The organism is Klugiella xanthotipulae, assembly GCF_006716695.1.
GTDB classification, from domain to species: domain Bacteria; phylum Actinomycetota; class Actinomycetes; order Actinomycetales; family Microbacteriaceae; genus Klugiella; species Klugiella xanthotipulae.
In genome coordinates this window covers 57,672-115,342 of the sequence record NZ_VFPN01000004.1, presented here as the reverse complement: position 1 = coordinate 115,342, position 57,671 = coordinate 57,672, and the positions used below count along the sequence as shown (strand labels likewise).

Sequence of the window (57,671 nt, the reverse complement as noted above, 5' to 3'; positions counted from 1 at the left end):
CGCGGTCCAGCCGGCGGGAACAACCAGGCTGCCCTCCACGTAGGTCAGCCCGTCGGGCAGGGTATCCGATACCGTCGTGTCGTGGGCCGGATCATCACCAATGTTGCTGACCTCAATCGTGTAGTCGAGCTGCTGATCCCTCCCGGAATCAACGGCACCACCCTCCACGGGAGCGTGCGACTTAGCGATGAACAGGTTCACATTGGGCACGTGATGCTCAGTTTCACACGTCGCATCGACGGGGACCAGACCGGGCTGGCCCGCCACCGGGCATTCGCCACCGATTGTCGGCGTCACCACGTTGTTGAGGTCGGCACCGAAGGCATCCTCCTTCACCGTCACGGTGTAGCTCACGGTTGACTCCGCGGCACCCACCGCCATCGTGGGCAGGGCCCACGTCAGCTTCTGGGTACCGGGATCGTAGGTGAGGCCCGGGGCCAGCGGCTGGCTCAGCGTGGCGTCGTCCAGGACGTCACTCAGATCGTCAATCGCCGAGACTCCCGTCGCCGGAACCGCACCCGTGTTCTCCGCGTGCAGGGTGTACGTGATCTCATCACCCAGCTGAACGACGGAGCCCGTTGCCGGGTCGCTCGTCTTCCACAGCGCCCACTCGGGTGTGTAGTGGGTGGTCTCACACTCACCCACACAGCTCGAGCCGGTCGGCGGGGTCACGACGTTGTGCAGGGTCGCCCCGATTGCGTCGTTGTTCACCCGCACGGAGTAGCTGAGCGTCTGGGTTCCCGAGAAGGTTCCCACCGTCCACACCAGGTTCGTACCGCTGAGGGCCGCCGTGCCCACGGAGGCCACCGGCGTTCCCACGAGTGTCGCCTCGTCGAGAACGTCGCTCAGGTTATCCGTCACCTCCACACCAGTGGGCAGGACGCCCCCGGTGTGGACGATCGTGAGGGTGTAGTCAATCTGCGAGCCCGGCTGCACCGAGGAGCCGCTGGGCGGCGTACTCGATTTCGCCACGGTCCACACGCTCGCCTGAGCCGTGTTGGTGATCGTACAGGTCGCGTCATCACCCTCGGCCAGTGTGATCTGACCGGCGGCGACAGTGGCTCCCGTACAGCTCCACTCAGAGGCCGTGTAGCCCAGGGCCGCACCAGCCTCGGACAGGGTGTAGGTACCCACCTGGACCGGGGCATCCGTGACCGTGGCAGCACCAATCACACCCGTGATCGGGGTGGGGCCAGCCGCGGTGAGCGACCAATCCGTTGCCACGGCCGTGCCGCCCGTTGTGCCGTTATCGACCACCTTCACCAGGGTGAGTAGCGGGGAGGTTGCGGTGTTCGTGATGGTACAGATGACGTTGCCGCCGTTCGGCACGGTCACGGAACCATCGTCTACCACGCCACCCTCACACACCCAGTCGCCCGGCTCAAAGCCGGTGGGGCCGTCCTCAGACAGATCGTAGGTACCGGCGAAGACCGAGGCCTGCTGCACACCGCCATCCGCCGTGACGCCGGTACCGTTACCGGTCACGGGGTCCTGCCCGGTGATGCCGTTGGGGGTCGCGGTCAGCGTCCAGTCCTTCGGCAGTTTCGTCGTGCCCGAGTCGTTTGGCTGCACATCCTTGATCAGGGTGAGCGTTGCGGCCTTGTCGTCGTTCACGAAGGTACAGATCGCGTCGTCGCCGAGGGCGAGCGCCACGGTCGGGTCATTCACCGAGGTACCCACCGCGTCGCCGTTGACCGTACAGCTCAACTCATCGAGCGTATAGCCGACGGTGTCGGGGTTGGTCTCGGTCAGCGTGTAGGAGCCGATGGGCACCTCAACGTCAGTTACCTCTGGCGTGGCGGTCTCACCCGTCACCACGGTCGCACCGCTCGTCGCGGTCAGCGGAAACTCGGTGTTTGCCAGGGCACCACCGTGCGTGTTCTCCACATCCTTCACGAGCGTGATAGTGGGAGCCTGAGCCGTGTTGGTGATGGTACACGCCGCGCTGCTGCCCGAGGTCAGGGTCAGCTCGGTACCCACCTGGGTGGACCCGCTGCCCAGCACACACGTCCAGTCGCTCGCGGTGTAGCCGTCGGGACCGTCCTCGCTGAGGTCGTAGACCCCGGCGCTCACGGGGGTGGCCGCGAAGCCACCGGCACCCTCAACCGGGTCCTGGCCGGTGATGCCGTCCGGGGTGGCGGTGAGCATCCAGTCGGCGGCCACCTCCGTCGCCCCCGTCGAGCCCGGGTCAACGAGCTTAGTGAGTGACAGGGAGGCCGGCTGGTCAGCGTTCGTGAAGGTACACGTCACGTCATCGCCCAGGCCAATCGTAACCTCGGGGTTGCCCACGGAGGTGCCGGTCGAGCCCGTGCAGCTGAGGCCCTGGAGCGTGTAGCCGCTGGGGCCACCCGTCTCGCTCAGGTCGTAGCTGCCCACGGGGACCGTCTCGCTGACTCCGGTGATACCGCTCACGAGATCCCCGGCTTCCAGCGTCCAGTCATCCGCCACGGCGACGCCGCCGTGCGTGTTAGACACGGTCTTCACGAGCGTCAGCGTGGACTCCTGGGCGGTGTTGGTGATGGTGCAGGTGACCTCGTCACCCACCGCCAACTCAACGGCGCCGCCGGACACCGAGTGCCCGGTGTCACAGGTCCAGTCGGAGGCGTCGTACCCCTCGGGTCCGCTCTCGCTCAGGTCGTAGGATCCGGCGGTGACGGTCGCGTCGGTCACGGTGGCCGCGCCGCTCGCTCCCGTCACGGTTGTGGGACCGTCGGCCGTCAGGGTCCAATCGGCCGGTACCTGGGTGGCACCGGTGTCACCGTTGTCCACCTCCTTCACCAGGGTCAGCACGGGAGCAACCGCGGTGTTGGTGATCTGGCAGGTTGCCGACTGACCAGCGGCCAGTTGGACGGTGGATGCCGTGGTCGCGGTCGCGCCCACACAGGCCCAGGTGGAGGCGGTGTAGCCGGTGGGGCCGTCCGTCTCGGTCAGGGTGTAGGTGGCCGCCTTCGCTGCCGCGTTGGTCACGGCGGCCGAACCGCTCACGCCGCTGATGTTACCGGCGGGGCCGCCTGCCGCGTTGAGCGTCCAATCCGTCGCCACCGCGGTGCCACCGGTCGAGCCGTTAGCCACATTCTTCACAAGGGTCAGCTTCGGCGCAATCGCGGTGTTCACAATCGCACACGAGACCTCCTCGCCCTCCGCCAGAGTCAGCACGTTACCGTCAAGTTCTCCGCCGTCACACACCCAATCGGATGCCGTGTAGCCGGTCGGTCCGGTCTCACTCAGCGTGTACTCGCCCACCTTCACGGGGGCAGCCGTCACGGTAGCCGAGGCCGTTGCGCCGCTGATCGGTGTGGGTCCGGCCGCCGAGAGCGTCCAATCCGTCGCGACCGCGGTGCCGAGCCCGGAGCCGTTGTCAACCGTCTTCACCAGCGTGAGTTCGGGCGAGACGGCCGTGTTGGTGATGGTACAGATCACGTTGCCACCAGCCGGGATGGCCACCGTGTCATCCGTGACCACACCGCCCTGACAGACCCAATTGCCAGCGTCGAAGCCGGAGGGACCATCCTCGGCGAGCGTGTAGCTGCCGCTGAAGACGCTCTGCACCTGGATGCCACCGTCGGCGGTCACGCCCGTACCGTTACCGCTGACGGGGTTCTGGCCGGTAATGCTGTTCGGGGTCGCGGTGAGGGTCCAGTCGGCAGCGGTCTTGGTACTGCCCGTCTCGCCGCCCGAGACCACCTTGACGAGCGTCAGCGTTGCCGGCTGGTCGGTGTTGGTGATGGTACAGGTCACGTTCTGGCCGAGACCCACCGTCACGGTGCTACCCGCGAGACTGCCACCCACACACGACCAGGCGGAGGCGGTGTAGCCGCTCGCACCGCCCGTCTCGCTCAGAGCGTAAGCCCCCACGGGAACCGTCACGGAGGTGACCCCGGAGGTGCCCGTCGCGCCGCTCCCGTTCTGGGGGCCAGTGAAGCCGAGGGTCCAGGCGCTGGCCGCGGCCGAGCCTCCGCTCGTGTTGGCCACGTTCTTCACGAGTGTGAGCGTGGGGGCCACGGCCGTGTTGGTGATGGTACAGGTCGCCGAGCTACCGAGAGCCAGCGTGACGGTGGTCCCCGTCGTTGAGGCACCACCCACACAGCTCCAGGCGGAGGCCGTGTAGCCTGCAGGGCCGCCAGCCTCGCTCAGGGTGTAGGTGCCGATTGTGGCGTTCTGGTTGGTCACGGCGGCGCTATTACCCGCCCCCGTGATCGTGCTGCTGGGGCCGGTGGCCGTCAGCGTCCAATCGGAGGCAACCGAGGTGGCACCGGTGGTGCCGTTCTGCACGTTCTTCACCAGGGTGAGCGTGGGCTGGTTGGCCGTGTTGGTGATGGTACAGGTGGCATCGCTATTGCCCACGAGCGTGACGACACCGGCCGCGAGGGTGGCGCCGGTACAGCTCCACGCACCGGCGGTATAGCCCGCCGGGCCGGTCTCCCCGAGGGTGTAGGCCCCGATGTTGACGTTAGCCGCCGTAACCGCGGGGCTACCCGTCACACCCGAGAGGGGTGTGGGGCCAGCAGCGGTGAGGGTCCACTCGGTTGCCGTGTGCGTGGCACCGGTCGTGCCGTTCTGCACGTTCTTGACGAGGGTGAGCTTAGCACCCTGGTCGTCGTTGACGTACTGACAGGTGACCTGGTCGAGCGGGTTGAGGGTCACCGAGGTGGCATCCACAAAGGTACCGCCCGGCCCGGTATTGCACTGGAGGGAGGTCTGCGTGTACCCGCTGGGGCCGGTCTCCGTGAGGTTGTAGGCGGTGCCGGGGCGCACATTGATGGTGTTCCCTACGGTGGAACCGGCGACCGACTGGGCCACAACATCCACCGGGTTGGTTCCGGTCGGGGTCGCCGTGAGCGTCCAGTCGGCGGGTAGCTTGGTGCCACCGTTGTTGTTCACGACCTGCTTAATCAGGGTCAGCGAGGCGGTCTGGTTCACCGCGGTACAGCGCACCCGGAAGCCCAGGGGTACCGTGACACCGCCGTTGATACCGTCCGCAAAACCGGGGATGACGTTGCCACCCGAGTCCAGCTGGACACACTGCCAGCTCCCAATCGAGGGGGCGACCGGCACACCACCCGCGGTGATGCTCTGCGTGTAGAGGCCGCTACCGCCCGACTCCACGAGCGGGTAGCGCACATTGGGGGTAACCGGGGCCGTCGCACCGGCCGTGCCGGTGGCACCGTTGGGCCCGGCGAGCGCACCGGCGGGAGCGACCGCGTCGAGGGTCCACGAGGAGGGCGTTACCGAACCGCCCTGCACCTGCTTGACCAGGGTCACCTGGGCGGTACACGTGACGGTGTTGGTCACCGTGTAGGTGTTGCTGCCGGCCAGAAGGGTCGCGCTGTAGGGGAGCGCGAGGTCAACAGTTGCGCCGTTCTGGGTGGTGACTTTGGAACTATCAACCGTACACAGGTCGCGACCCGTGAAGCTCGTGGTCTCATTGATGGCGATGCTGCCACCCGCGGTGAGCCCGGTACGGGCCACCGACCAGGCCTGGTTCGTGCCGGCGAGGGTCAGCTGCGAGTTGAAGCCCAGGGGCTGATCGCCATCGTTGAACGACACCCCGTTGACGATCCACTTTTTATCGACCGTGATACTCGCCACCGGGACGGGCGGTCGGTTGTAGACCGTACAGCTCACGGCGACCGTGGAGGGGACATCCACGCTGAAGGCGTTGGGATCAACACCGTCATTGGTGACGGTCACCGCCGCCCCCGTGGCAATGTTTTGACAGACCGCCCGTTTACCGCCCTGGGTCACGAGGTTGTAGCCTGCCTGCTGCGTCTCGGCGAGCTTCACGGTACCGGTGGTGGTTCCACCGGAGAAGGACAACGGGAAGTTGACGGCACCCGTGCCCGCCTGGGTGACCCCGTTCTGCGAGGTTGGGGTTACACCGGGGGTGGCCGTGGTGGCCGCGAAGCTCCAGCCTGCCGCGGGGGTAGCCCCCGTGATGTTCTCACCCGTGTTGGTGTTGGGTACGACCTGCTTCACCACGGAGACGGAGCCGTTACAGTTACCGAGCGCCAGTTGGCGCAGGGTGTTACCGGCCGTGGTGTAGTCCGCGCTCTGGAAGTAGTCGGAGTTGAGCGTGGGGCCAGAAATGGACTTGAGGTTGTCCGGCGAGCCGTCAATGCCGTCACCGACCCCCATAACCACCATACGGGTGCCCTGGGCTTTGATGGCGTTGGCCGAGAAAATACCGTTCTCCACCTCACGGAACCGGGTGGTGTTACCGGGACCCTCGGCGTTAGCGTACACCGTGGGGTTACCGTCGGTGATAACAACGGCCACATCGTAGATCGTGGCCGCGTTGGCCGCCTGGTAGAGGCCGCGGTCCCAGTTGGTCGTGCCACCGGTTGTGTACGTGTCGATGCGGTTCTTAACGGTGGTGGCACCGGCCGCCGTGGAGACCGGGGTCACGCCCAAGTTAGCCCCGCCTGCTGCGGGGGCCGTGGCCGCGAAGGTGTACAGCGAGACCGTGCTGGGTGTGCCAGTGAGGGAGTCAACAAAGGTCTTGGCCGCGTTGCGAAGATTGGTGATGAATGGGGAAACCGAACCGGAGAGGTCGAGAATCAGGGCCACGTCGAGCCCACACTGCTGGGGCGCTGTGGGGTTGTTGAGCGAGTTCTGCCAGATACCACCCGAGGCATTGTCAGCGGAGCCGGAGGCGATCATAAATTCTGCGGTTGACGAATAAGTAACGCCCGAGCGCAGTTGGTTTCCGGTGCGGAACTGGTACGCGGACGAGGTGGCGGGGTCGCCCGCGGCGAGCGTGGAGTTGATGAAGTACCCGGAGGCGGCGGGGGTGGCCTGCTTGATCCAGAACCGAGCATCCCGGTTGGCCCCACCAGCCGCGGTGTTGGGCACCACGAAGTTACAGTCGCCCTGGGCATCCGAGACACAGGTGGCCCAGGTGTCGGTGCGCGGGGTGGCGTTGGGGCCACCGGCGTTTCCGTCGTAAAGCTTGAGGGTGACACCGGCCAGCCCAGCCACACTCGTGAGCGAGGTGCGGATACCGCCCACCTTGACCGTGATCACGGCCTCACCCGCGGCCGGAACCGGAACGGAGAACACCGAGACATCGGTGGCTGCGGCGGCGGGAGCGGCGGCAGCTTTACGGGAGGCGGCCGGGCCGCTGACGACTGGTTCCTCCACCGCGGGGGCGGGGTCGGTAACTGGATCGGCAGCGGGGGTGTCCGTGGCCGAGGTGTCCGTGGCGGGTTCCTCTACCACGGGGGCCGGTGCGGGGTCGGCAACGGGCACCTCCACCGTGGGAGTCGCCGCGCTGGGTGCCGCCGGGTCGGCAGCGGGGTCCGCGTTCGGCGTGACGGTGGCCGGTTTCGTGCCCAGGGCGGTAAACCGGATGACGGGTGTGGTGGTCATCACACCGGCGCTGCGGGTGTCCCCCACGGCAGCCTGCGCGGCTGTTCCGGAAAAACCGGTAAAGGCAACCCCCAGCACGAGCGCGGGGACAAGCATCCCCACGAGTGTGGCTCGTGTGCGAGTAAACAGCGACGGAAGCGCGCGAACGCGACGGTTAGTGGAACGAGACGAACTCGATCGTAGATTTGGCATGACCCTCACCCTGTCAAATGTGCTCTCTGGGTTCATTCCCAGACTCTCTCAAGATAGGCCGAGTTAGATAAGAAGTGAATAACATTTTCATAACAGAAGAAACGGTTGAGTATTTTTCTAAATCTGGTATAAGGTCGGAAATTCGCTCAAAATTAGTGACTTCCTGCACGAAACCATCCGGCAATTTCACCCGACCCTGTGAGAAAACACAATACTTACCCCCCACCGAACAAGCTCCGTGCCGAGGCCACACAATTTTCTGGTATAGCTGTACGGTGCAAACTCGCGGCAAGACCCGAATGTGGAGGGGAAGAGGCCACGGATGACCGATACCACAAAAATCACCCCCTCGCAACCCCGGGCAGTCATCCTGGTGATGCTCGGCGGCGCCCTCGGAACTGCCGCCCGCGCGGGTCTCACGCTCACCATCCCCTCACTGGAATCCGTACCCCTCGCCACCGCACTCGTCAATATCCTGGGAGCCTTCATCCTCGGCTACCTCATTGAGCGGCTCACCCGACACCAGCGGGGAAGCGCGCGAGCCCGCCACACTCAACTTCTTCTGGGCACCGGGTTCTGCGGCGGGTTCACCACCTACAGCACGCTCGCCACCGATACGATCACGCTGGTTCTCACCCACCGGGTCGGCCTGGCTGTCGCCTACGCGTTCGGAACGCTTGCGCTGGGGGCAAGCGCGACGCTGGGCGGAATCCTGGTGGCCAGCCGACGGAACAAGCTCGCCCCGACAACCAACGCATCCCCCAGTGACGGGACGGAGTAGGCCATGAGCCCCCTGATTTTTATCCTCCTCGCCACCGCCGGTGGGGTCGGCGCTGGCGTGCGTTACCTGGTGGATCACCTCATCCGCAGCCGAACATCGACCAAATTCGCCTGGGCAACAACCGTCATCAACGCCTCGGGATCACTCGCACTCGGCTTTCTCACCGGCCTCCTGATGACCCAGCTGCTGCCCACCGGACTCGGCACCGAGATGGGGGTCGTACTCGGCACGGGGTTTCTCGGTGGGTACACCACGTTCAGCACGGCAAGCTACGAGACCGTCGCACTCGTGCGGGAGCGACGCTACGGAGCTGCGCTCCTCAACGGGGTGGGGATGCTCCTCCTCTGCATCGCGCTGGCGGGCCTGGGGATGTTCGCCGGAATGTCGCTGTAGGCCCGGTCACACCGGGGGCGGCCGACAGGGTGATGGTGGCCTTTCCCGAGCGAGCAGACTGATAACCCACAGCGGTCACCCCTGCCCGAGATGCAGAGGTGACCGCACGCTGAGCCGCCGGGACCGAAGGCCACCCCACACGCCACCACCGGCGAGCAGCAATACGGCCACCCCACCCGTCACACTGGGCCAGAACGAGTCGGTCAGCCCACCCGCACTGTCGGGACCGGGAGTGTCGTTCGCGCTCGCCACCACCGCGCCCGTCTCCCCCACGGAATCACGCGGCTCGACCTCCTCCGCAGCCGGCTCGACCTCCTCCGCAGCCGGCTCGACCTCCTCCGCAGCCGGTACGAGCGCGCTCGCCAGCCGCTCCGAAGCCGCAACCGCCTCCGCGGAGAGACTCACGGGGACGCACGAGGAGAGCGGCCGCCCATCGGTCATGACCCCTGAGAGGCACACCGTACTCGCACCCACCGAGAGGCCCAGCTGCGCCGCGTTGGCACTCACGGTCACCTCACCACTCGATTCGTCAACGGCCACCGTTGCCGAGACTCCGGCACGAGCGGGCCAGACCAGAGAATCGAGGTCAACGATGTCTGCCATCCGCGCATCCGGGGTCGAGACGAGGGTTACCGACACCCGGCCATCGGCCACCACCCCCTGCACCGAGCTGCTCACCCGGGCCGCCGGGACCGTCGTGGTGGAAAAATCGGCCAGGCCGCGATCATCCGTCACCACCAGGGTTACGCTCACCGGCTCCTCCGAGTGGATGTCGAGATCAACCCGGTTCCCCTCGGCCACCTCTTCCGTAGCCACACCCTCCACATACCACTGCACCGAGGAGAGATCTCCGTCAGCATCCTGGGACTCGGTCGCGTCAAGGGTCAGCACGCCAGCCTCGCGACGCACCGAAAACGTCGCCTCCGGGCGCTCGTTCGCCGCGAGCTCGACGGAGGCGACGGCTGGCGCGGCAGTGAGGACGCGGCCGGGGGCAGCCGCCGAACCCTCAAGACCGTTCGCACCCGTGCCGTTCGCACCCGTGCCAAGCGCAGCCATCACCGACTCGGCCAGGGCCCCCTGGCCCGGACGGTTGGGGTGGAAAATCCCCGGACTCACGAGCCCGTTGAAGTATTCGGTACCGGTTCCACACAGTTCATGCCCCGCAAATTGCTCCTGCGCGTCGGCATACAGATACCCGTTGCGCAGCATCGCCGCACGGAGGGCCGCGTTCAGCTCTTTTGTCTTCTCCACGATCCAGCGCTGGTCGGCTCGTTTAACGCCTTCGCAACGCTGCCCCAGGGTGAAGATCCGCCCGGCACCGTCCTCCGGGAAAAACGCCGGATAGCCCACCCCGACCACCTGGGCACGCGGGGCACGCGCGCGGATATCGACAAGAATCTGGTCGTAGCTACGGATATCCGCCGAGACTACGCGTCCGTCGAGCGCCGCAATAACGTCATCAATCCGGGCGTTGATCGCGGCATCCCCCGAGCAGTTGTTAACGGGGAGGAGAAATTTAACACTCGTGAGGCACTCGGTGAACACCTGCGTAAAACCCGCGTCGATGCCGCCCACAGAGAACGAGACGAGGGCCGTCTCCTGAGACAGCGCATCCAATTGGGCGTGCTCCCCCCAGGCCACACGATCAGACGGAACCGCGTAGAAGGAGGACGTGGGTGCGCCCTTGCAGGCGACCGAGGTGAGGTCGTAGCCCGTCCGGCGGGCCACCTCGACAGTGTACGAGACCTTCGAACGCTGGCAGTCATTCCCCTCCCCCAGCAGCGTAAAGGTGTTCTTCTCGTAGGGGACGAGACCAAAACCGGAGGCAAACGAGTCCCCCATCGCAACGTACCCCGACGGGGCCGGAGCCGGGCTCTCGGCGTATGCGGTGGGGGCACCTGCCAGCACCAGGAGGGTGAGCGCCACGGCAATCGTGAGGAGGTATCTTTTCACCGCTATCTCCTCCACCCGGCCGCCACGGTCACCAGAGCAACAGCCAGCATGGTCATCAGCCCCCCGTTTCGCTCATCCGTCTCTCCGGTCTCCTCCGCGGGCATCGCCCTGCTCCGCGTGACCACCCCACTCGCCGAGAGAGATGCGTCACTCACCTCACCCTCGGGAATATCCACCATCACCCCGGGATGCTCCGCCACCGTCTCACCCGGTGCGGTCACGGTCGGCAGCGCTCCCCGACCACTCTGGGGCGTTGCCGAAGATCCTCCCGAAGCGGCATCCGACTTCTCGCCATCACCAGCCATCGCCGTCGCCGTCGCCGTCGCAAAGGATGTCAGCCCGTTTCCCCCGGTCGCCACGAGTGTCACCGAAACCGACTCGTCAGAACCGATATCCAACTCAACGTGGTCGCCGACCGCAACGCGGTCAACCGTCGCCCCCTCGACGTACCACTCGGCCACCGACGACTCTTCGCCCCGGACACCCGGTGCGTCCAGGGTGAGCGTGTCCCCCGCACGCGTGACGGTCAGCGCCGCATCGGGCCGGGCAGGCACCCCCGCACCCGGGTCACCCAACGCCTCGGAAATGCCCACATCAACCGACCCCGCGATACCGCTCAACGCGGAGGAGGGGGCCGCAGCAAGGGTATCCAGCACCATATCGGCCAGGACGTTCTGACCGGCCTGATTGGGGTGAAAGAGCCCGGTGCTCACGAGCCCAAAAAAGTAGCTGGGCCCCGCGTCACACAGCGCATGACCCGAAAAATACGGCTCAGGGTCCGCGTAGAGATACCCGTTACGGAGCATGGCCGAACGAATCACAGCGTTCAGTTCCGTAGTTTTCTCGAACATCCACCGCTGGTCGGCACGCTTCACCCCCTCACAACGCTGCCCCTGAACCAGAATGCCGCTGTCGCTACCGCCCTCCGGGTAGAGAGCCGGATATCCCACCCCCACCACCTGAGCGCGGGGAGCGCGGGCCCGAATCTCAGCCAGAACGGAGTCCAGGCTCCGCACATCACCGCTCACACCCCGCCCGTCCAGCGCGGCAATCGCGGCATCCACCCGGGCCGTGACCCGGGGGTCGCCGGAGCAGGTCCGAGACGGCAGCAGGAAATCGGGACGGGCAATGCACTCCGTCAGAACCGGGCCGAAACCGGCATCGTTGGTGCCCAGGGTGAACGTGATGAGGGCGGTATCGGCGCCCAGAGCATCCAGCTGGGGCGGCTCACCCCAGCGTGGTCGGCGGGCCGGAGACAGGAAAAAGTCGGTGGTGACCGCCCCCTGGCAGGACACATTGGTCACGCGATACCCTCGCTGTGCCGCGACCCTAGCGGGGTAGGACGAGAAGGATCGCTGGCAGTTGTTTGTGACACCGAGGGGGCTGTAGGTGTTTCGCGCGTAGGGAGGAAGGCCAAAACCGGAGGTGTAGGAATCTCCCATCACCACGTAGCTGGGCGGTGCGGTGGAATCGGTGGGGTCGGCCGAATCGACCGCCCGGGCCGCAGGGGCACCACCCAGCAGCAACACCGCCAACAACAGGCCACTTGACAACGCGTAACGCTTTTTCACTCGTCTCTCCTCTTGGTGAGGTCGCGCTTGGCGCGGCAGTCCTCGCGGAGGTCGCAGCGCGCGACATCCTCGACCATACCAAAAAGATGATCCCGTGTTTTCTAACGGAGGGGGTGAGTGATCGGGAGACCGGGCTACTCCGCGCTATCCCGGGCGATCTGCACGTGGTGGTGAATAACCTCGGCGACCACAAAGTTAAACCACTTCTCGGCGAACTCGGGGTCGAGGTGCGACTCCTCGGCGAGAGCCTTCAGGCGCTTGATCTGTCGAGCCTCGCGCGCCGGATCCGACGGGGGCAGGTCATGCTCGGCCTTGAGCACGCCGACCTGCTGGGTGCAGCGAAACCGCTCGGCCAGCATGTGAACGAGCGCCGCATCAATGTTGTCGATGCTGTTGCGCAGATTCTGTAATTGTGTGGGAATACTCTGATCCATCGGGTCTCCTGGTGGGTGCAGCGGGGGTGAGTACGCGGGATGCGCGACGGGGCTGGTCCGCACACGAACCGGCCCCGCCACAGAGCTAACCGAGCAGATCGTGCAGAACAACAACCTGCTCGCGCTCGGGGCCAACCCCGATCGCGGAAATGCGCGCGCCGCTCATCTGCTCCAGCGTGCGAATGTACTTCTGCGCGTTCTCGGGCAGATCCGCAAAGTCACGACAGCCCGTAATGTCCTCCGACCAGCCAGGAAAATCCTCGTAAATAGGGGTCGCGTGGTGGAAGTCCGTCTGATTCACGGGCACCTCATCATGGCGCACCCCGTCAACCTCGTAGGCCACACACACCGGGATTGTTTCCAAGCCCGAGAGCACGTCAAGCTTGGTCAACACGTAGTCGGTCACGCCATTGATACGCGAGTTGTACCGCGCAATCGGGGCGTCGTACCAGCCGCAGCGGCGCGGGCGGCCCGTTGTGGTGCCAAACTCGAAGCCGTTATCGCGCAGATACTCACCCGACTCGTCAAAGAGTTCGGTGGGGAACGGCCCCGAGCCCACCCGGGTGGTGTACGCCTTAATCACCGAGATCACGCGCTCAATCCGGGCGGGCGCAATACCCGAGCCCGTCGCGGCCCCACCCGCCGTGGCATTGGAGGAGGTGACAAACGGGTACGTGCCGTGGTCAACATCCAGCATGGTGGCCTGACCAGCCTCAAACAACACGGTTTTACCCGCATCAAGCGCGGTATTGATCTCCAGCGAGGTATCGCTCACCATCGGTCGCAGGCGCTCGGCGTAGGAGAGGAGGTCAGCCACGACCTCGTCAACCTCGATAGCCCTGCGGTTGTAGACCTTAACGAGCAGCTGATTCTTCTGCTCAAGTGCGCCCTCCACCTTCTGACGGAGGATATTCTCGTCAAAAATATCCTGGACACGGATTCCCACCCGATTAATCTTGTCGGCGTAGGCCGGCCCAATACCGCGCCCCGTCGTGCCGATCTGACGCTTGCCCAGGAAGCGCTCTGTTACCTTATCGAGCGTGCGGTGATAGGCCGTGATGACGTGGGCATTGGCGCTCACACGCAGGCGGGACACATCGACACCGCGGGCACTGAGCGCATCCAGCTCGTGGAAGAGCACCTCCAGGTCAACCACAACACCGTTGGCAATGATGGGAACCACGCCGGGGGTCAGGATGCCGGAGGGCAGCAGGTGCAGAGCATACTTCTCATCGCCCACCACAACCGTGTGACCGGCGTTGTTCCCGCCGTTGAACTTGACGACGTACTCCACCCGGCTACCGAGCAGGTCGGTGGCCCGACCCTTGCCCTCGTCGCCCCACTGGGCACCAACAATCAGTACGGCAGGCATTTATTCTCCCTCATCTATGCGCGATATCGCGTCTGGGTCTGCGCCACGCAAAAACTCGGTGAGCCGCACCACCTCGGCGGTCTCCCCAATACGTTCTGCCCCCCTGCGGAGTGCATATAGCGAACGGAGCACTCCGCGGTTCGGTTCGTGTGACCACGGCACGGGACCGTGCCCCTTCCACCCGGCACCCCGCAGCGCGTCAAGCCCGCGGTGATAACCCACGCGAGCGTAGGCGTATGCGGGAAGAACCTGGCCCCCGGCATCCGCCTCATCTGCGAGAAGAGCCCAGGCCAATGAGGACGCCGGATACGAACGGACGACCTCTGTGAGGGGTTCGCCCCGGTCCAGAGCCGATAGAACGTCGGCTTCAACGGGTAACAGCGTGGGCGGCACGCCCAATAAGTTCTCTCGGGTCACACTCAATGCTATCCCACCACAACCCTGACACCCGGGCCGTCGTAACAGCCGAGAACTCACGATGGGAGACCCGTCGCACTCCCACTGCGCCACGCAAAAATCAAACCGGGACCGCTCGGAAGCAAGGTTGGGGGTAGCGCCGAGCGGTCCCGGAGTAGGGGGGATTTGGCGGGCTTCTCGTTAGGGGGGGATGTGAGAAGCCCGCCAAAAGGGGGGGATATTTCGCCGTAACGTTACGAGCGTTGCGCTCGTCGTTACGTCTGTAACCATATGCCGCTTGGGGCCCCAAACGGGTCAAATCCCGGGCTTTTTCGTCCCGAAACTCACCTGTACTCACCCGGAGAGCACCACACGCTTAATCAGACAGATACACCCGCTTGATTTTTGGAGTCGCCCGAGGCTCTAACCCTCAGACATTCGCACTGAGCGGAAGCGAGATTCCCAGATCTGCGAGTGCCCCGCCCACCGCGGGGGGCACCTCCTCGGACCTCTTTTTCGCGCATCCTCGTGCGTGAACCGCGAGAGACGACTCCCACTCAGCCACAGAATCCGTCTGTGGGAGTCGCCTTTCGCGGTTCACGCACGAGACCTCACCATCGAGGTACAGTGACGGTCCAACCGAGGTCGAACTCGATCACGAGTTACCGGGATCACTCACGGCACTAGGGGGGGAGCGGACTATGAGTGATCCCGGAGCTATGGGGTGGGTGCGCTTCGCCGACGGTACCGGAGAAGCGCACCCCTGGCGGGACCCATCGCGCCGGAACCGCGATGAAGCACCCTGGATTCCCGAATCCACCGCACTCACCTGAGATGCGCGGGCGATAGCTGCGGGAAATCACGGACGATCAGACCTTTCAGTTGCTGACGGCTGCTGTTTTACCGAAGAATCTCGGCTCACAACGACACTTGTCAGACTAGAGAATCACTTGGAGCACAAAGGGTTAATGTCCTGAAATTTAGCCACTAAAGTCACCCTCTCCCGGCGCACAGGAGAAAATCGCATCACACGGACGGTAACCCAGGCTCGGCAGCACGTGCACCCCTTCGTTCCCGACAGCTACACCGCTGGGGGAAGGTCGTAGCGCTGACCTTCCCGCCGAGAAGGAAGCAACGCAATAATAATTGTTGCAATTCCTCCCACCGTGGGAATGAGCGTGAGAAGGGCCAATGGGCCGGGCAGATTGGCATCGTGGAGGCGACGCCACAGCAGCGCGTAAGTGGGGATAATCAGGGCCAGTCCGATCAACACGAGAAGCCCCAGGCCAATGAAGATGAGTGCGGCTGCAGGCGCATAGTTGATAATTCCACTACTGCTCTCATACGTTACTGGCTCGCCGGTTTCGGCGTCATAGCCGATCACGGTACTGACAGGATTCGCTGCGGCGTAGCTCGCACCGATAACGATACCGATAACGGCAAGCGCCGTGGGAATCAACGAAAGCAGGAAGTTCAGGAGGACAACCCACCAGTATTCGCTGCGGGAGGAGCGTCCGGTAAACGTTGCATACTTTTTCACGAAACGACTGGCGGCCTGACCGAAGGTGGCCCCGTAGAGCGGAAGTCGTAGATCACCGGGGGTAGCCGCACCGACCGGCACCAGTGACGGCTGCGGGGAATATTGAGGAGCTTCTGGATAAGTCACGTTATTCTTTCTTTACGGGAGATTAATATTCTCTGAGAGCCGCGGAAAAACCCGCCTTTCTCGGGGGAATCGGCACCCCTCATATCGCGAGAAGAACATCACAATACACAAACAGGTCACCTGCCCATACGCCCCGTAGAAATAGTACTCACTATCTCCAACATGATGAAGTTTGTTTTCTCTGAACCGCATTATCTGCTGATAAAGAATTCTTCTGGCGGTCTCGACGTCCACAGACGTGAGCACGAGGGAAATATGTACCCTCACCCAAAAAGCAAAAAATAATCGGAGTGCTAGAAGAAATTGTTTTAACGTGGGCACTATTCACGCCTACGTGCAGCTTCAGCCGTTCGCCGTCATAGAACCATCCCGCGCCGCTACGCCCCGGCTGCTCCACGGTGCTGCATCATCCACGAGAACATCGACACGGCCGCAGCCGCCGAAGCGTTAATCGAGCGAGTCGAACCGTACTGCGTAATCTCCAGCACGGCATCCGCCGCCGCAATCGCCTCCGCCGAGAGCCCAGGGCCCTCCTGGCCAAAAAGCATCACGCAGCGTTCCGGCCACTCAAATGTCTCCATCGGCACGCAGCCCGGCACATTGTCAATCGCAATAATCGGAATCTGCGCCTCCGCCGCAAACTCCACCAGATCCGCCACCTCGGGATGGTGCAGTACATGCTGGTAACGGTCGGTGACCATCGCGCCGCGCTTATTCCAGCGGCGACGGCCCACAATGTGCACAGTATCCGCCGCAAACGCGTTGGCGCTGCGCACAATCGAACCGATATTGAGGTCGTGCTGCCAGTTTTCAATCGCCACGTGAAACGGGTGCCGATGCTGATCCAGATCCGCCACAATCGCCGCCATCGTCCAAAAGCGGTAACGGTCAATCACGTTGCGGGTATCGCCACGCTCCAGCAACTCGGGGTCGTAGTGGTCGCCCTCCGGCCACTCACCCACCCAGGGGCCAACGCCGGAGGTGGAGTGTTCGGGAGTCGGTGATGCGGTCATCAGGCCATTCTCCCATTCCCCCCCCGTGTCGGTGGCCTGTGGCAGCATGAGAGAGGCACACAGAAACCCCGCCGAAGGAGCTCCGTATGACACCCCCAGACAGTATCCAGGCCATTGTCCTCACCGAGCACGGCGGGCCGGATGTCCTGCACAGCGCCCGCGTCCCCCTCCCCTCCCCCGGCCCCGGCCAGGTGCGCGTGCGCACGGGTGCAGTGGGGGTCAACTTCATTGAGACCTACCAGCGTGCGGGGATTTATCCCGTACAGTTGCCGTTCACCCCCGGCATGGAGGCCGCGGGAACGGTCGAGGCTGTTGGCGAGGGTGTCACGGGGCTCAGCGTGGGTGACCGGGTGACGACCACCGAAACCGAGGCCACCTACGCGGAGGCGTTCGTGGTGGATGCCGAGCGAGCTGTTGTCATCCCCGCGAGCGTCGATATCCAGACCGCAGCAGCAGTCTCGCTCCAGGGCGTCACCGCCCACTACCTGTCCACCTCGTCCTACCCGGCCCGATCTGGCGAGGTGGCGCTCGTGCACGCGGGCGCGGGCGGTGTGGGCCTCCTGCTCACCCAGCTGCTCGCAACCGCAGGCGTAACCGTCATCACAACGACATCGACCCCGAAAAAAGCGGCGCTCAGCCGCGCAGCCGGGGCGCAGCACACCATCGGCTACGACGCCTTCGCTACCCGGGTGCGCGAGTTGACCGGCGGGCGCGGGGTGGATGTCGTGTACGACGGCGTGGGCAAAGACACGTTTGACGGATCGCTGGCTAGCCTGCGCATCCGCGGCACGTTTGTGCTGTTTGGTGGGGCCTCCGGCCAGGTACCTCCGTTTAATCTGCAGCGGCTCAACACGGCCGGCTCGATCACGATCACGCGGCCCACCTCGACCCACTTCCTGCTCAACCGAGCGGAGCGGGAGTGGCGGTATCGCGAACTCTTCGAGGCAATCGAGGCGGGCACACTCGCGGTACGCATCGGGGCCACCTTTCCGCTGGCAGAGGCTGCCGCGGCCCACCGGGCACTGGAGGGGCGGGGCACCACGGGAAAGACGCTACTTATTCCCGGGCGGCGGTAAGCACGGTCGCCATATCGTCAAAGAACGCGTTATACCCCGCCACGGTCTGCGCCCGCTGCTCCTCGGTAAAGGAATCAGCACCCTGGTGAAGCGTCATCTCGGTACCGCCCTCGACCGCCACACAGGTGACGGTGACGCGCGCGCGCGGGGTCGTCCGGGCGATCCGTCATCGTGAAGACCAAGCGGTGCGGTGGATCCAGCTCAACATATTCGCCGACCCAGTTGATCACATGACCATCAGCCAGGTGCATCACCGCCCGCCACTCACCGCCCACCCGCACATCAAGCGAGAGCGTGTCGAGCGGCACAGAGACGGCCGCGGTGCCAAACCATACGGAAAAGTGCTCCGGCCGAGTCCAAGCCGCATACACGCTCTCGGGTGGCACGGTGAATATTCGAGTGATGGTCAATCCGTTACTCATGATCGTTCTCCTGATACTGAGGGGATTGCGTGCCGGAGGGGTTCTCCTGAGGCGAATATAAGCGCGCACAGTGAACGAGGTCAACCCCGAATGATCAACCGCTCCGCACCACCGCCGACCACACCCCCGGTACTATCCCGCGCGGCCCTCCCGCTCCACACGCAGCAGCGCCGTACCGGCCGGCACAAACACACCCGTCTCCACGAGCGTCGTCACGGTCCCGGCCCGATGCGCGAGCACCTGCGTCTCCATCTTCATGGCCTCCATGATCGCGAGAACATCGCCCACCACCACGGTATCGCCCGCCGCGACCTGCCAGGCGAGCAGGGTCCCCGTGATGGGTGCGACACACACGGCGGGATCATCGGGGGCGGATGCGCTGGACGGAACGGCCCCACCGGCATCCGCCACCGCGTCGCCAACCCCGCCCGCAGTGCCGGAACCCGAACCGGCCACCGCGGCCAGACCGGTGAGCAACGCAGCGGGCAGGCCGAGGCACATCCGGCGGCCATCAACCTCAACAAACGTGCGGCTGAGGGCCTCACCGGGCAGCGGCTCAGAGCGCGGCGACAACGGGATCTGCGCCACACCCTCCGTCTCGATCCAGCGGGTGTGCACACCAAACCGGTCGGGCGAAACAAAATCATCGTGCGCCATAACCGCACGGTGGAAGGGCAGCACCGACGCAACGCCCTCAATGGTGCACTCCGCGAGGGCCCGGCGAGCGCGCAGGATGGCCTGCTCGCGCGTGGCCCCGGTGACGATGAGCTTCGCCATCATCGAGTCAAAGGTTCCCGGAACGATCGAGCCCGACTCCACCCCCGAATCAACGCGCACACCCGGCCCCGCGGGCGGGGAGAACCTCAGGATGGTGCCGGGGGTGGGCAGAAAGCCGCGACCGGCATCCTCCGCATTCAGTCGAAACTCGAAGGAGTGTCCCGTCGGCGCCGGAGTCTCGGTGATCGACAGGGGCAGACCCTCGGCGATGCGGAACTGCTCGATCACCAGGTCAACACCCGTGGTTTCCTCGGTGACGGGGTGCTCCACCTGAAGCCGCGTATTCACCTCCAGAAACGAGATGGTGCCGTCGGCACTCAGCAGGAACTCAACCGTGCCGGCCCCGCGGTACCCGGCAGCTGCGCAGATATCGCGCGAGGCCGAGTGGATGCGCTCCCGCTGGCCGTCGGTGAGGAACGGCGCCGGGGCCTCCTCCACCAGCTTCTGGTTGCGCCGCTGCAACGAGCAATCGCGCGTACCGACGACCACAACGTTGCCGTGGGCATCGGCCACCACCTGCGCCTCGATGTGCCGGGGGCGGTCGAGAAACTGCTCCACGAAACACTCGCCCCGGCCGAACGCGGTAACGGCCTCGCGCACGGCGGAGTCGAAGAGCTCGGCCACCTCGTCGAGCCGCCACGCCACCTTGAGCCCGCGACCCCCACCACCAAACGCGGCCTTGATCGCGATGGGCAATCCGTGCTCCTCGGCAAAGGCAACCACTTCCCCCGCGTCGGCGACCGGGTCGGAGGTGCCCGAGACGAGCGGCGCACCCACCCGCTCGGCAATTTTACGGGCCGCGACCTTGTCGCCCAGCAGATCAATGGCCTCGGGACTCGGGCCGATCCAGGTGAGCCCCGCCGCCTCAACGGCGCGGGCAAACTCCGCGCTCTCCGAGAGGAAACCGTAGCCGGGGTGCACGGCATCGGCCCCGGATCGCACGGCGATCTCGAGCAGTTTCGGGATGCTGAGATAGGTATCCGCTGGCCGGTCACCCACCAGCCCGTACGCCTCGTCGGCGAGACGGACATGCACAGCATCGGCATCCGGGTCGGCGTAGACGGCCACCGAGGCGAGCCCGTAGTCGGCGCAGCCACGAATAATGCGCACGGCGATCTCACCGCGGTTGGCAATCAAAACTTTTTTCATGGGGGAGTGTCCTTGGGTAGTAGGGCGTGAGGGTCGGGGTGTTAGCCCAACTCGCCAAACGCGGTGACGGGATGAAACCGGATGCGCGCCCCGAGGGGAATCTGCCCGGCCAGGTTGAGATGGTGACTGGCCACGGCCCCGATCACGGGGTAGCCGCCGGTCAGCGGGTGGTCGGCGAGGAACAGCACGGGCTGTCCGTTCGGCGGAACCTGAATCGAGCCCACGACGGTGCCCTCGCTCGGCAATTCGCCCGCGATGTCGCGGGCGAGGGCCGCATCGCCCGCAAGCCGGAGGCCCACACGGTTGGACTGCGGGGTCACCGTCCAGGCCTGGCTGCACAGCAGCCGGAGCGCCTCGGGGGTAAACCAGTCGGTGCGGGGGCCCCACACCACGTCGAGCACCACCTCCTCGTTCGCGGTGGGGAAGTTGGGTGCGGTACCGGCCTCCAGGGCCACGGCATCCGCGGCCCCCAGAACGGCTCGCACCGGCAGCACGTCCCCCGGCGCAACGGGGGCGGGACCCACCGTGGAGAGGGTATCGGTAGAGAGACTGCCGAGCACGGGCGGCACCGCAAAACCGCCGCGTACCGCAAGATACGAACGGATGCCGTGCGTCGGGGTGCCCAGGTGGAGCGCCTCCCCGTTACCCAGCACAATCGGCTGGTAGGGGGCGGCGACCACGGAGCCGCCGTCAGGGAGCGTGACCGTGAGTGGGGCGTCCGCCCCGGTGACGGCGATCAGGGTGTCCCCCACGCTCACTACGCTCAGGCCACCGTCAACGACCTCCAGACAGGCGGTGTCGGAGGCGTTACCCACGAGCCTGTTGGCCACACGCAGCGAGGAGTGGTCGAGTGCCCCCGCGGCCGAAACGCCCTGACTGGCCCGACCGCGGCGGCCCAGGTCTTGATAGAGGGTCTGGATACCGGTGGCCTGCACCCGCAGGGCCGGAGCCGCAGGTGGAGCCGGGGCTGCGCTGCGCTCGGGCACAGTGGGCCGAGACTCGGCAGCCACCGCACTCACACCGGAGCGAACGCTCGCGGCCGCCTCCACAAAACGCACCCGGAACCCGGGCTGCAAGAGCGCGGGCACCTCGCGCGCCACATCCCACATCCGCTCGTCGGTCACCCCAATGATCTGCCACCCGCCAGGACTCGCCTGCGGGTATACCCCGCTGAACGTACCCGCCAGTCCCACGGCACCGGCCGGGATACGGGTGCGCGGCGTCAGCCGCCGCGGTACGTCGAGGGCGGGGTGGCCCCCCGTGAGATACGCAAAGCCGGGAGCAAACCCCGTGAAGGCCACGGTGTATTCACTCTCGGTATGCATGGCGATAACCTCGTCGGGCGTGACGCCCAGAATCCCGGCAACCTCAACCAGATCCGCCCCGTCGTAGCGCACGGGAACGGTCACGAGTCGACCCGTCGCGGCCAGGCGTTCGCCCCGACCGCGGGCACGAATATCCGCCACAATCTCAGCGGCGGACACGGCACTCGGCCGATAGCTCACGAGAAGAGTGCGGGCCGCGGGAACCAGCTCCACCACGCCCGAAATCGGCCGAGCCGTGAGGGAATCAAGCAGCGATAGTGTCTGCTCCAGACCGTCGAGCTCCACCAGCAGAGCATCGGTATTAACGGGTAAAAACCGCATGGCTAGCCACCAGCCCGTGCAGAATCGGGCGGAGGCGCACACGGGCGGAGGCCCACCCCGGCTCCGGCGAGCGCCGCGCGCACCCGGGTGGCCATCTCGACGGCCCCGGGGCTGTCCCCGTGCACACAGATCGACTCGGCGCTCATCGGAACAACGCTACCGTCAATCGCGGTGACGGTACCCTCCGTCACGAGCCGCACCATCCGCCGGGCCACCTCCTCGGCGTCGTGCAGCACCGACCCGGGCTCGCGGCGCGACACGAGTGCGCCCGCGGGCGTGTAGGCGCGGTCGGCGAAGGCCTCGGCAACGGTGCGCAGCCCGGCCTCGTCGGCGAGCCGCAGTACGGTTGAACCGGCGAGGCCCATCAGCACGAGGGAGGGGTCGCTCTCACGGATAGCGCGGATCACGTCCCGAGCCTGGCGCTCGTCGTGTGCAATCGTGTTGTAGAGCGCACCGTGCGGTTTCACGTAGGTGACGGCGCTGCCAGCCGCGCGGGCCAGGCCCTGAAGCGCGCCAATCTGGTAGATCACCTCGGCAACGAGATCGGCACTGTCAACATCCATCGCGCGCCGGCCAAACCCGGCCAGGTCACGGTAGGAGACGTGCGCACCGATGGCGACCCCGCGATCCCGAGCCCCCCGCACCGTGCGCAGAATACCGGCCGGGTCACCCGCGTGGAAACCGCACGCAATGTTGGCGCTCGTCACGAGACCGAGCATGGTGTCGTCGTCGCCCAGGCTCCAGCGGCCGAAGCCCTCGCCCAGGTCGCTATTGAGGTCAATCGTCATCCGCGTCACGACTAGACCCCCACGCCCAGGAAGGCAAAGATCGGGCCGACCGACACCGCACCCATGTACCAGGTGAGTGCGCACACCAGCGTTCCGAGCACCAGGAGGGAAACGGGATACCGGTAGCCGTTCATCAGGTCGCGCCGGAACCAGCCCACATACATAAAGATCGTGAGGCCAATCGGTAACACCAGACCGTTAAATCCCCCCGCAAACACGAGCAGAGCGGCGGGGGCCGTGCCAAGGAGCAGGTAGACGACGAGCGAGATCAGGATGAACCCCACAGTTGCCAGGTTGCGCCCGCGCTCCGTGATTCTGCCGTTGAAGACCGTGACAAACGAGATGGAGGTGTAGGCGGCCCCGATCACGCTCGTGATGCTGGCCGCCCACAGCACGAGACCAAACGCGCGCAGGCCAAACTCACCGGCCGCCGCCTGGAACGCCTGGGCCGCGGGGTTGGCGCCCGCACCGGAGGTGTCGATCACCACACCGCTCGCCACCACGCCAAGAATGGCAAGGAACAGAATGTAGCGCATCGCACCGGTCACCAGGATGCCGTTGAGGGCCGCCTTCGAGACCTGCGCAATATTGTCAACTGTGGCGGTGCCCGAGTCGAGTAGTCGGTGCGCCCCGGCGTAGGTGATGTACCCGCCCACGGTGCCGCCCACAATGGTTGTAATGGTGGCGAAGTTGATCTGGTCGGGCCACACGGTCTGCCGGAGGGCGTCACCGACGGGCGGGCCCGAGACGATGGCCACATAGACCGTGAGCAGGATCATCACGATTCCGAGCGTCACCACCACCCGATCAACGGCGACACCGGCCCGCTTCACGAGGAAGATGCTGATCGCCAGGAGCGCACTGATTAATCCGCCGATCTTGGGGTCGAGACCGAGCAGCGCATTGAGGCCCAGACCGGCACCGGCCGTGTTGCCCACGTTAAAGACGAGACCGCCGAAGATCACGATGACCGCGAGCAGGTAGCCGCTGCCCGGGATGGCCGCGTTGGCCAGGTCTGCCGCGCGCTTTCCGGTCACGGTCACGATGCGCCAGATGTTGAGCTGCACCACGAAGTCAATCACAATTGAGGCGAGGATGCCGAACGCGAACGCGGCCCCCATCGTCGCGGTGAAGGTGGCCGTCTGGGTGATGAAGCCGGGGCCAATCGCGGAGGTTGCCATCATGAAGATTGCGCCGACCAGGGAGGCCCGGCGGGCCCGGGCAAACGTGGCCGCCTGCGCACCCACGCCGCCTGCGGTGGTGGCGGCTGCGGTGGTGTCGGGGGCCTCGGCCGCCGAGGGGTGTCGTGGCTCAGTCATCTGTTTATCCGTTTCTCTCGAAAAGTGAGCGGTCGTCCCGAGGGCGTCGTTGCCAGCGGAAAGTGTAGGGGTGATCGAGACAGCATACATTTGGTGAACAAGATTCCAGTAATTGTTGAGCAATCTGCGCGTTGAATCTTTATTTAATGAATACTTGTCCAACAAAACGGTGAGATTCTTGTCCTCCCGTTACACTTGCCGGGTGACAGCAGAACACCCCACCGGCTCACCCCCTGCGGGCACCACCCACACCGCCTACCCGCCCGGTCTCGCCGACCAGGCCGCCGAAACCATCCGGCAGCGGCTCATCGCGGGCGAGCTTGTACCGGGCCAGCAACTCTCCGAGGCCGCACTGAGTGACGACCTCGCGATCTCACGCAACACCCTGCGCGAGGCATTCCGAGCGCTCACCTACGAGGGTCTGCTCACGCACCAGCACCACCGTGGCGTGTTCGTTGTGGTGCCCACGATCGCGTCAATCATCGACATCTACCGGGTGCGCCGCATCATCGAATGCCAGGCGCTCACCCAAGCGCTACCCAAACACCCGGCGGGTGAGCGAATGCGCACGGCCAGCGCTGAGGCCCTCCGACTGCGGGATGCCGGCGACTGGGTTGGCGTCGGAACCGCCAACATGGAGTTCCACTCGGCCATCGTCTCACTCGCCGACAGCCAGCGCCTCGACGCCCTCTACGCCAACGTTTCGGCCGAACTGCGCCTCGCGTTCAGTCTGCTGGATGATCCCGAATTTCTACACGGCCCCTACGTGGACCTCAACACCACCATCGACACCCTCTACGCCGAGGGGCGCACCGCCGAGGCGGGGGTCGCCCTCAACGACTACCTCCTCCAATCGGAGCGCACGGTGCTCGCGGCCTACACGCGGCACGGCGCGTAACCCGTCGCCCACGACCGCCGCGGGACGCACCCCGCGGCCCGCGCTACCCGTGCGTCGGCGTCACGTATCCCAGATGCGCCCCACGCATACCGTGCGCCCGGTTCACGATCTGGGCCCGGCCGGGCACCGACTGCACGGCTTTGAGCTTACCGATCAGCTGCCCCTCCTCCGGGTTACCGGAAAGCAAGATACCCGTCACCCCCAGGTCGGTCATGCCCTGGATCATCGGGTCGTAGCTGGCGCGACTGGCACCGCCACTACGACGGGTCATGATGACGTGCATCCCCACGTCTGCGGCCTGGGCGAGCAGGGGAACAATGGCCTGCAACGGGTTGCCCTGGGAGGTAGACACCAGGTCGTAGTCGTCTACCAGGATGAACCCCTCGGCCCCCGTCCACCACGAGCGCGAGCGCAGTTGCTCCGGCGTCACATCGGTGCCGGGCAGTCGGCTGCGGAAGAACGAGGAGAGCTCGTTCATCCCGCTGAGCGCCGCCTCGTGGGTGGTGAGGTAGGCACCCAGGTAGTCGTCCGGGATCTCCCCGAGTAGCGCACGGCGGAAATCCACGACAAATATCTTGGCCTCCTGCGGCGTATAGAGTCGTCGAATTTCGCTCGCGTAGCTGCGCAGCATGGAGGATTTCCCCGAACCAGAGTCACCGTAGAGGTAGAGGTGGGGCTCCACCAGGGGGTCGATGCCGATGGGGGCGAGGTTGGCCTCGTCGATACCCAGCCAGATAGTGCGCTGCTCGGGCGGGGCCAGGGCGCGAATCTCATCCATCGAGATCATCTCCGGGAGCAGGCGCAGCTTGGGGCCGACGGGGCCGTGCCAGGCATCCTGCACCGTCGCCATCAGATGCTCCACTCCCGAGGCAAGGGAGGTGTGGTCACCATCACCGTCAATGCGAGGTAAGGCCGTGAGCATCTGGTGGGCAGTGGCGGTAATCCCCCGACCGGGGGCTTCAAGGGGCACGTTGAATGCGGACTTACGGTCAAGTTCCGAGTCGGTTGGGTCCCCCAAGCGCAATTCCAGTCGGGTCCCCATCAGGTCCTTGATATTGGCCCGCACGTCCATCCAACGCGCGGCGGTGAGGACCACGTGCACCCCAAATGTGAGGCCGCGACTTGCCAGGTTGAGCACAAGCGGTTCAAGACTCTCAAACTCGGTGCGCACCGTGGCCCAGCCGTCCACAATCAGGAAAATATCGCCGTAGCCATCATCAGCACGCCCGGATTCTCGCCACTGACGGTACGTCTCAATCGAGTCGATCCCGTTATTTCGGAAGTACTGCTCGCGGTTGTTAACGATGCCGGTGACCTCGGCGAGTAACCGCCGCACCACCTCGGGCTCGTTGCGACTCGCCACACCGCTCACATGCGGGTAGCTCGCCAATGGGCTGAAGGTACCCCCACCAAAGTCGAGGACGTAGAACTGCACCTCAACGGGCGTGTGGGTGAGCGAGAGCGCCACCATAACGGTGCGGGCCAGGGTGCTCTTCCCCGTGCGGGGGCCACCAACGATTGCCATATGACCGGCCGCACCGCCGAGTGAGATCGTCAGATTTTCGCGCCGCTGTTCGAGCGGGCGGTCCACCGTACCGAGCGGGACAACCAGCTCGCCAGCATCACGCCAGGTGCGCGAGACGAGGCCCAGTTCGGGGTCAATTGTGAGATCGGGCATGAGCTGATCCATGGTGGCGGGTACCACGAGAGGTGGGAGCCAGACCTGGTGGGCGCTGGGGCCGCGGCCGCGCATCCGCTCAACCGCCAGCTCGAAGGTGCTGCCATCCTCCTCCGGTTCTGGAGTACTCTCAGGTTCGACCGGGGCCAGCTCGCGCGCGTCAATGCGCTGAGCCACGGGGGCAGCGGTAAAGGGCTCAATCTCCAGCTCGGCACTCGACACAACCCCCGGACCCACGGATCGGCGACGACGCGACTGGGGCGGACCGGATACGTAGGATGCCCGAAACTGAATCATGGTGGTCGTGTCGGGTTTGAGGTACCCAACACCCGGCATCGGCGGCAGGGTGTAGGCATCGGCCACGCCAAGCACCGCGCGTGACTCCGCGGCCGAGAAGGTACGAAGGCCGATGCGATAGGAGAGGTGCGAATCGAGACCCTTCAGCTTTCCCTCCTCCAACCGCTGCGAGGAGAGCAGCAGGTGCACCTGGAGCGAGCGCCCCAGCCGACCAATGTTCACAAATGTTTCCACGAACTCGGGCTTGGCCTCCAGGAGCTCGGAGAACTCGTCGGCCACGATGAGCAGGGCCGGTAACGGGTCGAGGTCGGTGCGCCCGTTCATACGCGCCTTTTCGTAGTCGCTCACATTGGCGAAGTTACCGGCGGAGCGCAGTAACTCCTGGCGGCGCACCATCTCGCCCTGCAGCGCATCCTGCATTCGATCAACCAGCGTGAGTTCCTCACCCAGGTTGGTGATGATCGCCGAGACGTGCGGCATCCCCGCCATTCCGGCAAATGTGGCCCCACCCTTGAAGTCAACCAGCACAAAGTTGAGCTGCTCGGGCGAGTGAGTCAGGGCGAGGGCCAACACCAGGGTGCGTAGCACCTCCGACTTGCCGGAGCCCGTGGCCCCGATGATGAGGCCGTGCGGCCCCATCCCCTGCTGGGCAGACTCCTTAATATCGAGGGAAATCGGGATGCCCTCCGTGGTGAGACCGATGGGCACACGCAACCGGTCGCGCTGCAGGCGCGGCTTCCACACCACGTCAAAATCGAGGTCGCGCACATCGCCAATACCGAGCAGATCAACCAGCTCAGCGGAGGTCGCGGCGCGCGACTCCCCCACCTCGGTACGGGTACCGTTAAACATCGGCATGAGTCGGCGGGCGGCAGCCTCAGCCTCCTCCACCGTGATCTGGTCGGCACGGATCTCCTCTCGCGTCTCCCCCACCGCAATAACGTTCATGGGTGGGCGACCCGCCTCGTCGAGGGGCGGGTGCTGCTCAACGGTGAGCCGCAACCGCAGCGGGTCCTCCACCTCCTGCCACCGGGTGGGGAGCTCAATCACGGAGACGCCCTGCACGCCGTCCTCCGTCACCACCGGGTTGCCGAAAGGCACGTGGCCACCGTCAACCACAATCAGCAGGTGCGGAGTGAGCTGAGACCTTTTACCACGGCCAAAACGGGGACGCTCGGAAATATCTTTGGGCAGCAGATCAACAATCTCCGACAACACCGGCGCAATCATACGGGCCGGACCCACGCCATCGGTCGTGTGCTGGGAGTGGGTGTGCGGTAACCACTTGGCCCACTCCCACTCGGCAATCGAGTTCTCCCCGGCAATAATTGCGATCTGCAGATGCTCGGGGCTGTGCAGCGTAGCGGCCTGGATGACCATGGCGCGAGCGAGCGAGCGTAGATAGGGCTCGTGGGGGCCCACAATCTCCACGCGTGAAAAGTTGGTGAGGTCGGCGGATCGCGGCAGATCGTGTTGGTGTTGGTGGGTGACCATAAAACGGTGTGCGGCCGAGGCCGCCACCGGGTCAAGCTGGGCTAGTGGGGGCAGATCGGGCGATTCCAGGGTGAGGCACAACGGCTGACTGGACAGACCTATCCGCACGCTCATGAAGTCGGAATCATCGGACGAACGCTCCCAGACGCGACTGCGTTCCTCAGCCACGTAGACAAGAGATGCCGGATCCGGGTCAACCCAGTAGGCCGACTTCCGCTGCTGCTTTGCCGCCACCCGCACCGTCTGTCGAAGCTCGGTGAGGTACATCAGATATTCGCGGCGCGCAGCCAGGATGCCCGCCACCCGCTGCGAACGCTGCCGCCAGCCGTTCACCGCCACAAACCCGAGCGATGACATGAGAAACATGCCGCCGGTGAGCAGGCCGGTGGGGCCGGAATTATTCATCGACACCATGACAATGGCACCCACGCTGCCGAGCATGGGCAGCATGGAACTCAGCAGTGTGCTAATACCGTCACCAGGTTCTAGCTCCGGCGGCGTTTGAATCGACAATTTACCCGATGGCACCTTGGGGGGCGCGACTCTGGGGGTTCCACGGGTTGGGTCAGACATGGCGGGGGTTCCTCACAATCCAGCATTTACTATACCGTCGTGCTCGCACGATTTTCTGGGGCACAGCGGCTACAACGCCCAGCGCACGGTGTTAGCGTCTTCGGCACGGTCGTAGCGCAACTCGGCCCCGGCGAGCGCCGTGATCGCGTCGGTAAGCACCCGCACCATTCGGTCAATCTCGGCACCCCACTCGGCCTGAGCATCCGCATAGGCCTGCTGCGCCGCGCCGGTCCACTCGCGGCGCAGAATGGCCACCCGGCCATCGAGATCCGCGAGTAGGTCGCGGATCTGAGCCACCGCAGACTCCAAACGCGCGGCGAGAACGGTAATCTCGCCCTCCTCTACCCTGATGAGCGCACTCATTCGTCACCTACCTTACTTACCCAGTTGATCGCGGATATCGTCCAGCCGTGCGTACAGCTGGGAGTTGAGATTCTGGATGTCCACGAGCGGATCCGTCTCCTCTCCGCTCGCCTCCACCTGCTGCACCAGGTCTTCGCGCAGGGCGGCAATGCGCTGCTGCGATGTCGCCCGCAGCGCCTGCGCCTCGGTGGAATCATCGGTCCCACTGAAAATGTCGCGCACGCTGGTCTGGTTGAGGTCGAGTCGATGTTGAATCTTGCGCCACTCCGGCCCCAGGTCACCGCGCCGCGCCGCGATGGCCCGAGCCTCGTCGTGTGCGGCGTCGCGCTCAGCGGAGCGGCTCGCCTCGTCAACTACCTGGGACAGCATCAGCTTGATCTCACCCAGGGAGGTCTCCACCCGCGCGTTGAGGGCCGCAAGGTCGCTGAAGAAGTCGTCCGGTGAATTCACGAGACCACCGACCCAGCCGTCTTCTGGCCCACGTATTCCGCAAGATCCTCCAGCACCCGGACGGCAGGCAGAAGCTTCTCTCGCGCGTCAGCGAAACCCTCGATTGCGTCAAGGATGAGGCTGAGTGCCCGGTTAATCTTCGTTACCCACCCCCTGATCTCCCGGACCCCGGAGAGCGTATCGCCCCCGGTAACAACCCCGCCGACCCCGGGAACCGAGGCCTCCAACGCCAGTCGGAGAAGCTTCTCTGCGATCAATTCGAGGAGCTGAGCGATCAGTGCACAGGCTTCCTGGGCCACCGAGCCAATTGCGGAGAGCAGCCCGGAGACGTCGTCGCACGCGGCGCTCAAACCCACCACAGCCTCGCTCACGGTGAGGATAGTCGCTCGGAAAGCATCCGCCGCCCGCCCCTGCCAGGTGGTGACCTGTTCGGGTAGCTGCGAGAGGTTACCTGCCACCTCTCTGAGAGCCCGACCTGCGTGTGACCACCCCCCGGCAGCAGAGCCGATAGCCTGCCAGTCACCGCTCAGCGGCGTGGTGATGCACTCCTCCAGGATACTGAACCCGAGGAGCTGCTCGGCCAGCCAATCGACGCTGCCGAGCAGAGGCGCGGCACCCCGACGAAGGTCGTCAACAAACGTCTCACCCGGATGAGGGAGCACCAGGTAGGAGGACGCGTCGCTACGCTCCACAACCCCCACCGACCCGCCCCGCCAGCCGGATACCCCCTCCTGGGCATCGGCTAAGGAGCCCCCGAAAAGGTTCTTAAGCCCCTCCCCGCCACCCCACGCGGGCATTTCACCATACGTGGATGCTGCGCGACTCTGCGCGCCACCAAGCGTCGGCGGTATCTCGCGAGGATCTGGGTAGGAGCGCAGAGACTCCCCCAGTTCGGCCATCACTCGGGAAAAATCCTGATGAGCGGCCACATCGGCGGCAAGATACGCATCGACGGTATCGTGGGTCGCGCGAGCGCCCCACTCCACAACTGACTCGACCGCGCGGAGCGCTCTGCCGCCGAGAGACACGGCCGCCGCTGAGAGTGGGTAAACCGCTTGTAACAGGAGGCCCATCTCGCCCGAGGGGATGCCGCATGTATTCATCACATAGGCACGGATAGCCGTCACATGGCCCTGTTGCCGGGTGACAACCTGGCCGACGAGGGCAAGCTCGGCGTAATCGACTTCCATCGTGATTCCTTCTGTGAACGGACGACCCCCCGCCTTCACCTGCCGCTGCACGTCTCCCTCCGTGTCGCATCTCCGGGGCTGCCCCGCGGGGCACCACCACCACGACGCGTGTTCCGTGTGGGCATTGGGTTGATCATTCCACGCACCTCCGACAATCTGCAAACCAATCAGGGTCACCTGTGGATAAGCAGCAGTCGCACGCGATTGTTAGGGAGCGGTGAAGGCGCTCACCGCGAAGATGCGTTCACCAATGCGCACCCGGTAGTTCAGCGGAACCCGAACCTTGTCACCGTGGGGGACGGGTGTGGGCACGCCCTGCTCGTCGATGAGGTCGGTACCGTTCGTCGAGGTGCGGTCAATGACCCACAGCTCGCCAGCCACAATTTCAAATTGAAGATGGGCCTTGGACACCGTGAAATCGGGATCCTGCACCGCGATCATACGGAGATCGGCGTTGGCCGATTTGGGCTTCCGCCCAATGAACCCACTACAGGGGATCACAAGCTGTTCCCGCTGCCCCGTATCAAAGGTGAGGACGAGGTGGGTCGCCGTACGACCCGATTCGGGATGCTCGGGGGGTGACTGCCGGATACGGGCCGACACCCTCTCGTCGAGTGAGGCGACCCGCTGAGCCACCACATCCTCCCGTACCGTGCCGGTGACACCACGCGGCTGATAAACGGGGACTCCCACAATAGTGGCCTCCGCACCATCCACAGGGGGTACAACGGTCGGCCGGGGAACGTCCGCGGCAACTGGGCTCGGTGCATCCACCGGGCGTGACCAATACGTTGGAGCCGCGGTGGATACCGGTAGGACTGCGGCCAGGCCGGGATCGGACCCCGCTACCCCGCCAGAACCGACCGACCCTTCCCCCAGCGGAGAATGCCCGGTGACCCTCATTGCGCGGGAGCGGGCCGAACCGCCACTGCCCGACTCCGACATGTCGTAGTCCCCCGACGGGGGACCACTGGGCGGCCCCAGCGGACCGGCGAAAGTCGATGGGCTCACTGACGGAGGTGTGAGCACCGCCGGTAAGACAGGCGCTGAGGAAACAGGCACTGAAGAAACAGGCGCTGCCGAGCGGCTCTCCTGGGGGTGCACCGGGGGGTGCGGGGAGGAAGCCTCGGCCAATGCCTGACGCCGAGCGGCCCGTTGCTCGGCGCTCAGCCGTGGAGCTGGCTGGTTCAGGAGGTGATGCCGGTGGGGCGCGGTGGGAGTCTCGCCCGCCGCCGGGACGTTTGCCGCAGAAGCGACCTGCCCCGGATGGCCCGCGAAGCTGACATTGACACCCGGAGAACCCCTCGATTCCTCTGGTTGAATCGGGTGATTGGGCAGCGACGGAGGGAGCGCGTCACGGCGGGTGGCGGAGGGCCACGACTCCACCGGCAACGGGGCAGACGGCCGTGGTTCGGAGTGAATCTGCGGCGCACGAGGCATCTCCGGCACCGTAACCACCTGCGGCACCGTAACCACCTGCTGAGCAACCGGTACCTGAGATGGAGCCGATACCTGACCGATAACCGACGGTTCGGGTGTCACCCCTGCTGGTGAGCCTGCCTCGGGATGAGCAACCGCCGAGTGCGGAACAACCATCTCGGGTACCACAGGCGATGACGAGAAGGTCGGCGACTGGGGCATCACGGGCACCATAGGCGCGGCAGAGTGCACCGGGACTTCCTGCGGAACTACGCGCGGCGGGCTCTGTGGAGCAACCCGCGGCGCGCCCTGCGGAGCAACCCGCGGACTGGAGATTCCCACCCCATCGATGTCGGCAGCGGACGGAATTCCCTGCCCGATCTGCTCTGTCTGCTCTGTCTGCGGGATGCTCGCCACCCAGGGCGACCCCTGACCCATCGTCACCATGGGGGAGGTCGCACCGGACGACATCAACGGCATCGCCGGGTGGCTCCCGGGTAGGGGAACCGGGGGAACGGATGCCGACTCATCCCGATCAGGAATAGCGCGCGGGTCTGCTGCGACCGCACGCTGGCCGCCACCGTTCGAGGAGTCGGGATTGAGGTGGGTCACCTGTGGCGAGGAATAGTGTGGCATCGGGTAGGACGGGAGGGAGTTATCCACCATCGGCATCTGCCCGGCCTGCCCAACGGGCACCACCATCTGCTGGGGCATTGCGTACTGTGGCGCGGCCTGGGCTCGTTGGGCCGCATTATGCGCTTGCTCACGCTTCGTGGGCACCCGCACGGAAAATGTGCGCGCGACCTTATCCGGCCACCCCTGGCGGCGTCCAGACGCATCCCAGGCCGAAGACCCCACCATGACCCACGCACCGACGCCGACAACAACAAACCCGGCACCCGTAGTGAGTGAGCGCAGCAGCGCCCGCAGCACCCCGGGAGCATCGGGGCGATCAGCGCGGGTGGTGCGGATACCCAACAGGCTGTTTCCGAATGTCCGACCCCGGACAGCTTCCCAGGCCCAAATTCCCACCGCAATCTCACCCGAGCCAAGGGTCCCGTAAACAACGCTTGACGTGGTCAGGCCAACGATTAACCCGACCACCAGCACGATGACGACATCAACTGTGAACGCGGCCAACCGTCGTCCCGTCCCGGCCGGGGTGAACCCGTCAAAACCGGGCCCCAGGAGGGGACCACCGCTTCGCGGTGCCGCCTCGACACGAGCCAAGCCAGCCGGGCCCTCCGCCGCTGGGGCAACTCCGGGAAAGGTCCCGGGAGCGAGATACCCACCCGGGGCCACGTAAGCCGAGGCGGCGATCGGAGGCTGGGCCACTCCCGTTGGTACCTCGCCACGCAGAGCAAGTGGCGTGCCACAGCGGATGCAGAAGGCAACCGACGGAGGGAGAGCCTGCCCGCACTTGTAACAGACGAGATCGGTCTCGGGGTGGTGTGTCATCGTCATCGAGACACCACCCCCTGCACAATCGCGATGATGTTGGCGGCGATCAGGGCAGCGGGCAACGCTAGTACGGTGGTGAGCGCCTCCACGATATCGGCTGTTCGAGACAACGACATGGATTGGACGCCGCGCGAAATGGGAACGGTCAGCGCGCCTATCCCGAGCGCCATCAACAGCAGAATCGTCACGAGCCACACCAAGGTGGTGTCTCCCCAGACCTGGGTGGCGGTGAAGGCCAATTCAACAAGGACAACGGCCGCGCCAGCTCGCGGCACCCAGCGCGTGATACCGGCGGTGGCAACCCGCGGTCCGAGAAGCAGTGCCACCGCAATACTGACAGACATCACGATGGCTCCGATACGTACAACGAGATCGTCGGGAAGCTCACGAAAAACAACCGGGAGCATAACAGCCGGGAGAGCACTAATGATGATCGTGCCCGTGGCTAACTGTGCGTTGGCGTTGAGGATGAGGCCGCCCACCGAGAGCGAGCGCACCGGTTGAGAACCTTCCGGCGGCCGACCACGCACCGTCCATCGGGTGCTCGAAAACTGCTCGTACTCGATGAATTGCCCATCGGGAACCGTCAGGCACGTCGTCGGGAGCAGGCGAAGCCCGAGCGGTGCGGCACCCGCAGCAACAGCGGCGGCAACGGCAGCAGGCCAGTTGACCAGGAGGGTCAGGCCCCACATCCCCGCCAGGATCGTCAGCACGGTGAGGAGGGTTCCCGTAGCTCCCAGCGGGGAGGCAGCGACGCAGCGAAGGTGAACCAGACCAGCGGCCAGTGCGGCGGCCACAAGGCCGCAGAAAACCGCAAGATGCGGGGCCGCAGTTATCGTCGGCGAGATTGCGGTAAAACCCGCGGTAAATGCGACAAGGGGGGGCACCGTGAGCGCGCTCACACGCGCGTGACCCACGGAATAGCGAGTGGATGACAGTACACACACAAACGCGACGGCCACAAAAACAGTTGCCACAAGCGCCCGCCACTCGGCAAGCAACGGGCCGTTGCGCCCAACAACGAGGTCAAGCCAGCCGTTTACGACGGTGAGGAGGGCCGCCGCCGCGATAAACAGCCAGACAGCACGGTGCAAGCTTGATGCGGCGGTGGCGCGCATCCGGTCGCTTTCGGTGGAGGCCGTGAGCGAGGCGAGGTCAACGACGGTTACCAGGGTGCCCTCTACGATAGCCGCAGAGGGGGGCTGAGAGAGGTCGATCCGCTGCCCATCCACCCCAATGGCGAGGGCGGTATGCGGCTGGGTAGCCAATCCGAGGTGCCGCAGCGTTGTACCGAGCGGAACGTCTGAAGGAACAGCCACATCGTGCCGACTCATACCGTGAGCGATCACGATGCGTCGCCGCTCGGCGAAGGTCTTGCTCACTCACCCGCTCCTTAGCTTCTGTTCCCACCCGACCCCCCACAACCGTGCACGGAGGTAGATAGCAGAAACGCCAAGGGGGGTGCGTATTACGGCAATTATAGCTCCGGCACGAACCGGCACCCCGCGCGATACGCGCTTGTGGATAACAGCCACAGGCGAGCGGCAGGGGACAGCCTGGCGCGACCGAGACTAGCCACGAGCCCGACTGGTCACAAGCGACTGGGCATCGACAACGGCACTCGCACGTTTCACAACCGTTTCGGCGGCGTTCCGTTTCTGGGCGGCCCGGATCACCTCGACGATGATGTGGGTGGGCATCCGGAAGTACATGTCACCACCGGCAAGCGAGCGGAAACGCACCCGAACCGCATCAACAACCGGGCCGCCAACGCCGTGTGCGGCGGCCATCTGGGTAATATCGCGGGCAAACTCCGGGCCGGACGCGTCAAGGAAGGCCTCGGGAGATGATCGCAGCGTAGCCCGGTACCACGCGAGGGGCAGTTCGTTCAGTACGAGTCTCGTGATCGACGGGTACAGCATCACATTGACCACCGCCCAGAGCGAGGCGAGTGCTAACACCCACGGGGGAAGAGCGGATTCTGGATGCGCATCCGAGTACACACTCGCCACGACCACCGTTGCCCCAAACCCACTCGGCACAATATAGGGGAGCAGCCGCCACAAACGCTCAATACGGCGCAGGGTCGGCATACTCATTCGGTCGGCACACGCGGCCGAGAGCCCCCATCGGGGCTCGTTCGGAGCGCAACTCAACTCACGAGGCACCCCACCGAGCGGATGGTCGTAACCGTAACGGGTGCTCAGGCTCGCCGCGGATAACTCTCGCTTCTCCACGGCAAGCCGAACAACCTCATGGGCCGCAACCTCGGGGAGAAAACGATATTTCTCACGCACCAGCATCACCGCCGTAGGGCTGTACCGCAGGCTCCCCTCCCGGTCGTGCCGATCCGTGAGAAACTCAGCATCAAGCGTGTCAAGAACGCGCTGAGTGTCCGAGCCAAAGGCCTCCTCGAACCAGGAGGTAGCGCGATGGCGATGGTGCCAGCGAATGCCCACGCACACCGCGGAGAACAGGCTTCCAGCAGCACAGAGCACGAGGAACACAACCAGGGTGAATACCGCAGGGGCCGTACCCTCCAGAGAAGCTAGGCGCACAACCAACGGCATCACGGCCGAAGCCGCAGCAACGCCGAGCAGGCCCACAAGAACAGGGACTCCCCACGCGTGGCGGTGCGGCATAAGCACGATATCAACCTTTATTTCTCGCCCCCCTGACGAACACGGCAAGTGTAGGCCGATCCCGAAAGATTCAGCGACCACTCGATTGTTTTTAGTGGAAAAACGCCTTTATTTAACCCTCATAACCACCCTTAACCGGCCCTGTGATATCGCCCTGTGATCCGAATAGCCCGAACGAAACCCTCTGTCACTGAAAGGCGGGAGATAGCCCCCTGGATAAAAGAATCTGGGGAATTGAGGTGAATCAGAGAGCGCCTGTGCGAGAGAACACACAATCGGTGCGGATAAAATTTATGTCGTTGCGGGAACTATGGCGACGCTGCAATAGTCTCCGCAACGAACTCGTTATATGACCGGCTGGCGACGCTGCGAACCGTTATAACGCTGTTCCGATTCAGATACTAGATCTGGAAACGGTTGGAGGACGAACTGTCACCAGAGACATAAGACTGAGACATTTCCTCAGTCTTACGCGCAATCTGCTCCAGCAACTGCTGCATCTCAGAAAGCGACGCGGACCACTTGCGCTGAGCCTCGTCGTAGGCCTTCTGCGCCTGACCATCCCAGGAGGCACGGAGCTTACCCACCTCAGACTGGAGAGTATCAAGCTGTGAACGGATGCCGGTGGCACCGTTGCGAATCTGGTTGGACAGCGCCGACACCTGCGCCGGGTTTACTGACATTGACTGCATAATTACACTTCCTTTACACGCTAAATGAGACACCCGGACACTCCGGGTAAAAACTCTGGGGCGATGAGGGCTTAGGCACCATTCATCATCGAATTGAGACCGGAAATAGTGGAACGGTGTTCCTCCTCGGTCCGCGCCTGGTCCTTCTCGGTGCCGGAAAGTGCGGCCTCAAGAGTGACCAGGGTTTCGTTAAGTTTGCGCGCCTGCTCGTCCCAGCTGGTCATCAACGTGGTGAAAGAGCCGGCAGCAGAGCCGCGCCAGAAACCCCGAACCTGCTCAATTTCGTTGCGCACATTTTTGGTCTGCTGATCGATTCCGGCTTTAGCCTCGCCAACAGCCTGCGCTCCGCGGCGTAGGGCACCTTCTTCAGCTGAGATAACTCCAGCCATAGTTGTTCACTTCCTTTTCTCAATTCAGAGCCCGAAGGCAAGCAAAAAGGGCGCTTCGAATTACTCGAATCGCCCCCTGGCAGTTGTGGCACATCCCGTCACAGAGATTTACCGAAACTAGGGCCACACTAACGGACCCTCGGACGACGACGCAAAGCGGTTCCCTGCCATCCCTCCAAGAAAACACTGGAAAATCAACATATTTCTCTGTGAAAAAAAGAAGGTAACTCCCCGAATTAACCAGTAAAGTCGCCTTTTCCCACTCGCCGACCGGTAACCACTCAACGCCGGGGTGACCTGTCTCCACACCTCCAAAAACTGCCCGGTTTATGCACAGGAGGCCACCAAGGAGACCTCAGCGTGCACCCATGTTTGGCGGGTGGGGTACTGTACAAGTGGCACAGCAAAGACGCCAGACCCACTCGCCAACAGGCGGGCGTCCCCCGCTGAGCGGCCCCCCAATACCAGTCGCAGCGCCATTTTTACGTTCGAGAACAATGTATCCAGGACAGCGATGACCCCTCCCCCCTCCCCCGGCGGGACGACCAGCTCGCTCATCCGAATTACCGTGATGAGCAATGACCGTCGTCTCGACATCGGACTACCCGCGACGACCCCGCTCGCCGAAATGATCCCGGGCTTTGCCCGCAGCCTCGGAGTGCTCTCGCCCGACCTCGTCCACGGCGGGTACTCCCTCCTCCGAGCGGACACCACCGTGCTCGATGCCAATCGAGGGCTCTCGGTGCAGAGTGTGAAGGATGGCGACATCCTCACACTGACCTCTGGGGCACTCCAGCCCGACCCGATGATCTACGACGACGTCGTTGAAGCCGTCGCGGATGCCGTCGAAAAGCAGCACCGCCCGTGGACCGCACACGACAGCGCCACCACCGCGCTCGCGACGAGCACCGCGTTTTTGATCGCGGGCGCGCTGTTGCTTCTGGGGATCGGCCGCGAAGTGGGCCTGGCCGCGTTGATTGCGGGCTGCGCCGCCCTACTCATCGTCACGGCAAGTGCCGTCCTGAGCCGAATGAACCAGCCGCAGGCGGGGCAGGTACTCTCACTCACGGCGGCGGTCTTCGGAGCGGTCAGCGGTTACCTCGCGGTACCCTCAGAGGCTCCCTGGGGCTGGAACATCGCCGCAGCCGGTGCCGGGGCCGCGGTTGTGGGGATTATTGCGGCAATTATTGTGAACTCCCACAAAGAAATCAGCTTTATTCCCACGATCGGGGGTGTGATCATTGCAAGTGCGGCAACGGTATCGGCCGTCACCAGCGCCGACCCGGGTGCGGTCTTTGCGATGACCCTGGCGGTGTCGGCCACGCTGGGAAACGGCATCCCGTGGCTTGCCCTCTCGTCATCCCGCATCCGCGTGACCTCGCCGCAGACCGATATGGAGATATTCCAGGACCCACTCCCCCTCAACACCGCAGATATCACGGCCAGGTTTATCGTGGGACGGCGCGTTCAGATCTCCCTGCGGGCGGCCCTCGGCCTCGTGGCCCTCGCCTCGACCCCGATTGTGGTGGCCTCGGGTGTGCCCGGTGCGCTGCTGTGCACGCTCTGCTTTGTGGGCACCATGCTGGGTGCGCGGCAGACCTTTGCCCGCAGCGATGTGCTCATCGTGATGGGGACCGGCGTGGCCGGGCTCCTTCTCACCGGGTTATCGGCGGCGCTCGCGCATCCTGAGTGGCGTGAGTTTTTGGTGCTCACCCTGGGCGTTATCGCGACCCTGCTGGTGGGCCTCACCCTGCTCTCCACCAAGCCGCATATGCGATTGGGGCGGATCGCCGACGGCGTTGATCTTTGCGCTCTCGCACTCCTCCTCCCGCTCGGTGTCACCGTAGCCCGGCTCGGATAGGACCGCTATGGCGACCAAAAAAGAACTTATCCAGGCCCAGGGATATAGCCGTCGGCGACTGCTCACCGCGTTTGTGAGCGGTGCCCCCGGCGGTAAAGAGCTGGAACCGGCCAAGCCACTGCGCGCGGTTGTCGCGGGTATTGCACTGTCTGTATTGGTGCTCGTCGTGAGCGCGATCATTGGCTTCATCAAGCCGGGACTCCCCGACGGTTGGGAAAACAACTCCCTGCTCATCGTGAAGGACAGCGGGGCTCGCTACGTCACCAAAGATGGGACGCTCTATCCCGTCATCAACACCACCAGCGCGCAACTGGTGATCCCTGCGGACTCCTACAACATCATCACGGTCACGGCAGACACGATTGCGACGGTACCGCGCGGTGGCGTCATCGGTATCCTCGGTGCCCCCGACTCGCTGCCGACAGCCGACGACCTCATCACCTCCCGGTGGGCCAGCTGCATCGTGGAGGATGGCAGCCAGTTCACGATGCTCACACCGCGGAAGGCGGTCACACAGCCCACATCGGATGCCGTGCTCGCCCGTCAAGACGATAACCTCTACCTCGTTGTTGGCGGTTACCGATACCTGATCAGCACGACAGACACCTCGGGTGTGCGCCGCGCCATCGGCATGGACCAGGTCACTCCCATCACGGTGGATGCCCGGTGGCTAAACCTCTTCTCCGCCGGTGCGACGATCTCAACGCTGACTATCCCGGACGCGGGGAAAGCTCCCCCCACCCCGGTCACGGTCGATTCGACCTCCCTCCGGGTGGGCACGATATTACACCCCCAGGGACTCGCCGAAGATAAGCGATACATCCTCACCGCCACGGGAGAATTGGCGCGTCTCACGCCACTGGCATATCAGCTGTACTTGATCGGTGCGGGTGCCGGTGCGGACGAGATTGACGTTCCGCCCGCGGTCATCAAAAACCTGAACACTGCCGCCGCCGAGGCCGCCCCCGAAAATTGGCCGGACGACATCGTTACCCCGGCCCGTTCGGATGCCGCAGCCACCTGCGCCACGGTCGCCCCCAGCTCGGGCAAGGGCCCCTCGGTTGAGCTCTCCATACTCGCAGACGAATCACCCCTCAGTGGTATCGAGAACGAGATTACGGTACCACCCGCGCGTGGCGCGCTCGTGCGAGCAATCGGCGCGGGTGCCCCAAACGCGGGCAGCCTGTACCTCATCGACAGCAGTGGAGTTGCCTTCCCCATTCCTCACGCCACTGACGACATCCTCAAACAGCTCAACTACACGTCCGATGACGTCCGAAACGTTCCGCAAAGTTGGCTGACTATCTTCCCCATCGGTCCGTCACTCACCGAGGCCGCGGCGAGTTCAGCGCCGGCCGAAACCTCCGAGACGGAGGACTAGATGCGAACGGCATTCAGCCGAGCCGTCCTCATGACGGTGGTCCTCCTGATTGGCGGCCTTGCCGCGGGGCCAAGCCGAGCCGGGGCGATGGAGCATGACGAGGTAACGACAACCGCGGGCACGGTTGTGCCAGATGCCGACGACGACAAAAAGTGTTCCCCCACCACAGTGGTTTATATGCCGGATGTTCCGCCCGCGCTCGAGACGCTACAGCGCGATCTGGTGACTCCGGTCGCCACGGGAGCGGGTATCCTCGTGGCCGTGGTTGACTCGGGGATCAACCCCCGCAATGCGCACCTCGTTGGGGCGGTTACCCCCGGCATCAACCTCGTCCCGGACGGCACGGATCCCTCGGGGTACACCGATAACGCCGGTCACGGCACGGCGGTGGCCGGCATCATCGCGGCGCGCCCCGTTACCGGCTCCGGGCTCGTCGGCTACGCGCCCGGAGCCATCGTCATGCCCGTGCGGGTGTTCAACGTTGATGATGAGGCGTCAAAGCGGGCGGGTATCGGGCCTAGCCTGGCCCGGATAGCCGAGGGCATCCAGTGGGCAGCGGATCACGGTGCCCACATCATTAACGTCTCCATGAGCGATTCGCAGAATACCTATCAGCTGAGCAGAGCCGTCGAGTACGCCACCAGCAGGGGAAGCCTGGTGGTGGCGAGTGCCGGAAACCGGTCCACCTCGGCCGACGACGACCCGACGGCACCGCGCTACCCGGCCGGGCATCCGAGCGCGCTGGGCGTGACGGCCACCAACTCGGAAAACGTGGTCAACGACGACTCGTACCACGGCCCCCAGGTGGATGTCTCGGCCCCCGGCATGAACGTGATCAGCACCTTCCTCGCGGCGGGCGACTGCCTGTGGGCCACGACGACGGCGTCGAGCAGCTACGCGACAGCCTACGCGAGTGCAGCGGCGGCGCTCGTTGCCCAAACGTTCCCCACCGAGGGTCCGGCCGGGTGGAAGTACCGGCTGATGGTGACGGCATCCCGCAGCCAACCCGGTATGCGTGACGACGTCAACGGGTGGGGGCTCATCCAGCCCTACAACGCGCTCACCTTTATTGCCGATGGAACCGCGCGTGGACCCGAAAACCCGCTCGCCGCGCCCCTGCCCGAACCGAAGGCCACGCCGCGCGCGATCGACCTCACCCAGACCCCCTCACCGCTCATCGCGACCCGCGAGCTGGCCGTGGGGGCCGGGGTGCTCGGGGTGACGGGCCTCATCGCGACCCTGCTGCTCGTCTACCGGCCCGGGGCGGCGGAGCGCCGGACCGCTCGGCAGGCAGCCCGCCGCTCACCCGAATAAATTGTGGGGTGCAGCCCAGCCGAACGGGTTAGGTTGGTACCATGTTTTCGGCCCGCACCCGCCACACCCGCACCGTACTCAGCCTCAGCGTTACCGCGACGCTCCTGACCATGCTGGGCGGCTGCGCGGCGCAGGAGGGGGAGATTTTCCCCACCCCGTCCCGCCCCTCCGCTACCCCCTCGCCCAGCCCGGCTTCGGAATCGCCAGCCACGGCATCCAGCGCCCCGGCGGAGCCGACGCCCGCGGCCGCATTTGACGCGGTCGCCCGCTCACGTGACGACCCCACCTCGCTCTGGGTGGTCAGCAACAAGACGCGCCCGCTCACCCCGCTCGACTATGCGCCGACCGACCTGTCGATGCCACAGGGCATCGGCAACGCCAACGGCCACCCGCTGCGAGCGGAGGCCGCCCGCGCGCTGGAGACCATGCACACCGCGGCAACAGCGGCGGGGCTCTCCCTGCGCATCACAAGCGCCTATCGAGACTTTGCCTACCAGACCCGCCTCTACAACGGCTACGTGGGCCGGGACGGTCAGGCCGCAGCAGACACCTACTCGGCGCGCCCCGGATACTCGGAGCACCAGACGGGATTGGCCACCGATCTGGATGACTCGGGCTCCTGCGGCCTTCAGGCCTGCTTCGCCCAGACCGCCACGGGCGCGTGGCTCGCGGAGCACGCCCCCGAGTACGGCTTCATCCTGCGATACCCGGACGGAAAACAGGGGGTCACGGGTTTCACCTTCGAACCCTGGCACTTCCGCTACGTGGGGACCGACCTCGCCCTGGAGATGCGCAGGACCGGCGTGACGACCCTCGAAGAATTCTTCGGGTTGCCGGCGGCACCGGACTACCTCCGGTAGCTACGATTTCTTTCCGGTAGATTCAGCAGGGGGTGGGGCACAACGTTGTGCGCGGCGGGTGCCCCGCGCCAGCCCGACCAGGATCACTCAGGAGTACAGCATGACCCCGATCAACCCGGCTCACCGCCGCATCCTCAGCACCACCCAGAGACGTCAGCTCTTCTTTGCCGGGCTGGTTCTGCCCGGCATCTTCGTGGTGGCGGCAGTGACCTCGATGCTGATTGCGCTGCCCCGGCTGCCCGCGGAGGTAGCGACCCATTGGGGGGCGGACGGCCAGGCCGACGGTTTTGCACCGCCCTGGACCACCATCCTGCTGCTCACGGTGGTGGGCGGTGGGCTCATCGCCCTGATCTACTACAGCACCCGGTACGGTGCCCTACGCGGGCAGAGTACCGCGTGGATCCGTTTCATGGTGGGTACCTCTACGTGGTCCTCCGTTTTTATCAGCATCCTGATCGCGGGGTCCACGATCAGCCAGGTGGAGCTGACCACGGCCGAGGTCCACGCCCACAACAGCACGGTTTTTCTCCTGGCCGGACCGGTCATCGCACTCTTCTGTGGCCTGCTGGCGGCGCTGCTCGCGCCGCAGGTTAGCCCCGTCTCGGTGCGCGGTGAGGCGGTCGCCGCGCTGCCGCTCGCGGGGGAGGAACGCGCCGTTTGGAGTCAGCATCTCAGCGCATCCCCGGCTATCTGGTGGCTTCTGATCGGCACCAGCGGCGTGCTCGTGGTGTCCTCGGCCGTGATGTTCATGACCGACCCGCAGATGTGGTGGCAGGCGCTCCTCCCGCTCGTCATCGTTGCCCTCGTACTCGGCACGCTGTCGTGGCGCGTGACGGTGGCCCCGAACGGGCTCACGGCGCGCCCGGCGATGGGCTGGCCCCTCATCCGCATTCCCGTATCGGCCGTGGCCGCCGTGAGCGTCAACGAGGTGAATCCCCTGGCAGATTTTGGCGGCTACGGGGTGCGGTTTGGCGGTAACCGCCGGTGGGGGGTCATCCTCAGCCACGAGAGCTCCATCGAAGTGGAGCGCAACGACGGCCGACGCACCTTTGTGGTCACGGTGGAGGATGCCCAGACGGGTGCCGCCCTGCTCACCCGTTACGCCGAGAGACAGGCCAACACAAACGGGGCGACGGCGCGCTAAGCGCCGTCACTCCGCCCGGGTTGCGACCTGGGTTATCGTACCCGTGAAGGAAGTCGTCACCTGACCGATTATCACCTCGGATGTCCAGGTCAGCGTGTGGCGTCCCGCCTCGGCAAACGTCCACACGTTGGGTGCCGCGTCGTAGGTCGCCGTGGTGGAGGTTGGCCGGATACGGAAGCCCTCGTTATCGGCGAGAATGTTCGCCTGGGGGGTGTTGACCGCAATATCTGCCAGGGTCACGGCCTGCTCGGCGACGTTGAGGCTAGCCAACTTGGCCAACCCGTTGAGCGGGCGCAGATCCGTCACGGCGTTGCCCTCCAGGTTGAGGGAGGTCATTCTGGTGAGACGGGTGAGCGGGCCCAGGTCAGCCACCGTGTTACCCGCGAGGTTGAGCGCGGCCAGCGGCTTCAGATCTTTGAGTGGCGTGATATCGGTGATGTCGTTGCTGCTCAGGTCAAGGGTTGCCACGCTATCCAGGTCGTAGAACGTCGAAATATCGCTGATGTTGTTGGCGCTCAGGTTCACGGTGGTGAGCCCGGTGAGGCCCCCCAACGGTTTGATGTTATGTATTCCGTTGCCCACGAGCGAGAGCGTCTTCAGACCCGCCAGCTTTGGCACGCGGGTCAGATCGACAATCTGGTTGTCATCCAGGCTCAGGGTGGTCAGCTGGGCCAGACCGCTCAGGGCCGAGATATCGCTCAGCCTGTTGTCGTTCAGGCGAAGTTCCGTGAGGGCGCTGAGACTGTTCAGGGCAGCCACATCGCCCAGCGCGTTGCCGCTGAGGTTCAGGGTGGTCAGCGCGCTGAGGTGCCCCAGGAGCGTCACATCGGTGATGTCGTTGTTGCTCAGGTTGAGCGAGGCGAGCTGCGGCATCTCGGTGATGCCGCTCAGCGAGGAGATCCCACGGTCGGAACAGTCCAGCGTGCTGATTCTCTTGATCTGGGTCACGTAAATCGGGGCATCCGGCTCCTGACCGAGGAGTTCGTTGAGGCAGGCCGTGAACTCGGGTGCAAATGAGGTGACCTCGTCCGCAGTGGCTATTTGCGAGACCGTACCCGAGAAGAAATCGGGATACCCTAACCCGCCAGCGAGGGGCGCCCGCCAGGCGACCTGCGAGGGGCCCGTTGTGGAGTAGCCCCAGGAGTTGAACGCCTCATCGTATACGACGTTCTCCGGAACGACCGGGCTACCATCACGGTTCACCAGGGGGTTGGGCTGGGACTCGCCCGCTGCCAAGTCGGGAAGGGCAACGTATTGGCGCTCCACCCACAGCTGAAGAATGTGGTGCGACCCGAGCGGGGAAAGGTCGGAGATTTCGTTTTCCCAGAGGTACAGGCGGTCAAGACGCCGCATCCCCTGCAGCGGGGCCAGGTCTTGCACAAAGTTGTTGTTGAGCTCAAGGCGGTCAAGCTTGACCAGAGGGGCGAGGGCACTGAGGTCGCTGATCTGGTTGCGGCCCAGCTTGAGCGTGGTCAGACTCGTCAGAGTGCTCAGCGGGGTCAGGTCCGAGATCGAGTTGTCACCGAGATTCAGCGTGACCACGTTGGGCAGCTGGGCCATATCGGTGATATCCGTAATCCTCCGCGACCCACAATTCAGGGAGGTAATTCTTGCAAGCATTGTGGGATAAATCCGCACTTCCGCGGAGAGGCCCAGGTTCTCCCGAACACACGCCTCCACCTGTGGGCTGGTGAACCTGCTCTGGTGGGTCTCTGACCTCTGGAAGAGGGTTCCCGAGAAGTAGTTGCCCACAAACTGATCCCGGTCAAGCTCATTGCGCCAGGTGAGCTGGTTGTCACCGGTCTGGCCGTAGCTCCACTGGTGGGCCACCGAATCGTAGGTTGCGGTAGCGGATGTCGGCACAATTGTGGCACCACTCAGATTATGAATGGGGTTGGCCTGGGCCGTGTTAATCGCGACGGGGGGCAATTCTGGGTTCTGACGTTCCGTCCACAACCGGGTGAGGGGTGCCGACGAGTCGCCGAGCGGAGAGAGGTCGGTGACCCGGTTTTCCCAGAGGTACAACCAGGACAACTGGGGCAGGTTTGCGAGCGGGCTGACGTCCTCAATGCGGTTGTTATTGAGCTGAAGCTCGGTGAGTTGGGTGAGTCCGGCGAGCGGGGTCACATCCTTCACCTGGGCATACGGGAGGGCGAGCACCTTCAGCTTGGTGAGGCCGCGCAGGGGTGACAGGTCGCTGAACCGCGCCGCCGTCTCATCGTATCGTGGGTAGAGGCTCGTTCCGTAGAGGGCCAGGGTCTCCAGATTGGTTAAGCCGACGAGCGGGCTGAGATCGCCCAATTGTGCCCTGCCGGTATATGGGCGGCCGAGGGTGATCGAGGTGAGCTGCGTCAGCCCTGCGAGCGGTTCGAGCGAGGGGACGCTCGCCCGCGACAGATAAAGTGATGTCAGGTTGGTGAGGGCTTCAAGACCGGTCAGGCTATAGAAGTCAGGGAAGGGATCGCGCATACGATCTCCGTTGAACAGCGCGCATGACAACGTGGTGATTTTTGTGACATTTTCCGCGGTCGGGGTGCCACCCGCGTGGGCGGAGATGCAGGCCCGCAACTGAGGATCGGGAATAGTGAGCTCATCGGCGGCGGCAGCCGGTTGAGCGATAAGTACCGAACCGGCCACCACAACGGCAGAGATCAGCACGGATAAGAGTCTTTTCACGAGGGCTCTCTCGGGGTGAGGGGGCGGCATCCACGTCATGAGATTCTCGTGCCGCTTCTCCCAGAAGTGCCCGTGAATCAGAGCGGCAGAACCCACCCGAATAGCAATGAAGTTACGTCACTTAATATAGCCGACAGAGCAGCCAAAAAATACACCACGAGAGGATGTTCAGACCGTTATCGCCGCACCCCCGCACCGCACAGCGGGGTACACAAACGGGCGCGGGAACAGAAGGTTCCCGCGCCCGAAGCGACGCACGGACGGTCCGCGAACGGGGCTACCGACCGGAGCGGATGATCTCCTCAATGTTGCGTTCGGCCAGCGCCGTGATCGTGAGCACGGGGTTGACCGCACCGGTGTTACCCGGGATGATCGCGGCATCCATCACGTACAGGTTGCTGTACCCCAGCACCCGGCCGTAGGCGTCCGTGGCCTTGCCCACCACGGCACCACCGAGCGGGTGGGCGGTAAACGCGGCGTTGACGTCCTTCGCGAGCAGTGGCAGACCCGCCACCGTACCGGCGGCCTTGGCGATCTTGTTGTGCACCACGCGCAATGCCGCGACCGTCTGATCGTTTCCGCCACGGGGCCAGTCGAGGACCACATCGTTAGTTGCTGAGTCGTAGCGGAAGCTCGCACGCTGCGGGTCGAGGGTCATCCCCAGCGAACCGATCAAACCCACATTGAGCGGGACCCCGGGAATGCCCCAGTTTTCCAGCGTCACGGGCATCGTGCCCGAGCTATCCGAGATTCGCGAGGGGGAGGGCGAACCCTGGCTGAGACCGCGGGACAGAGAGAACGATTGCACGAGCGCGGCATCGCCGTTGGTCCCCCATCCCTGGCCCACCTCGTTGTTCAGCCGGGGCAGCGAACCTTTCGCCTTGGCCTTGACCAGCAGCTCCGAGGTGCCGATGGAGCCGGCACCGAGAAACAGTTTGTTGCAGGTGATCGTGCGGGTGGCGGTGACCTTCCCGGTGGGCTCAATCTCCTGGATGGTAGCCCAGTAGGTGCCGTTGCTGTTCTGGCCGATGTCCTGCACCACGTGACCCGGGTGGATGGTGACGTTGTTGGTCGCTTCGGCCTGCAACAGGTAGTTCTGGGTGAGGTCGTACTTTGCCCCGTTGGCGTTGCCCAGGTTGGTCTCGCCAACGGTCGCCGACTTGCGCGAGGTGCCGTTAAGTTCTTTCCGTATCACGTCCCAGTTAAAGATCGAGTTGAGCGGCTGGGGCTCATAACCGGCTTTGCGCACGTTGTTATCCCAGCGACGCGAGTGGCCAAACGGTGCCGACGCGTAGATATCGGCGGGCATGGGGTCACCCTTAAGCATGGCCATGGCCCGGGGATAGTAGGTGCGATCCATCTCGTCATAGTTGACGGTGCTTCCAAAAAGGCCCTCGAAGTAGCGGCGCTCCGGCTGGATGAGCACGCCGGTGAAGACGTGTGAGCCGCCACCAACGGCGGCACCGCGCCAGACATGGATGTTCGCGTACTCGGTGACGTCTAGGACGCCGCCAAACGAGTCGAAGGACTGCTGAATGCCGGTAATGCCGGTAAATTTCTTTCGGAACCAGAAGCCACGGCCATCGGGCAGGGCATCGGTGGCAAAGATGGCGCGTTTGGGATCGCGGGGCCAGCGGGAGCCACGTTCCAGCACCGTGACCTTCTGACCTGCCTGCGCGAGTCGGAGCGCCGCAACGCTGGCACCAAATCCGCTCCCGATGACCAGCACATCGCTGTGGGCGGGTGCCGAGGGGCGCGGTTTAAAAATCTCGGGAACCATCGCCTTGTATTTGAGGACCATGAGTGCCGAACTCTTATCGGGAACGTCGGGAATGGGTTTCAGCGGCGCGGGGCCAGCGGGGGGTGCCGCGGCCGCGGGCTGGGCCCCCACCGCAAGCGCAGCCGTGGTGGCCGTTGCGGCGGACCCGACGATCAGTGAACGACGAGAAATAGACACGTAGATGCCTCCTAGTAAAATAGAGACCGGTGCCGAACGACGCGATCCCACCCGGGTAGCTTGGGCCCGCTCATCATAGGTGAAAAAATTTACCCACTTAATCGGCAAAAAAGACCAAATTTAGTGTCCAACCGACACAATTTCCCTGATACAGGCAGCGCGTCGGGGCGGGGAGAAATCCGGTAGGCCCCACGGAGAAGAAATCCGCACGGCCGGTTTAACCTCGGATGTCATCCGTCCCACCTCAGCCGGTTCATTAGCGGGTGAATCAGTGAGCGGCGGGCAAAGCCTCGGCGGCGGCGGCACCCTCGCGGCCCCCCTCCGGGCTCACCGTCGAGGCGCGCACCACCAGTTCCGGCTGGAAGACAACGTGTTCGGGCGCATAGTCGCCGCGCTGCTCAGCCTCCCGCATCAGCAGATCCACCGCCGTATACCCGATCAGCTCGCTGGGCTGGCGCACCGAGGAGAGCGGAATCACCGCGGTCGCGGAAAACGAGATATCGTCGTACCCGATCAGGGCGATATCCTCCGGCACGCGCACATGGCCGAGCATTACGAGAGCCTGCAGGATGCCGATGGCGAGCAGATCGTTGGCCGCAAAAACCGCGTCGGGTCGATCCCCCTCAGGCCGCTCCCGGAGTTCCTCCCCCACCGCCCGACCCGCGAGCACGCTCAACGAGTCGGCCAGAATAATGTCAAGGGTCACCTCTGGATGCTCCGCCGCAGCCTTCCGCGCACCCGCCAACCGGTCAGACACCTGGCGGATACTCACGGGACCGCCCACAAACGCGATGCGCCTACGGCCACTGGCGATCAGGTGTGACACCGCGAGGTATCCACCGGCTACATCGTCGAGGGCCACCGAGGAGAGACCGTGCTCGGTGCCGTCCCGATCCACGAGCACAATCGGGGTGCCACGACGGCGGATCCGCTCAAAGCTCTCGTCCACCTCGCCGCGGGGGGAGATGAGGACGCCGTGCACGCGCTGCTCCTCAAAAAGTTCGAGGTACGCCTTCTCGCGCTCGTCGTTCTCGTCGGAGTTGCCCAGGAGCACCGATAAACCATTCTCTGCCGCACGGTTTTCTGCTCCGCGAGCCAGGTCGGTGAAGAAGGGGTTGGCCACATCGAGCACCACGAGCCCGATGCTCCGGCTGCGGCCCTCGCGCAGTTGCCTGGCCGCGTCATTACGAACAAACCCCAGGTCAGCTATGGCATCGTGCACGCGCCTCGCGGTTGTTTCGTTGACCTTTTCGGGTCGATTGAGCACATTGGATACCGTGCCCACCGACACCCCCGCACGAGCTGCGACGTCTTTGACGCTGACCGTCACGTGGTCCTCCGTTTCTCTGCCTCTGCCGATGATAGCGACTATCGGGTAACGAATCCTGCCAACAACTTGACGCGTGCGACTCAGGAGACATACTATTTCACAGATCGCGTAATTGAAACGATTCACAAACGCAGATTTCCGACTACCGAGGTATTGCCAATGATGTCACGATCCGCCCCACCACCCGCACTTGAGCTCCGAGACGTCGGGAAGTCCTTCGGGTCCGTCGTTGCACTCCGCTCCGGCACCATCGTGGTTGACTCCGGTTCCATCCACGCCCTCGTGGGCGAAAACGGTGCCGGAAAATCGACGCTGGTGAAAATTATTGCCGGTCTCTACCAGCGCGACTCCGGCACGTTCCGGTTGCAGGGCGCGGATGTCACATTCAAAACAACCGCCGACTCCAAGGCCGCAGGCGTTGCCGTGATCTACCAGGAACCCACCCTCTTCCCCGACCTCTCGGTCACGGAAAACATCTTCATGGGCCGCCAGCCCACCAACAAGCTCGGCCGCATCGACCGCGCCGCGATGCACAGCGAAACGGTCGCCATTTTCAGACGCCTGGGCGTCAGCATCGACCCCGACCGCCTCGCCGACGGCCTCTCCATCGCCGACCAGCAGATTATCGAGATCGCCAAGGCCATCTCGCTCAACGCCACGGTGCTCATCATGGACGAGCCCACCGCCGCCCTCAGCGGGGTCGAGGTGGAGCGTCTCTTCGCGGTCGCCCGCAGCCTGCGCGATGAGGGCCGTGCGCTCGTCTTTATCTCCCACCGCTTCGACGAGGTATTCGCCCTGTGCGACCAGATCACGGTGATGCGGGATGGCGAGTACATCTCCACCGTCGCCACCACCAGCACCAGCGTCGAAGAAATCGTGCGCCTGATGGTGGGCCGCGACGTCACCGACCTCTTCCCCAAGGAAGATGCCGACATCGGCGATACCCTCCTCACGGTTACCAACCTCACCTCCGCGGGTATCTTCGAGGACATCTCATTCGAGGTCAAAGCTGGTGAAATCGTGGGTCTCGCCGGGCTCGTGGGGGCCGGTCGCAGCGAGGTCGCCCGCGCCCTCTTCGGCGTGGACGGGTACGACAGCGGCTCCGTGTCACTGCGCGGTGCCCGGCTCAAGAAGAAGAGCGTGACGGATGCCATGCGCGCGGGTCTCGCCCTCATCCCGGAAGACCGTCGCAAGCAGGGCCTCGTACTCGATTTCCCCGTGGGCCGCAACATCACGCTCGCAATCCGCAACCGACTCTCCCGCTGGGGTATTCTTACAAACCGTGCCGAAAACGCGGTGGCCGACGGCTGGGCCAGCACCCTCCAGGTGAAAGCCGCCGCCCTCTCAACTCCCGTCGGCACGCTCTCCGGCGGGAACCAGCAGAAGGTGGTCATCGCCAAGTGGCTGGCCACGCATCCCTCGCTCCTCATCATTGATGAGCCCACGCGCGGAATCGACGTGGGCACCAAATCCGAGGTGCACCGACTACTCTCTGAGCTGGCCGGACAGGGCCTCGGCATCCTCATGATCTCCTCCGAACTGCCCGAAGTGCTGGGCATGGCCGACCGCGTTCTCGTGATGCGCGAGGGCAGGATCACGGGCGAACTTAGCCGCGCCGAGGCCACCGCCGAGGCCGTCATGCTCGCCGCCACACAGAGCTCGGTGGGCGCGGGGGCCAGCCTCGACCAGGCCGCCGCGGCAGCCCAGGGCGCGGCCCCCCGCAACAGCTCAGACACCACACAGAGCCTGGAGAACACCAAGTGACGACCCTCACCGAAACCCCCACCCCGCCGGCACCCGCCGCGCCGGGCAACGCCGTCACGCGCGGAATCGCCGCCGTGTTCAAGCGGCGCGAGACCAGTATCGTGATCGCCATTCTCGTGGTCATCGCGGCGGCCACCCTCGTCAACGACCAGTTCCTGCTCTCGAACGACGGATTCCGCAACCTGCTCCTCAACCCCTCCATCTACATCCTGCTCTCGGTGGGTGTGGCGATGGTCATCATCACGCGCAGCGTTGACCTCTCGGTCAGCTCCACGCTGGGCCTCACCGCCTACCTCACGGGCCGGATGTTCATCGACTTCCCCGGCATCCCGATCATCGCCGTCTTCCTGATCGGCATCATCTTCGGTGGATTCCTGGGGCTGATTAACGGCGCACTCGTGGCCTACGCCCGGGTTCCCGCGATGGTCATCACGCTCGGCACGATGTATGCCTACCGCGGCATCAACGTGGCGTGGGCTGGCAGCAACCGGATCAACCCGCAGGACATGCCCAAGGGGTTCACCTCGCTGGGCACCGCGCAAATCCTGTCGATTCCCGTGCTCACCATCATCGCCGTTGTGGTGCTGATCGCGCTGGCCTGGTACATGAAGAACACCCGCGGCGGCCGCGAATTTTACGCCCTCGGCTCCGACCCGGAGGCCGCACAGCTGTACGGCCTCAACGTGGTCAAGCGCAACCTGGTGGCCTTTGTGCTCTGTGGTGCGATGGCCGGTCTGGCCGGGGTGCTCTACACGGCGCGCTACGGCACGGTGGATTCCGCGGCCGGCTACGGCGTTGAGCTCACCGCAATCGGTGGTGCCGTGATCGGCGGCGTCGCCATCTCGGGCGGCGTGGGCACCCTCTGGGGGGCCGCATTCGGGGCCATCCTGCTCCTTACTATTAAGAGCGCGCTGCCCGTGCTGGGAATCCAGGACTTCTGGCAGCAGGCCGTGGTGGGTGTGCTCATCATCGGCGCGATCGTGCTCGACCGCGTGCTCGCCCTGAGACAACATAAAAAGCTCCTGACGACAAAGGCCGACGCATCATGACAACCATCTGGGCCTCCGCGAAGGCAAACTCGCGCACCAAAACCTACGCCGACTACGCCAAGCCGCTCTGGCAGCGTTACATCCTGAACACCGAGGCGGCCGTAATCCTGGGCCTCCTCGTGGTGGCCCTCGTGGCCTCCGTGATGGTGCGCAACTTTGCCAGCGACATCACGCTGTACTACCTGCTGCGCGACGTCACCGCGATCCTGCTCATGGCGCTGCCCATGACGCTCATCATCCTGACGGGCGATATCGACCTGTCGGTCGCGAGCATCCTGGCCCTGTCGAGTGTGACGTTTGGCATCCTCGTACAGAACGGTTGGCCGGTTCCCGCCGCGATTGTGGGCACGCTCCTCGTGGGCCTCGTCTGCGGGGCGATCAACGGATTCCTCGTCACGGTGGTGGGGTTGCCCTCGCTCGCCGTGACTATCGGTACCATGGCGGCGTTCCGCGGTATTGCCCAGGGCATCCTGGGCACCAAGGCCGTCACGAGCTTCCCGGTGGAGTGGACCAACCTCACCTCGATCAAGATTCCCGGGACGGGCATCCCGGTGCTCACCATCCTGGTGGTTGTGCTCATCCTGGTATTTGCTGTTCTCATGCACTTCACCGCTTTTGGCCGTGGCGTCTACGCAATCGGTCTCAGCACCGAGGCGGCCGCGTTCTCGGGCATCAACGTGGAGCGCACCAAGATGATCCTCTTCCTCCTGTCCGGCGTGATGGCCTCCCTGGCCGGTATCTACCTCACGCTCAAAACCAACACGGCGCGAGCCGAGAACGGGACGGGCCTGGAGCTCACCGTGATCGCCGCCGTGTTGCTCGGTGGGGTGTCCATCTTTGGTGGCCGCGGGTCCATGCACGGCGTCATCGCCGGTGTGCTCCTGATCGGCACCATTGAGAGCGCCCTGCGCCTGGCCAACGTCACCTCCGACGTGAGCCGCATCATTGTCGGCACCCTGCTCGTGGTGTCGGTCGTTTCACCCAGCTTCCTGGGCTGGCTGCGGGGCAAACCCAAACGCCCCACATCCCCCGGGATAGAAACGCAAGCGATCCTCACCAAGAGTTAGCTTGACCCAGCGCCGGACCCATCACCCGGCATCACACAGAGAAAGAATAGGTAGGACACAATGTTGTTTCACACCACCGGCCGCCGTGTAGGCGCGGCCACCGCCCTCGCGTTGAGCCTCGCGCTCGTCGCCACCGGCTGCGCGAGCAGCAGCAGCCCCGACTCCACGGACGGGGCCAGCAACTCGGGTGATCTGACGATCACCTTCCTGCCCAAAAACCTGGGGAACCCTTACTTCGACACCTCAAGCACGGGTGGTAAGGCCGCCGTCGAGGAGATCGGTGGAACCTTCGCCGAGGTGGGACCGGCCGAGGCCGCCCCCGACTCGCAGGTGCCCTTCATTCAGACGGCCGCCCAGCAGGGCGTCTCCGCCCTGGTGATCTCGGCCAACGATCCCACCGCCGTCGGCTCCGCGCTGAAAGAGGCTCGGGATGCCGGCACCAAGGTTGTCACCTTCGACTCCGACACCGACCCCGAGTTCCGCGACCTGTTTGTGAACCAGGCCGACTCTGTGGGCATCGCCACGGTTCAGGTGGACATGATCGCCGAGCAGATCGGCGACAAGGGTGAGATCGCCATCCTCTCGGCCGCGGCCAACGCGACCAACCAGAACGCCTGGATCGACCTGATGAAGGAAGACCTGGCCAAGAACCACCCGAACATTAAGCTCGTGGAGACCGTGTACGGCGACGACGACGACCAGACATCCTTCGACAAGACCGCCGCCCTGCTGCAAACGCACCCCAACCTCAAGGGCATCATTTCTCCCACCACCGTGGGTATCGCCGCGGCCGCGCGCTACCTGTCCACCTCGGACAAGAAGGGTGAGGTTGCCGTGACCGGACTCGGCACGCCGAACCAGATGCGTGAGTACGTCGAGGACGGCACCGTAACCGCGTTTGCGCTGTGGAACCCGGAAGACCTGGGCTACCTATCCGCATTTGCCGCCGCCGCACTCGTGGATGGCACCATCACCGGCAAGGAGGGCGACACCTTTAAGGCGGGCAAGCTCGGCGAGTTCACCGTGGGTGCGGACAACACCGTGCTGCTGGGAGACCCGTTTGAGTTCAACAAGGACAACATCGGGGACTTCGACTTCTAGGGGTCGATCAGTCTGAGAGACGTCGGAGGGGGCGGATGCTGTAGCATCCGCCCCCTCCTTGTGTACGCTCTGCGCGAGCTTTCCCCTGCTTCGCAGGGAGCGATCGGGCCTCGGCGCGGAGCACAACTCCGAGCATCGGCACACCCCGATATGCTCCGGGACGTTGATTTTCCCGATCAGCATATGGGACTCACAGGCAACTCAGCGTGGGCGACTCCCGCAAGTGGAATACGCGGGCAAAAGTTACAAAGATGTGATGTGTATTTTCCTTTCTCCAACATGCTAGGAGTAGACACGATTTTTCAGCGAAAGCAGCCTCCCGACGCAGCGAGGCACCCCACAAACGCTTTGACCGCGCGGCGAGCGTACACTACGGTAAACACATACAAAATCCTTTTTTTGACTTCCCGCGGCCGTGCCAGGGATACGTAGCTGAAGGAACCACACCCCATGCCCTCCCCCCGAGCGCGGTCCGTCTGGGCCAAGAGCCGCACCGATGAGGTGAGTCACGTCGAGGTGGTGGAGTGGCTTCCGCTCCATCAGCACCTGGATGACACCGCGGGGGTGGCGGGGCTGCTCTGGGATGAGTGGGTACCCACTCACATCCGGCGCACCCTGGCCGCACCCCTGGGCGGCGATGAGAACGCGGCCCGCACGCTCCTCGTCTTCCTCGCGGCGGTTCACGACGTGGGCAAGGCATCCCCCGCTTTCGCCGTGCAGGTGCCGGTGCTCGCCGACACGATGCGGTCCGCCGGGTTACACCTGAACGCCGCCCTCCGCGACACCGACGACCGCCGCCTCGCCCGCCACGAAATCGTGAGCTTCTTCGCGCTCTCGGAGTGGCTCCTCCAGAAGGGTTCCCTGTCCCGGGTGGCGGCCAACCGGATCGCCTCGGTGGTGGGGGCGCACCACGGCGCGAGCCCGCGGCGCGACATCCTCGCCCAGGCAATAAACCGCGACGACCTGATCGGCACCGGCCCCTGGGCCGAGGTGCGGGACGAGCTGCTGGAACGCGCGGCCGAGCGCAGCGGCGTGGCCGACATCCTTCCCCTGCTCGCGACAAACAGCATCGCGCAGCCCGGGCTGGTGCTGCTCACCGCGCTCGTCATCATGGCCGACTGGATCGCCAGCAACGACGACTACTTTCCTCTCTTTCCGGTGGGTGAGGTGCCCACCATAGATCAGACCAGCCGCACGGATGCCGGGTGGGCCGCCGTGGATCTCCCCGGCCGCTGGCAGCCCGATACCCCGCCCGCCGCGGTGGACCAACTCTTTGCCGAGCGCTTCGAGCTGCCGCCCGGGGCGACACCGCGCGGGGCGCAGGCCGCACTCGTGGGGATAGCTCAGGACGCCAACGAGCCGCGCCTGCTCATCCTAGAGGCCGGTATGGGCACGGGCAAAACCGAGGCAGCCCTCGCCGCGGCGGAGGTGCTCGCGCACCGCAGCGGCGCTGGTGGCGTCTTCATCGCGCTCCCCACGATGGCCACCACCGACAGCATGTTTGCCCGGGTGCTCGCGTGGGGCGAGCGGCTCACCACCGGGTCGTCGGTGTTCCTCGCCCACTCGAAGGCCTCGCTCAACCCCACGTTCCGCCGGATGACGGGCCGGGCCTTCTACCGCTCGCTCGCGGTGGATGCCGGGGCACCGACATCCCGCCGCCGCACCATCGCCGAAGAGGTGGTCGCCCACCGCTGGCTGAGCGACCGTAAACGGGGCCCGCTCGCCCACCTCGTGATCGGCACCATCGACCAGGCGCTCTTCCTCTCGCTGCGCAGCAAACACTCGATGCTGCGACACCTGGCCCTCGCCAGCAAGGTGGTCGTTATTGACGAAGCGCACGCCTACTCCATCTACATGAGTGCGTACCTGGATCGCGCCCTGCACTGGCTGGGGGCCCACGGCACCTCGGTCATCATCCTCTCCGCCACGCTCCCCGCCGAGCGTCGGCAACGCATGGCTCGGGCCTACGAGACCGGGCAGCGCCTGGCCCGCGGCGAGCGCACCCTGCCCGAGGGGGAGGCTGCCGCGCGCTACGCGGGCCTCGCCGGGGATATCGGATATCCCGTCATCTCTGTCGCGGGAGACACCGGGCCGCCCAGCACCGTACACCCCGGCCGCGACGAGGCCACCCCCGTGATCCTCACCCTCGACCGCATTGACGACTCCCCGGAGCAGCTGGTGGCGACCCTGCGCGGGGCGCTGGCCGACGGCGGATGCGTGGCGGTCATCCGCAACACCGTGGGCCGGGTGCAGGAGACCGCGCGGATGCTGCGCACGGCCTTCCCGCACATCGACGTTATCGTGG

General features: G+C 64.8%; 40 protein-coding genes (2 of these 40 cut by a window edge). 15 read left to right on the top strand and 25 right to left on the bottom strand.

Annotation, left to right across the window (positions count from 1 at the left end; genetic code table 11):
* On the bottom strand, window positions 1-7,560 hold the 5' portion of the coding sequence (locus FB466_RS12865; protein WP_170206131.1) for a DUF7927 domain-containing protein. It extends 840 nt beyond the left edge of the window; the window shows 7,560 of its 8,400 coding nt (coding positions 1-7,560); the start codon lies at window positions 7,558-7,560; its stop codon lies beyond the left edge, outside the window.
* Window positions 7,561-7,882: 322 nt separating this feature from the next.
* On the opposite strand from FB466_RS12865, the gene FB466_RS12860 reads away from it, so the two are divergent.
* Complete coding sequence (locus FB466_RS12860) at window positions 7,883-8,341, top strand: fluoride efflux transporter FluC (protein ID WP_141918901.1); 459 nt, start codon at window positions 7,883-7,885, stop codon at window positions 8,339-8,341.
* A 3-nt stretch (window positions 8,342-8,344) separates the two neighbouring features.
* On the top strand, window positions 8,345-8,734 hold the full coding sequence (locus FB466_RS12855) for a fluoride efflux transporter FluC (protein WP_141918899.1): 390 nt from the start codon (window positions 8,345-8,347) through the stop codon (window positions 8,732-8,734).
* Between the two features lie 75 nt (window positions 8,735-8,809).
* Here the strand turns inward: FB466_RS12855 and FB466_RS12850 are convergent, their stop codons facing one another.
* The 5 genes from FB466_RS12850 to FB466_RS12830 all read right to left on the bottom strand — a co-directional run bounded on the left by FB466_RS12850 (window position 8,810) and on the right by FB466_RS12830 (window position 14,481).
* A complete protein-coding gene (locus FB466_RS12850) occupies window positions 8,810-10,687 on the bottom strand; it encodes an SGNH/GDSL hydrolase family protein (protein WP_141918897.1) in 1,878 nt (625 codons plus the stop codon).
* A gap of 2 nt (window positions 10,688-10,689) precedes the next feature.
* Complete coding sequence (locus tag FB466_RS12845; protein WP_141918895.1) at window positions 10,690-12,258, bottom strand: SGNH/GDSL hydrolase family protein; 1,569 nt, start codon at window positions 12,256-12,258, stop codon at window positions 10,690-10,692.
* Window positions 12,259-12,392: 134 nt separating this feature from the next.
* Window positions 12,393-12,692 carry a chorismate mutase gene (locus FB466_RS12840; RefSeq protein ID WP_141918893.1) on the bottom strand — a complete coding sequence of 100 codons (300 nt, stop codon included), beginning with the start codon at window positions 12,690-12,692 and terminating at the stop codon, window positions 12,393-12,395.
* Window positions 12,693-12,777: 85 nt separating this feature from the next.
* The gene (locus FB466_RS12835; RefSeq protein WP_141918891.1) at window positions 12,778-14,064 is read right to left on the bottom strand and encodes an adenylosuccinate synthase; all 1,287 of its coding nucleotides are present in this window, start codon (window positions 14,062-14,064) and stop codon (window positions 12,778-12,780) included.
* Window positions 14,065-14,481 carry a DUF3151 domain-containing protein gene (locus FB466_RS12830; protein ID WP_141918889.1) on the bottom strand — a complete coding sequence of 139 codons (417 nt, stop codon included), beginning with the start codon at window positions 14,479-14,481 and terminating at the stop codon, window positions 14,065-14,067.
* 680 nt (window positions 14,482-15,161) lie between these two features.
* Between FB466_RS12830 and FB466_RS13930 the strand changes: the two genes are divergently transcribed.
* On the top strand, window positions 15,162-15,293 hold the full coding sequence (locus FB466_RS13930) for a hypothetical protein (protein WP_281285180.1): 132 nt from the start codon (window positions 15,162-15,164) through the stop codon (window positions 15,291-15,293).
* Between the two features lie 248 nt (window positions 15,294-15,541).
* Here FB466_RS13930 and FB466_RS12825 read toward each other — a convergent pair whose 3' ends face one another.
* Together FB466_RS12825 and FB466_RS12820 are read right to left on the bottom strand one after the other, a co-directional pair.
* Window positions 15,542-16,126 carry a DUF805 domain-containing protein gene (locus FB466_RS12825; protein WP_141918887.1) on the bottom strand — a complete coding sequence of 195 codons (585 nt, stop codon included), beginning with the start codon at window positions 16,124-16,126 and terminating at the stop codon, window positions 15,542-15,544.
* 377 nt (window positions 16,127-16,503) lie between these two features.
* Window positions 16,504-17,139, bottom strand: a complete 636-nt coding sequence (locus tag FB466_RS12820; RefSeq protein ID WP_141918885.1) for a TrmH family RNA methyltransferase — start codon at window positions 17,137-17,139, stop codon at window positions 16,504-16,506.
* Window positions 17,140-17,225: 86 nt separating this feature from the next.
* Here FB466_RS12820 and FB466_RS12815 point away from each other — a divergent pair, with 86 nt between their 5' ends.
* Window positions 17,226-18,215: a quinone oxidoreductase family protein gene (locus tag FB466_RS12815; RefSeq protein ID WP_141918883.1), complete on the top strand. Its 990-nt coding sequence runs from the start codon at window positions 17,226-17,228 to the stop codon at window positions 18,213-18,215.
* Between the two features lie 74 nt (window positions 18,216-18,289).
* Here FB466_RS12815 and FB466_RS12810 read toward each other — a convergent pair whose 3' ends face one another.
* The 5 genes from FB466_RS12810 to FB466_RS12790 all read right to left on the bottom strand — a co-directional run bounded on the left by FB466_RS12810 (window position 18,290) and on the right by FB466_RS12790 (window position 24,316).
* The gene (locus FB466_RS12810) at window positions 18,290-18,637 is read right to left on the bottom strand and encodes an SRPBCC family protein (protein ID WP_246054672.1); all 348 of its coding nucleotides are present in this window, start codon (window positions 18,635-18,637) and stop codon (window positions 18,290-18,292) included.
* A 132-nt stretch (window positions 18,638-18,769) separates the two neighbouring features.
* Entirely contained in the window at window positions 18,770-20,563 is a 1,794-nt protein-coding gene (locus FB466_RS12805; RefSeq protein ID WP_141918881.1) for an acetyl/propionyl/methylcrotonyl-CoA carboxylase subunit alpha, read from the bottom strand.
* Between the two features lie 41 nt (window positions 20,564-20,604).
* On the bottom strand, window positions 20,605-22,209 hold the full coding sequence (locus FB466_RS12800; RefSeq protein WP_141918879.1) for a 5-oxoprolinase subunit B/C family protein: 1,605 nt from the start codon (window positions 22,207-22,209) through the stop codon (window positions 20,605-20,607).
* Window positions 22,210-22,211: 2 nt separating this feature from the next.
* Complete coding sequence (locus FB466_RS12795) at window positions 22,212-22,997, bottom strand: LamB/YcsF family protein (RefSeq protein ID WP_141919070.1); 786 nt, start codon at window positions 22,995-22,997, stop codon at window positions 22,212-22,214.
* Window positions 22,998-23,008: 11 nt separating this feature from the next.
* The gene (locus FB466_RS12790; RefSeq protein ID WP_211344835.1) at window positions 23,009-24,316 is read right to left on the bottom strand and encodes an NRAMP family divalent metal transporter; all 1,308 of its coding nucleotides are present in this window, start codon (window positions 24,314-24,316) and stop codon (window positions 23,009-23,011) included.
* A 202-nt stretch (window positions 24,317-24,518) separates the two neighbouring features.
* On the opposite strand from FB466_RS12790, the gene FB466_RS12785 reads away from it, so the two are divergent.
* Entirely contained in the window at window positions 24,519-25,214 is a 696-nt protein-coding gene (locus tag FB466_RS12785; protein ID WP_141918877.1) for a GntR family transcriptional regulator, read from the top strand.
* Window positions 25,215-25,257: 43 nt separating this feature from the next.
* Here the strand turns inward: FB466_RS12785 and eccCa are convergent, their stop codons facing one another.
* The 9 genes from eccCa to FB466_RS12740 form a co-directional block, all read right to left on the bottom strand.
* Window positions 25,258-29,256 carry a type VII secretion protein EccCa gene (gene eccCa / locus FB466_RS12780; RefSeq protein ID WP_141918875.1) on the bottom strand — a complete coding sequence of 1,333 codons (3,999 nt, stop codon included), beginning with the start codon at window positions 29,254-29,256 and terminating at the stop codon, window positions 25,258-25,260.
* Between the two features lie 69 nt (window positions 29,257-29,325).
* Window positions 29,326-29,619, bottom strand: coding sequence for a WXG100 family type VII secretion target (locus FB466_RS12775; protein ID WP_141918874.1), 294 nt, complete (start codon window positions 29,617-29,619; stop codon window positions 29,326-29,328).
* Window positions 29,620-29,631: 12 nt separating this feature from the next.
* Window positions 29,632-30,069 carry a hypothetical protein gene (locus tag FB466_RS12770; RefSeq protein ID WP_141918873.1) on the bottom strand — a complete coding sequence of 146 codons (438 nt, stop codon included), beginning with the start codon at window positions 30,067-30,069 and terminating at the stop codon, window positions 29,632-29,634.
* A complete protein-coding gene (locus FB466_RS12765) occupies window positions 30,066-31,310 on the bottom strand; it encodes a hypothetical protein (protein WP_141918871.1) in 1,245 nt (414 codons plus the stop codon). The genes FB466_RS12770 and FB466_RS12765 overlap by 4 nt, the downstream gene beginning before the upstream one ends.
* A gap of 156 nt (window positions 31,311-31,466) precedes the next feature.
* A complete protein-coding gene (locus FB466_RS12760; RefSeq protein ID WP_141918869.1) occupies window positions 31,467-34,142 on the bottom strand; it encodes an RDD family protein in 2,676 nt (891 codons plus the stop codon).
* Entirely contained in the window at window positions 34,139-35,521 is a 1,383-nt protein-coding gene (locus FB466_RS12755; RefSeq protein WP_141918867.1) for a hypothetical protein, read from the bottom strand. The genes FB466_RS12760 and FB466_RS12755 overlap by 4 nt, the downstream gene beginning before the upstream one ends.
* Window positions 35,522-35,710: 189 nt before the next feature.
* Window positions 35,711-36,787 carry a hypothetical protein gene (locus FB466_RS12750; RefSeq protein WP_141918866.1) on the bottom strand — a complete coding sequence of 359 codons (1,077 nt, stop codon included), beginning with the start codon at window positions 36,785-36,787 and terminating at the stop codon, window positions 35,711-35,713.
* Window positions 36,788-37,182: 395 nt separating this feature from the next.
* Window positions 37,183-37,473 carry a WXG100 family type VII secretion target gene (locus FB466_RS12745; protein WP_246054671.1) on the bottom strand — a complete coding sequence of 97 codons (291 nt, stop codon included), beginning with the start codon at window positions 37,471-37,473 and terminating at the stop codon, window positions 37,183-37,185.
* Window positions 37,474-37,544: 71 nt separating this feature from the next.
* Window positions 37,545-37,862, bottom strand: coding sequence for a WXG100 family type VII secretion target (locus FB466_RS12740; protein WP_141918864.1), 318 nt, complete (start codon window positions 37,860-37,862; stop codon window positions 37,545-37,547).
* A 514-nt stretch (window positions 37,863-38,376) separates the two neighbouring features.
* On the opposite strand from FB466_RS12740, the gene eccD reads away from it, so the two are divergent.
* From eccD to FB466_RS12715, 5 genes are all read left to right on the top strand, one after another.
* Window positions 38,377-39,723, top strand: a complete 1,347-nt coding sequence (gene eccD / locus FB466_RS12735) for a type VII secretion integral membrane protein EccD (RefSeq protein ID WP_141918862.1) — start codon at window positions 38,377-38,379, stop codon at window positions 39,721-39,723.
* 7 nt (window positions 39,724-39,730) lie between these two features.
* A complete protein-coding gene (eccB, locus tag FB466_RS12730) occupies window positions 39,731-41,104 on the top strand; it encodes a type VII secretion protein EccB (RefSeq protein ID WP_141918860.1) in 1,374 nt (457 codons plus the stop codon).
* Window positions 41,105-42,418 (top strand): S8 family serine peptidase, encoded by a 1,314-nt coding sequence (locus tag FB466_RS12725; RefSeq protein ID WP_141918858.1) that lies wholly within the window; start codon window positions 41,105-41,107, stop codon window positions 42,416-42,418.
* Between the two features lie 110 nt (window positions 42,419-42,528).
* On the top strand, window positions 42,529-43,278 hold the full coding sequence (locus FB466_RS12720; RefSeq protein WP_141919066.1) for a M15 family metallopeptidase: 750 nt from the start codon (window positions 42,529-42,531) through the stop codon (window positions 43,276-43,278).
* A gap of 100 nt (window positions 43,279-43,378) precedes the next feature.
* A complete protein-coding gene (locus FB466_RS12715) occupies window positions 43,379-44,422 on the top strand; it encodes a DUF1648 domain-containing protein (protein WP_141918856.1) in 1,044 nt (347 codons plus the stop codon).
* Window positions 44,423-44,428: 6 nt separating this feature from the next.
* Here the strand turns inward: FB466_RS12715 and FB466_RS12710 are convergent, their stop codons facing one another.
* The 3 genes from FB466_RS12710 to FB466_RS12700 all read right to left on the bottom strand — a co-directional run bounded on the left by FB466_RS12710 (window position 44,429) and on the right by FB466_RS12700 (window position 50,385).
* The gene (locus tag FB466_RS12710) at window positions 44,429-47,098 is read right to left on the bottom strand and encodes a leucine-rich repeat domain-containing protein (protein ID WP_170206130.1); all 2,670 of its coding nucleotides are present in this window, start codon (window positions 47,096-47,098) and stop codon (window positions 44,429-44,431) included.
* Between the two features lie 277 nt (window positions 47,099-47,375).
* Window positions 47,376-49,055 (bottom strand): GMC oxidoreductase, encoded by a 1,680-nt coding sequence (locus FB466_RS12705; protein ID WP_211344834.1) that lies wholly within the window; start codon window positions 49,053-49,055, stop codon window positions 47,376-47,378.
* A 268-nt stretch (window positions 49,056-49,323) separates the two neighbouring features.
* Window positions 49,324-50,385 (bottom strand): LacI family DNA-binding transcriptional regulator, encoded by a 1,062-nt coding sequence (locus tag FB466_RS12700; RefSeq protein ID WP_141918853.1) that lies wholly within the window; start codon window positions 50,383-50,385, stop codon window positions 49,324-49,326.
* Between the two features lie 162 nt (window positions 50,386-50,547).
* Between FB466_RS12700 and FB466_RS12695 the strand changes: the two genes are divergently transcribed.
* The 5 genes from FB466_RS12695 to cas3 all read left to right on the top strand — a co-directional run.
* Window positions 50,548-52,149, top strand: coding sequence for a sugar ABC transporter ATP-binding protein (locus FB466_RS12695; protein ID WP_141919063.1), 1,602 nt, complete (start codon window positions 50,548-50,550; stop codon window positions 52,147-52,149).
* Window positions 52,146-53,198: an ABC transporter permease gene (locus FB466_RS12690; protein WP_141918851.1), complete on the top strand. Its 1,053-nt coding sequence runs from the start codon at window positions 52,146-52,148 to the stop codon at window positions 53,196-53,198. The genes FB466_RS12695 and FB466_RS12690 overlap by 4 nt, the downstream gene beginning before the upstream one ends.
* On the top strand, window positions 53,195-54,265 hold the full coding sequence (locus FB466_RS12685; protein ID WP_141918850.1) for an ABC transporter permease: 1,071 nt from the start codon (window positions 53,195-53,197) through the stop codon (window positions 54,263-54,265). The genes FB466_RS12690 and FB466_RS12685 overlap by 4 nt, the downstream gene beginning before the upstream one ends.
* Window positions 54,266-54,325: 60 nt before the next feature.
* Complete coding sequence (gene rhaS / locus FB466_RS12680; protein WP_141918848.1) at window positions 54,326-55,366, top strand: rhamnose ABC transporter substrate-binding protein; 1,041 nt, start codon at window positions 54,326-54,328, stop codon at window positions 55,364-55,366.
* A gap of 450 nt (window positions 55,367-55,816) precedes the next feature.
* Window positions 55,817-57,671 carry the 5' portion of a CRISPR-associated helicase Cas3' gene (gene cas3, locus FB466_RS12675; RefSeq protein WP_141918847.1) on the top strand. 1,043 nt of this gene lie beyond the right edge of the window, so 1,855 of the gene's 2,898 nt are visible here — the first part of the coding sequence; it begins with the start codon at window positions 55,817-55,819; the stop codon falls past the right edge of the window.

Excerpts from the sequence above, each read along its gene's own strand:
- FB466_RS12860 (WP_141918901.1), top strand. The coding sequence starts at position 7,883 with ATGACCGATACCACAAAAATCACCCCCTCGCAACCCCGGGCAGTCATC.
- FB466_RS12855 (WP_141918899.1), top strand. The coding sequence starts at position 8,345 with ATGAGCCCCCTGATTTTTATCCTCCTCGCCACCGCCGGTGGGGTCGGC.
- FB466_RS12840 (WP_141918893.1), bottom strand. The coding sequence starts at position 12,692 with ATGGATCAGAGTATTCCCACACAATTACAGAATCTGCGCAACAGCATC.
- FB466_RS12835 (WP_141918891.1), bottom strand. The coding sequence starts at position 14,064 with ATGCCTGCCGTACTGATTGTTGGTGCCCAGTGGGGCGACGAGGGCAAG.
- FB466_RS13930 (WP_281285180.1), top strand. The coding sequence starts at position 15,162 with ATGAGTGATCCCGGAGCTATGGGGTGGGTGCGCTTCGCCGACGGTACC.
- FB466_RS12820 (WP_141918885.1), bottom strand. The coding sequence starts at position 17,139 with ATGACCGCATCACCGACTCCCGAACACTCCACCTCCGGCGTTGGCCCC.
- FB466_RS12815 (WP_141918883.1), top strand. The coding sequence starts at position 17,226 with ATGACACCCCCAGACAGTATCCAGGCCATTGTCCTCACCGAGCACGGC.
- FB466_RS12810 (WP_246054672.1), bottom strand. The coding sequence starts at position 18,637 with ATGAGTAACGGATTGACCATCACTCGAATATTCACCGTGCCACCCGAG.
- FB466_RS12805 (WP_141918881.1), bottom strand. The coding sequence starts at position 20,563 with ATGAAAAAAGTTTTGATTGCCAACCGCGGTGAGATCGCCGTGCGCATT.
- FB466_RS12800 (WP_141918879.1), bottom strand. The coding sequence starts at position 22,209 with ATGCGGTTTTTACCCGTTAATACCGATGCTCTGCTGGTGGAGCTCGAC.
- FB466_RS12795 (WP_141919070.1), bottom strand. The coding sequence starts at position 22,997 with ATGACGATTGACCTCAATAGCGACCTGGGCGAGGGCTTCGGCCGCTGG.
- FB466_RS12790 (WP_211344835.1), bottom strand. The coding sequence starts at position 24,316 with ATGACTGAGCCACGACACCCCTCGGCGGCCGAGGCCCCCGACACCACC.
- eccCa (WP_141918875.1), bottom strand. The coding sequence starts at position 29,256 with ATGTCTGACCCAACCCGTGGAACCCCCAGAGTCGCGCCCCCCAAGGTG.
- FB466_RS12775 (WP_141918874.1), bottom strand. The coding sequence starts at position 29,619 with ATGAGTGCGCTCATCAGGGTAGAGGAGGGCGAGATTACCGTTCTCGCC.
- FB466_RS12760 (WP_141918869.1), bottom strand. The coding sequence starts at position 34,142 with ATGACGATGACACACCACCCCGAGACCGATCTCGTCTGTTACAAGTGC.
- FB466_RS12745 (WP_246054671.1), bottom strand. The coding sequence starts at position 37,473 with ATGCAGTCAATGTCAGTAAACCCGGCGCAGGTGTCGGCGCTGTCCAAC.
- FB466_RS12740 (WP_141918864.1), bottom strand. The coding sequence starts at position 37,862 with ATGGCTGGAGTTATCTCAGCTGAAGAAGGTGCCCTACGCCGCGGAGCG.
- eccD (WP_141918862.1), top strand. The coding sequence starts at position 38,377 with ATGACCCCTCCCCCCTCCCCCGGCGGGACGACCAGCTCGCTCATCCGA.
- eccB (WP_141918860.1), top strand. The coding sequence starts at position 39,731 with ATGGCGACCAAAAAAGAACTTATCCAGGCCCAGGGATATAGCCGTCGG.
- FB466_RS12725 (WP_141918858.1), top strand. The coding sequence starts at position 41,105 with ATGCGAACGGCATTCAGCCGAGCCGTCCTCATGACGGTGGTCCTCCTG.
- FB466_RS12720 (WP_141919066.1), top strand. The coding sequence starts at position 42,529 with ATGCTGGGCGGCTGCGCGGCGCAGGAGGGGGAGATTTTCCCCACCCCG.
- FB466_RS12715 (WP_141918856.1), top strand. The coding sequence starts at position 43,379 with ATGACCCCGATCAACCCGGCTCACCGCCGCATCCTCAGCACCACCCAG.
- FB466_RS12695 (WP_141919063.1), top strand. The coding sequence starts at position 50,548 with ATGTCACGATCCGCCCCACCACCCGCACTTGAGCTCCGAGACGTCGGG.
- FB466_RS12685 (WP_141918850.1), top strand. The coding sequence starts at position 53,195 with ATGACAACCATCTGGGCCTCCGCGAAGGCAAACTCGCGCACCAAAACC.
- rhaS (WP_141918848.1), top strand. The coding sequence starts at position 54,326 with ATGTTGTTTCACACCACCGGCCGCCGTGTAGGCGCGGCCACCGCCCTC.